The 57,671-nt window shown below is 36.6% G+C and carries 48 protein-coding genes (2 of these 48 only partly in view); 17 read left to right on the top strand and 31 right to left on the bottom strand.

The window, feature by feature from the left end; all coding sequences use genetic code 11:
* From GGR42_RS14410 to GGR42_RS14385, 6 genes are all read right to left on the bottom strand, one after another.
* A protein-coding gene (locus GGR42_RS14410; protein WP_167965456.1) for an OmpA family protein crosses the window boundary here: on the bottom strand, nt 1-109 show its 5' end (the start). It extends 1,832 nt beyond the left edge of the window; only the first 109 of its 1,941 coding nucleotides appear in the window; it begins with the start codon at nt 107-109; its stop codon lies beyond the left edge, outside the window.
* 12 nt (nt 110-121) lie between these two features.
* A complete protein-coding gene (locus GGR42_RS14405) occupies nt 122-1,057 on the bottom strand; it encodes a PorP/SprF family type IX secretion system membrane protein (protein WP_167965454.1) in 936 nt (311 codons plus the stop codon).
* A 29-nt stretch (nt 1,058-1,086) separates the two neighbouring features.
* Nucleotides 1,087-8,163, bottom strand: coding sequence for a T9SS type B sorting domain-containing protein (locus GGR42_RS14400; protein WP_167965452.1), 7,077 nt, complete (start codon nt 8,161-8,163; stop codon nt 1,087-1,089).
* 210 nt (nt 8,164-8,373) lie between these two features.
* Nucleotides 8,374-9,789 (bottom strand): CCA tRNA nucleotidyltransferase, encoded by a 1,416-nt coding sequence (locus GGR42_RS14395; RefSeq protein ID WP_167965450.1) that lies wholly within the window; start codon nt 9,787-9,789, stop codon nt 8,374-8,376.
* Between the two features lie 3 nt (nt 9,790-9,792).
* Complete coding sequence (locus GGR42_RS14390; RefSeq protein ID WP_167965448.1) at nt 9,793-10,353, bottom strand: L-threonylcarbamoyladenylate synthase; 561 nt, start codon at nt 10,351-10,353, stop codon at nt 9,793-9,795.
* 4 nt (nt 10,354-10,357) lie between these two features.
* Nucleotides 10,358-11,182 carry a glycosyltransferase gene (locus GGR42_RS14385; protein WP_167965445.1) on the bottom strand — a complete coding sequence of 275 codons (825 nt, stop codon included), beginning with the start codon at nt 11,180-11,182 and terminating at the stop codon, nt 10,358-10,360.
* 110 nt (nt 11,183-11,292) lie between these two features.
* Here GGR42_RS14385 and GGR42_RS14380 point away from each other — a divergent pair, with 110 nt between their 5' ends.
* Nucleotides 11,293-12,114, top strand: a complete 822-nt coding sequence (locus GGR42_RS14380) for a glycosyltransferase family 2 protein (RefSeq protein WP_167965443.1) — start codon at nt 11,293-11,295, stop codon at nt 12,112-12,114.
* Here GGR42_RS14380 and GGR42_RS14375 read toward each other — a convergent pair.
* Both GGR42_RS14375 and GGR42_RS14370 read right to left on the bottom strand, forming a co-directional pair.
* Nucleotides 12,096-12,881: a glycosyltransferase family 2 protein gene (locus GGR42_RS14375; protein ID WP_167965441.1), complete on the bottom strand. Its 786-nt coding sequence runs from the start codon at nt 12,879-12,881 to the stop codon at nt 12,096-12,098. The genes GGR42_RS14380 and GGR42_RS14375 overlap by 19 nt on opposite strands.
* A gap of 126 nt (nt 12,882-13,007) precedes the next feature.
* Nucleotides 13,008-13,823, bottom strand: a complete 816-nt coding sequence (locus GGR42_RS14370; protein WP_167965439.1) for a 2,3,4,5-tetrahydropyridine-2,6-dicarboxylate N-succinyltransferase — start codon at nt 13,821-13,823, stop codon at nt 13,008-13,010.
* A 100-nt stretch (nt 13,824-13,923) separates the two neighbouring features.
* Here GGR42_RS14370 and ruvX point away from each other — a divergent pair, with 100 nt between their 5' ends.
* From ruvX to GGR42_RS14350, 4 genes are read left to right on the top strand one after another with little or no spacing between them, the layout of a single operon-like run.
* Nucleotides 13,924-14,340, top strand: a complete 417-nt coding sequence (gene ruvX, locus GGR42_RS14365; RefSeq protein WP_167965436.1) for a Holliday junction resolvase RuvX — start codon at nt 13,924-13,926, stop codon at nt 14,338-14,340.
* 4 nt (nt 14,341-14,344) lie between these two features.
* Nucleotides 14,345-15,028: a DUF1919 domain-containing protein gene (locus GGR42_RS14360; protein WP_167965434.1), complete on the top strand. Its 684-nt coding sequence runs from the start codon at nt 14,345-14,347 to the stop codon at nt 15,026-15,028.
* A gap of 5 nt (nt 15,029-15,033) precedes the next feature.
* Nucleotides 15,034-15,624, top strand: a complete 591-nt coding sequence (gene def, locus GGR42_RS14355; RefSeq protein WP_167965432.1) for a peptide deformylase — start codon at nt 15,034-15,036, stop codon at nt 15,622-15,624.
* A 53-nt stretch (nt 15,625-15,677) separates the two neighbouring features.
* Nucleotides 15,678-16,100 carry a DUF5606 family protein gene (locus GGR42_RS14350; RefSeq protein ID WP_167965430.1) on the top strand — a complete coding sequence of 141 codons (423 nt, stop codon included), beginning with the start codon at nt 15,678-15,680 and terminating at the stop codon, nt 16,098-16,100.
* A 16-nt stretch (nt 16,101-16,116) separates the two neighbouring features.
* On the opposite strand, the gene GGR42_RS14345 is transcribed toward GGR42_RS14350, so the two are convergent.
* The 3 genes from GGR42_RS14345 to GGR42_RS14335 form a co-directional block, all read right to left on the bottom strand.
* Nucleotides 16,117-17,673, bottom strand: a complete 1,557-nt coding sequence (locus GGR42_RS14345; RefSeq protein ID WP_167965428.1) for a M20/M25/M40 family metallo-hydrolase — start codon at nt 17,671-17,673, stop codon at nt 16,117-16,119.
* A 251-nt stretch (nt 17,674-17,924) separates the two neighbouring features.
* Nucleotides 17,925-18,467, bottom strand: a complete 543-nt coding sequence (locus GGR42_RS14340; RefSeq protein WP_167965426.1) for a hypothetical protein — start codon at nt 18,465-18,467, stop codon at nt 17,925-17,927.
* Nucleotides 18,468-18,758: 291 nt separating this feature from the next.
* Entirely contained in the window at nt 18,759-19,577 is an 819-nt protein-coding gene (locus tag GGR42_RS14335; protein ID WP_167965424.1) for a hypothetical protein, read from the bottom strand.
* A gap of 320 nt (nt 19,578-19,897) precedes the next feature.
* On the opposite strand from GGR42_RS14335, the gene GGR42_RS14330 reads away from it, so the two are divergent.
* The gene (locus tag GGR42_RS14330; protein ID WP_167965422.1) at nt 19,898-21,451 is read left to right on the top strand and encodes a M20/M25/M40 family metallo-hydrolase; all 1,554 of its coding nucleotides are present in this window, start codon (nt 19,898-19,900) and stop codon (nt 21,449-21,451) included.
* A 470-nt stretch (nt 21,452-21,921) separates the two neighbouring features.
* Here GGR42_RS14330 and mddA read toward each other — a convergent pair whose 3' ends face one another.
* The 10 genes from mddA to GGR42_RS14280 form a co-directional block, all read right to left on the bottom strand.
* A complete protein-coding gene (gene mddA / locus GGR42_RS14325; RefSeq protein WP_167965420.1) occupies nt 21,922-22,659 on the bottom strand; it encodes a methanethiol S-methyltransferase in 738 nt (245 codons plus the stop codon).
* A gap of 11 nt (nt 22,660-22,670) precedes the next feature.
* Complete coding sequence (locus GGR42_RS14320; RefSeq protein WP_167965418.1) at nt 22,671-23,714, bottom strand: hypothetical protein; 1,044 nt, start codon at nt 23,712-23,714, stop codon at nt 22,671-22,673.
* Nucleotides 23,715-23,724: 10 nt separating this feature from the next.
* Nucleotides 23,725-24,300, bottom strand: a complete 576-nt coding sequence (locus GGR42_RS14315) for an OsmC family protein (protein ID WP_167965415.1) — start codon at nt 24,298-24,300, stop codon at nt 23,725-23,727.
* 105 nt (nt 24,301-24,405) lie between these two features.
* Nucleotides 24,406-25,272, bottom strand: a complete 867-nt coding sequence (locus GGR42_RS14310) for a helix-turn-helix domain-containing protein (protein ID WP_167965413.1) — start codon at nt 25,270-25,272, stop codon at nt 24,406-24,408.
* 441 nt (nt 25,273-25,713) lie between these two features.
* The gene (locus GGR42_RS14305) at nt 25,714-27,330 is read right to left on the bottom strand and encodes a family 20 glycosylhydrolase (RefSeq protein WP_167965411.1); all 1,617 of its coding nucleotides are present in this window, start codon (nt 27,328-27,330) and stop codon (nt 25,714-25,716) included.
* A gap of 9 nt (nt 27,331-27,339) precedes the next feature.
* Nucleotides 27,340-27,987 (bottom strand): SGNH/GDSL hydrolase family protein, encoded by a 648-nt coding sequence (locus GGR42_RS14300; protein WP_167965409.1) that lies wholly within the window; start codon nt 27,985-27,987, stop codon nt 27,340-27,342.
* Between the two features lie 78 nt (nt 27,988-28,065).
* Nucleotides 28,066-28,929: an alpha/beta hydrolase gene (locus tag GGR42_RS14295; protein WP_167965407.1), complete on the bottom strand. Its 864-nt coding sequence runs from the start codon at nt 28,927-28,929 to the stop codon at nt 28,066-28,068.
* A gap of 21 nt (nt 28,930-28,950) precedes the next feature.
* The gene (locus GGR42_RS14290; protein WP_167965404.1) at nt 28,951-29,796 is read right to left on the bottom strand and encodes a 3-keto-disaccharide hydrolase; all 846 of its coding nucleotides are present in this window, start codon (nt 29,794-29,796) and stop codon (nt 28,951-28,953) included.
* A 25-nt stretch (nt 29,797-29,821) separates the two neighbouring features.
* Nucleotides 29,822-32,323: a T9SS type B sorting domain-containing protein gene (locus tag GGR42_RS14285; protein WP_167965401.1), complete on the bottom strand. Its 2,502-nt coding sequence runs from the start codon at nt 32,321-32,323 to the stop codon at nt 29,822-29,824.
* 133 nt (nt 32,324-32,456) lie between these two features.
* Nucleotides 32,457-33,641, bottom strand: a complete 1,185-nt coding sequence (locus GGR42_RS14280; RefSeq protein WP_167965397.1) for a redoxin domain-containing protein — start codon at nt 33,639-33,641, stop codon at nt 32,457-32,459.
* Nucleotides 33,642-33,802: 161 nt separating this feature from the next.
* Here GGR42_RS14280 and GGR42_RS14275 point away from each other — a divergent pair, with 161 nt between their 5' ends.
* From GGR42_RS14275 to GGR42_RS14255, 5 genes are all read left to right on the top strand, one after another.
* Complete coding sequence (locus tag GGR42_RS14275) at nt 33,803-34,786, top strand: NAD-dependent epimerase/dehydratase family protein (protein WP_167965395.1); 984 nt, start codon at nt 33,803-33,805, stop codon at nt 34,784-34,786.
* Entirely contained in the window at nt 34,783-35,787 is a 1,005-nt protein-coding gene (locus GGR42_RS14270) for a Gfo/Idh/MocA family protein (RefSeq protein WP_167965393.1), read from the top strand. The genes GGR42_RS14275 and GGR42_RS14270 overlap by 4 nt, the downstream gene beginning before the upstream one ends.
* 174 nt (nt 35,788-35,961) lie before the next feature.
* Nucleotides 35,962-36,897 (top strand): RraA family protein, encoded by a 936-nt coding sequence (locus tag GGR42_RS14265; RefSeq protein WP_167965391.1) that lies wholly within the window; start codon nt 35,962-35,964, stop codon nt 36,895-36,897.
* 10 nt (nt 36,898-36,907) lie between these two features.
* Nucleotides 36,908-38,182: a mandelate racemase/muconate lactonizing enzyme family protein gene (locus GGR42_RS14260; RefSeq protein WP_167965389.1), complete on the top strand. Its 1,275-nt coding sequence runs from the start codon at nt 36,908-36,910 to the stop codon at nt 38,180-38,182.
* A 25-nt stretch (nt 38,183-38,207) separates the two neighbouring features.
* Nucleotides 38,208-39,311 (top strand): bile acid:sodium symporter family protein, encoded by a 1,104-nt coding sequence (locus GGR42_RS14255; RefSeq protein WP_167965387.1) that lies wholly within the window; start codon nt 38,208-38,210, stop codon nt 39,309-39,311.
* A gap of 10 nt (nt 39,312-39,321) precedes the next feature.
* On the opposite strand, the gene GGR42_RS14250 is transcribed toward GGR42_RS14255, so the two are convergent.
* From GGR42_RS14250 to GGR42_RS14230, 5 genes are all read right to left on the bottom strand, one after another.
* Complete coding sequence (locus GGR42_RS14250; protein WP_167965385.1) at nt 39,322-40,230, bottom strand: helix-turn-helix domain-containing protein; 909 nt, start codon at nt 40,228-40,230, stop codon at nt 39,322-39,324.
* A 9-nt stretch (nt 40,231-40,239) separates the two neighbouring features.
* A complete protein-coding gene (locus GGR42_RS14245) occupies nt 40,240-41,139 on the bottom strand; it encodes an NmrA family NAD(P)-binding protein (protein ID WP_167965382.1) in 900 nt (299 codons plus the stop codon).
* Nucleotides 41,140-41,172: 33 nt separating this feature from the next.
* Nucleotides 41,173-41,934, bottom strand: coding sequence for an SDR family NAD(P)-dependent oxidoreductase (locus tag GGR42_RS14240; RefSeq protein ID WP_167965380.1), 762 nt, complete (start codon nt 41,932-41,934; stop codon nt 41,173-41,175).
* Nucleotides 41,935-42,111: 177 nt separating this feature from the next.
* Nucleotides 42,112-42,945 carry a sugar phosphate isomerase/epimerase family protein gene (locus GGR42_RS14235; protein WP_167965378.1) on the bottom strand — a complete coding sequence of 278 codons (834 nt, stop codon included), beginning with the start codon at nt 42,943-42,945 and terminating at the stop codon, nt 42,112-42,114.
* Between the two features lie 32 nt (nt 42,946-42,977).
* Nucleotides 42,978-43,850 (bottom strand): alpha/beta hydrolase, encoded by an 873-nt coding sequence (locus GGR42_RS14230; protein WP_167965376.1) that lies wholly within the window; start codon nt 43,848-43,850, stop codon nt 42,978-42,980.
* 166 nt (nt 43,851-44,016) lie between these two features.
* Here GGR42_RS14230 and GGR42_RS14225 point away from each other — a divergent pair, with 166 nt between their 5' ends.
* Nucleotides 44,017-44,973, top strand: coding sequence for a sugar phosphate isomerase/epimerase family protein (locus GGR42_RS14225; protein ID WP_167965374.1), 957 nt, complete (start codon nt 44,017-44,019; stop codon nt 44,971-44,973).
* Here the strand turns inward: GGR42_RS14225 and GGR42_RS14220 are convergent, their stop codons facing one another.
* Nucleotides 44,974-47,364 (bottom strand): alpha-L-rhamnosidase-related protein, encoded by a 2,391-nt coding sequence (locus GGR42_RS14220; protein WP_167965372.1) that lies wholly within the window; start codon nt 47,362-47,364, stop codon nt 44,974-44,976.
* A gap of 90 nt (nt 47,365-47,454) precedes the next feature.
* Here GGR42_RS14220 and mazG point away from each other — a divergent pair, with 90 nt between their 5' ends.
* Nucleotides 47,455-48,228, top strand: coding sequence for a nucleoside triphosphate pyrophosphohydrolase (gene mazG / locus GGR42_RS14215; RefSeq protein ID WP_167965370.1), 774 nt, complete (start codon nt 47,455-47,457; stop codon nt 48,226-48,228).
* Nucleotides 48,229-48,289: 61 nt separating this feature from the next.
* Here mazG and GGR42_RS14210 read toward each other — a convergent pair whose 3' ends face one another.
* Nucleotides 48,290-48,715: a response regulator gene (locus tag GGR42_RS14210; protein WP_167965368.1), complete on the bottom strand. Its 426-nt coding sequence runs from the start codon at nt 48,713-48,715 to the stop codon at nt 48,290-48,292.
* Nucleotide 48,716: 1 nt separating this feature from the next.
* Complete coding sequence (locus GGR42_RS14205) at nt 48,717-52,070, bottom strand: PAS domain S-box protein (protein ID WP_167965366.1); 3,354 nt, start codon at nt 52,068-52,070, stop codon at nt 48,717-48,719.
* 425 nt (nt 52,071-52,495) lie between these two features.
* On the opposite strand from GGR42_RS14205, the gene GGR42_RS14200 reads away from it, so the two are divergent.
* From GGR42_RS14200 to GGR42_RS14185, 4 genes are read left to right on the top strand one after another with little or no spacing between them, the layout of a single operon-like run.
* Nucleotides 52,496-53,923, top strand: coding sequence for an MATE family efflux transporter (locus GGR42_RS14200; protein WP_167965364.1), 1,428 nt, complete (start codon nt 52,496-52,498; stop codon nt 53,921-53,923).
* Nucleotides 53,924-53,936: 13 nt separating this feature from the next.
* On the top strand, nt 53,937-54,164 hold the full coding sequence (locus tag GGR42_RS14195; protein WP_167965362.1) for a hypothetical protein: 228 nt from the start codon (nt 53,937-53,939) through the stop codon (nt 54,162-54,164).
* Nucleotides 54,164-54,733: a phosphatase PAP2 family protein gene (locus GGR42_RS14190; RefSeq protein WP_167965360.1), complete on the top strand. Its 570-nt coding sequence runs from the start codon at nt 54,164-54,166 to the stop codon at nt 54,731-54,733. Before GGR42_RS14195 ends, GGR42_RS14190 begins: the two co-directional genes overlap by 1 nt.
* Nucleotides 54,730-56,388 carry an ArnT family glycosyltransferase gene (locus GGR42_RS14185; protein ID WP_167965358.1) on the top strand — a complete coding sequence of 553 codons (1,659 nt, stop codon included), beginning with the start codon at nt 54,730-54,732 and terminating at the stop codon, nt 56,386-56,388. The genes GGR42_RS14190 and GGR42_RS14185 overlap by 4 nt, the downstream gene beginning before the upstream one ends.
* On the opposite strand, the gene GGR42_RS14180 is transcribed toward GGR42_RS14185, so the two are convergent.
* The gene (locus GGR42_RS14180) at nt 56,385-57,257 is read right to left on the bottom strand and encodes a lysylphosphatidylglycerol synthase transmembrane domain-containing protein (protein WP_167965356.1); all 873 of its coding nucleotides are present in this window, start codon (nt 57,255-57,257) and stop codon (nt 56,385-56,387) included. The two genes, GGR42_RS14185 and GGR42_RS14180, sit on opposite strands and share 4 nt — an antisense overlap.
* Nucleotides 57,241-57,671: the end of a glycosyltransferase family 2 protein gene (locus GGR42_RS14175; RefSeq protein ID WP_167965354.1), read on the bottom strand. Its footprint extends 529 nt past the window's final position; the window shows 431 of its 960 coding nt (coding positions 530-960); its start codon lies beyond the right edge, outside the window — the gene reads right to left on this strand; it ends in the stop codon at nt 57,241-57,243. The genes GGR42_RS14180 and GGR42_RS14175 overlap by 17 nt, the downstream gene beginning before the upstream one ends.

The raw sequence follows: 57,671 nt of genomic DNA, 5'->3' as shown, positions 1-57,671 counted from the left end.
AAGCAAAATTGTCTATGTTGGTTTTGGCTTTTTTTAGTTTACCTTCTTGAGCCCAAAGAAAAGAATTTATAGAAATTAGAATTACGGGTAAAATTTTTAATTTGTTCATCTTAATATATTTTTAAAAGAACCTTGGAGTTAATATTTTTTTGCGTTTTGTCTGGAATTCATATCTTAAGAATGCTTCAAAAGAACCATCATTAAACTGGGTGCTTCCCAGTTCTGTAGTTTCCTTGTCATAGGCAAGTCCCAGCATAAGTTGATCTGTTATTTGAAACCCTAACAATGCACTTAATGCAGCATCCCATCTGTAAGCCGCTCCTAATGAAAACATATCATTAAAAAGAAAACTAGCTGATAAATCTGCTTGTAATGGAGCGCCTTTTACAGCTTTAAATAGCAAGGCAGGCTTAAATTTTAGATTAGGATTTAATTCAAAGACATATCCAGAAATCATATACCAATTCATGCGTTCTTGAGCCAAATAAGAACTAGTCTGTCCAGAGCCATCAAAATGCTCTGTCTCCATGAAACTAGGAACAGATAGACCCAAATAAAACTTATTCGTACGGTAATAGATACCTCCCCCGAAATTTGGTGAGAATTTTTGGTCTATATTAGTGGTGCCTGGGGATATAGAGGGGTCAAAGTTTCTTAATTTGTTAAAATCTAAATTTAACAAATGGCCTCCTGCATTTAGGCCAAAGGATAATTTTCCTGTCTCTGATGTTGGCACAGTATAGGAAAAAGAGGCGTTAAAATAGGTATCTTGATTTGTGCCATTACCAATTTCGTCATTTACTATTGATAATCCAATTCCCACTTTTTTTGAAACAGGGGTGCTAAAGCTAAATGTTTGACTAGTGGGAGCTCCATCTAGGCCAATCCATTGTGACCTATGTAAAGCAGTAATACTAAACACTCCCCGGGAGCCAGCATAGGCGGGATTTATTGAAATGGTATTATACATATACTGTGTGTATTGAGCATCTTGTTGTGCGTTAATAGACTGTGCATAAGCCATTATAAAGACAAGTATTATTATTATTCTATTCATCTTATTTATTTTTATATATGGTTTATATTTTATTTGTTAATGTATAAGTAGCCAGATTTGGTTTTGCCCTTATCGTCATCAAAATATTTTATTAAATAGAAGTATACACCTACTGGTAATTCTTCGTTTTGTTGTATAGTAGCCCTGGCATTGGACAGTCCTTTAAAAGCATTATCGTTATTGTCGTAACCATTAACTTTGTAGACCATAACACCCCATCTATTATATATTTCCACCGTGTTGTTTGGAAAGAGACTTATGAACTTAATTTTAAAGCTACCATTTCCAATGCCTGGCCCTATTAAATCACTTTCAATTTCAATGTCGCATGCTATGCCATTTAAGGGTGTTCCTCCAATAGAGTCACAACTGTCCAATGGGTTTGTTTGATCATTTACCTCACTACCATCTAAAATGTTATCTCCATCTGTATCAGGATTTCTTGGGTCGGTACCTAACGCTTCTTCTTCGCTATTGGTTAACCCATCAGAATCGCAATCACTTATAGATAATGGAATGCCATTAATTGAATCACAATCGTCAAGAGGGTTGGTGTTGTCGATAATTTCTTGACCATCTATTATAGTGTCGCCATCGGAGTCAGAATTGTTGGGATCTGTGCCTATTGCAGCTTCTTCATCATTAGTTAATCCATCATTATCACAATCACTTGTTCCTAGCGGAGCACCACCCATGGACTCGCAATCATTATTAGGATCTGTGCCATCAATATTTTCTTGATTATCTAGAATTCCATCACCATCAGTATCACAAATGATGGTCGCTGGCGGTGTGCCACCAATAGACTCGCAACCGTTTAATGGGTCTGTATTGTCCATAATTTCTTGTCCATCATTAATACTATCACCATCAGAATCCGCATTAAATGGATCCGTATTTAAATTTATTTCCTCAATTGTAGTTAATCCATCATTATCACAATCGCTTGAGTCTAGTGGGAATCCATTGATTGAATTACAGTCATCCAATGGGTCTGTATTATCCAATAGTTCTTGTCCATCATTTATAGTATCTCCATCTGTATCAATGATTAATTGTATAGCTGTGCTATCCATATTGTTATTAATATCAGTGACCGAAATATTAATAAGACTTCCATCAATTAGAACTGGAAATGTTCCACTAGTAGGTATGGCTGTTTCTGTATCTAGAGTCCAATTTCCATTGCTGTCAACAACTACATCATAAGTAGTATCAGCTATACTGTCACCATTTACATCAATTCCAATTATTAGTACTTCGAATGGTTCACCAAGACCCATAATTATTGGTGTAGGGTCATTGGTAGTTGTGCTTGTAATTATTGGATTATTAATATCCAGAGTAATGTTGTGAGTATCATTAGTGGAATTGCCTGCACTATCAACCACAACGGCTTGTACAACTATACTGCCTAAATTTAATCCTGTAATATTAACATCGGTAGCAATCCATGTGCCATCAAGATTAACTATTGCCGTAGTTGTTACATCTGGATTTACCCCATCAGAGAGGGTGACCGTAATTGTTTGTCCAACTTCAACCTCAGTGGTTCTTCCTGATATTGTTACATCGGTAGCCTCTGAACTATTAACAATGTTATCTATTTCAATGGCATTGTCTATTGTTATGGTAGCTAAAGAATCCATTGTTATATATTCAAGACCACTTACTGTATTACCAACTAAATCTGAAACAATTACATCTATACCTATATTACCGGATTTTAGTGAGCTAATATCTAACTCTGAAGTACTCCAAGTGCCATCAGAACCAATTAATGCGGTCGTTGTGATTACGGGGTTTACCCCATCAGAGAAGGTTATTGAAACAGTTTGGCCAACTTCAATCCCTATAGTTGACCCAGATATTATCACATTAGAAGCTTCAATTGCATTGATGACACCATCCCCTTCAATAGGAGTGTTGATATCAATGGTTGCCAATGTATCTAGAGAGATGTTTTCCAAATCATTTGCAGGGTTGCCCGCAATATCGGTTACATCGGCGTTCACGGTAATGGGTCCATTGACCAATCCTGAGATGTCCGCATCTGTAGCGGTCCATGAGCCATCAGGGTTAACAGTTGCAGTGGTTGTAACGGTAGCTGCCCCATCACTAAATGTAACGGTCACAGTTTGGTTGTCCTCGACACCTGTTGTGGTCCCAGATATAGAGACATCCCCATCTTCTGCATCATTTACCAATGCATCCCCTTCAATAGGAGTGTTGATATCAATGGTTGCCAAGGTATCTAGAGAGATGTTTTCCAAATCATTTGCAGGGTTGCCCGCAACATCGGTTACATCGGCGTTCACGGTAATGGGCCCATTGACCAATCCTGAGATGTCCGCATCTGTAGCGGTCCATGAGCCATCAGGGTTAACAGTTGCAGTGGTTGTAACGGTAGCTGCCCCATCACTAAATGTAACGGTCACCGTTTGGTTGTCCTCAACACCTGTTGTGGTACCAGATATAGAGACATCCCCATCTTCTGCATCATTTACCAATGCATCCCCTTCAATAGGAGTGTTGATATCAATGGTTGCCAAGGTATCTAGAGAGATGTTTTCCAAATCATTTGCAGGGTTGCCCGCAACATCGGTTACATCGGCGTTTACGGTAACGGGTCCATTGACCAATGCTGAAATATCGGCATCTGTAGCGGTCCAGCTATTGCCTGTCACCACTGCGGTAGTGGTCACTGTGCCGACACCGTCCGAAAATGTAACGGTCACCGTTTGGTTGTCCTCGACACCTGTTGTGGTACCAGATATAGAGACATCCCCATCTTCTGAGGCATTTACCAATGCATCCCCTTCAATAGGAGTGTTGATATCAATGGTTGCCAAGGTATCTAGAGAGATGTTTTCCAAATCATTTGCAGGGTTTCCGGCAACATCGGTTACATCGGCGTTTACGGAAATGGGTCCGTTGACCAATCCTGAGATATCTACATCTGTAGCGGTCCATGAGCCATCAGGGTTAACAGTTGCAGTGGTTGTAACGGTAGCTGCCCCATCACTAAATGTAACGGTCACAGTTTGTAGGTTTTCAACTCCGGTAGTGGTCCCAGATATAGAGACATCCCCATCTTCTGCAGCATTTACCAATGCATCCCCTTCAATAGGAGTGTTGATGTCAATAATAGGGATAGAGTTATCTAGAGAGATGTTTTCCAACTCATTTGCAGGGTTTCCGGCAACATCGGTTACATCGGCGTTCACGGTAATGGGTCCATTGACCAATCCTGAGATGTCCGCATCTGTAGCGGTCCATGTGCCATCAGGGTTAACAGTTGCAGTGGTTGTAACGGTAGCTGCCCCATCACTAAATGTAACGGTCACAGTTTGTAGGTTTTCAACTCCGGTAGTGGTCCCAGATATAGAGACATTCCCATCTTCTGCAGCATTTACCAATGCATCCCCTTCAATAGGAGTGTTGATGTCAATGGTTGCCGTATTATCTAATATGATGTTCCCTAGACTATTTGCTGTATTACCTGCAAGATCCGTCACATTTGCATTCACAGATATGTTCCCCGTATCAAGACCACTAATGTCTATATCTGTAGCGGTCCATGTACCTCCTGCATCAACCGTGGCAGTAGTGATTACATTAGGGTTTGCCCCATCAGAGAAAGTTACCGTAACGGTTTGCCCAAGCTCAACATCTGTAGTTGTTCCAGAAATGGTTACATCTGCTGACTCTGTAGCGTTGGCGACACCGTCCCCTTCAATAGGTGTATCTATTGTAATTGTGGCTGCATCATCAAAAGTTAAGGTCGCAGCACTTGATATAGTAGAGCCGCAAGCAAAAGTACTGTCGGTAACAATAACTCGATATTGATATTCATTTTCTGATGAAGTAATTCCCGTTAAGGTTAAAGTAGCAGAATCACTATTTGTATAAATATCTGTTGTGTTCAATGGATCAATATTTATAAAACCACCTCCCAATTGGTCATCCACTTGCCATTGATATATTAATAATGTACCTGTCGCATTAACAGTAAAGGTTTGTGGGTCAACTCCATTGGTTATTAAATTTTGAGGCTGATCTGGTGCAGTAGCTATAATTGGTGACTGTCCCGATTGTTGAAAATCATAAACAGTATTTCCTAACCCGCTATCGGCATTTATAGGGTTGGTATACCCATCTACAACATTTGTTGAAATGACTATTCCATTAGCATTGACAGCTGTTGGGTTGTCACCAAGAATGCCATTTGCATCCGTATCCGTATATCCAGCTTCAATCACATCATTACAACCATCATTATCCGAATCAAGTTCAAATATATCGGGTGTTCCATCTGGTGTCACTTCAGAGTCACTTAAAGTATAATTTATCGAGCCACTAGTTTCTTGTCCAATAGCTTGTACAGCATCTGCGATGCCATCTGTGTTTACAGGACCATCTACCAAACCATTTGTATGGGGTTGGCCATGACCAGCTTCTATAGCATCATAAATTCCATCATTATCGCTATCTAAATCCAAATGATTAGGAACCCCATCTGCATCAAAATCATAAACATCTGGAATGCCATCAGCATTGGTATCTGTATAATCTGTAGTAGAGCCGTCGCCAACCCCTCCATTATTAACACTGTCAATGAAATTTGGAATGCCATCACCATCTGCATCCCCAGTTGGGTTATTTCCCCCTATGGCTTCTAAATTGTCTAATATACCATCGTTGTCATCATCTAAATCGGAAGAATCGGGTATTCCATCTCCATCAGTGTCTAGTTCCTCGCGATAATCTACATCATTTAAAGCATCTATATTTGGTAATAATGTTGGGTCATCAATGGTTCCATCGGAATCAGTATAATTATCAACATTGTCAATACTATTTGATAGACCATTTACTCCTACCAATTCATTGGTCATGGAGTCTCCATCCGAATCTAAACTTCCGTTTCCAACTTCAATAATATCAGAATATCCGTCATTATCACTATCAAAATCCAAGAAGTCTGGTAGACCATCCAAATCTGAGTTTGTTACTGTGTTAAATCCATCGGTATCTGTACCAGTTGCTCTAATTCCTGTCACTGGATCTATTGCTCCCGCCGGTTGGTAAGTATCTGTGGGTTGTGCTTCAACAATATCAGGTATGGAGTCATTATCTGAATCCAAATCCAAATGATTGGGTATGCCATCTCCATCTAAATCATATACATCTGGTGTGCCGTCAGCATTTAAATCTGTATAATCAGTTATACTTAAATCACCTGACAAGTTATCATCTACAACATCAAGATAATTAATGATGTTATCTCCATCTTCATCACCAAATGGATTATTTGTCCCAACATATTCCATGGTATCAAGAATTCCATCGTTGTCATCATCTTGATCTGCACAATCAGGAACACCATCACCATCATCGTCTACATTTGGAGGTATTACAACTTTTATTTTAGCTTCTCCAAATGCTTGGTCAACAGTTGCTTCAGTAGTTTTAAATTGTATGGTTATTATATCTGTAATATATTCTGATGTGGCACCTGAGGTATATTGTAAATCATAGGTTCCAAAACCAGTATTGGTAAAAGTTACATTACTTGTAGCTTCGCTTGTAGTAGCACTTGTAATTGTAGGTGTGCCACAAGTTGATTCAAGTGTTACCGGAAAAACATCTGGCTGGCCTCTGAGGTCACATGTGCTGGCAACCGTATAGCCTGGTGTAGGTAATTGTACATTTGGATCCAATGTGTATACATTTTTTGAAAAACCAGACAAGAACCCAAATGTCCCTGTAAGTAAATCTTCGCCAACTAAGAGCCCTAAATGGTAATATGAACTTGGGGAAAAAGCTCTATTAGAGTTCAATATTTTATTGTCAGGAATAGAAAAAGAAGACCAATCACTTCTACCTGGTACTGCTGTTGGAGTGATCCCCATGGTTGTTAAACTTTCATTGTTAAACCTAAAATCCGAAATTCCAGAAGTTTCTAGCATGACAGTAACGGTATTTACTAGATTAACTGATCCATTAAATTTTAGAAAGTCGATTGTTTTACTACCTCTACATAATATCGAAGGAACAATGGACATACCAAGTTCATTCGCCTTTAATCCAGATACGTGAAAAACTAAAAATGGTTTGTCTCCTTCAATATAGTGTGGAGAGCCTAGTGTTCCTGGTAAATCATATTCATGGTAATCTCCTGGATTTGTAAGAGTAGCAACTGGTGTTACATTGCCATCAATGAAAATTTGAGTATTACTTTGAGTGGCAACTATAATTGCATAATCAGGAGAAGTATCACCTCTAGAAAGGATATATTCTGTGTCTGCAGCTTCAATAGGCACTAATTGGTCCACTCCACCGTCTGCTGCACCTCCAATGGTTTGTCTAAGATGTTGTCCTCCACTGACAACTGCAATATCTTTGTCTGATGTAATGTGTGCTCCTGTAATATTATTAGTAATATTTGTGCCAAATGCCGTTTTTACCAAATAGGTTTCATATTGATTTAAAGTGATATTGACAGTGTTTCCGGTACCTTCTAATACTTTAAAATCTGGCATTTGAATAGTAATGGCCGTATTGTCTTCCATGGCCATTACAGAAATGAAATGAACATCGTCCGCGCCATATTGGTCTGCAATCACTTTGGTTTGGGAAGCAGCATAGAAGTCTGTACCCAAAGCAGTTGTGCCTTTTAGTGTGGTATATGTTTTATTATTAGAAGAATTATTGATATGAACTACTTGTATTGGTTCCGTTGATGTTATGATTAGTCCTTTATTAATTTCGGCTGCATTAATGGTTCTTGTCATTCCAAGAACTGTGGACAGAGAAAAACTAAAAGGTACCCCTTGGCTGACAGTAATTGTTGTGTTTAAGGTTACCCCATCTGATGTTTGTATGGTAACATTACTTGAGGGATATGAGGTTGAAATAATTAATTCACTAGGGCTATTGGTACTAGTAGGTCCAGCATCTGTGCTCCACAAAGGTGGTAGATAATACTCTGTGTCAAATTGCGCTTGAATTTGAGTTGATGCCAATAGTAGGCAGAAGATTATTAAAGAAAAAATAGCGTTTTTTGCATATGCAAAAAATGAAGTGGGGGAACATTTATACATAATGATGTTGTTGTGATTTACCTTAAAAAAGGAAAACCTAAATTAATTTCTTCCGAAAGTAAGACATCATTAACCTCAGATTAGAGTAAATGGGGTTAGGGTAGGGATAAGTATAGACGAATGGTTAAAAATTGTAGATTACCCAATTAGGAAAATCAATTTCATTGAAATTGACTTTAAAAAAGTATTGTGAATGAGATTTTTGCTGAATTATTCCAAACCTAAACTCTTAGCTTTTCTAATCATAAAAGCTTTGGAAGCTTCGTATTCATTGGGAATTTCACCTTCCAGAATAGCTTCTTTAATAGCCTCTTTTAACAAACCAATTTCTTTAGATGGTTTTAAATTAAAAGTTTTCATTATCTCTTCTCCTGTAATGGGTGGTTGAAAGTTTCGAATATGATCTCGTTCTTCTACTTCCACTATTTTTTGACGGACAAGTTTAAAGTTGTTCTTGTATTTCTTTTGCTTCTTTGGATTTTTTGTAGTGATATCCGCCTCGCATAAAGTCATAAGGTCGTCGACGAAATCACCTGCATCAAAAACAAGTCTACGTACAGCAGAATCAGTAACATGCTCTTGTGAAAGTACTACTGGTCTAGAACTCATTAAGACCATTTTTTGAACATACTTCATATGTTCATTTAAAGGTAGTCTTAATCTTTTGAATAATTTATAGACCATTTTAGAGCCTACAAATTCATGAGCATGGAATGTCCACCCAATTTTTTTATCAAAACGTTTTGTGGGGGCTTTGCCAATATCATGCAACAATGCAGCCCATCGCAACCAAAGATTATCGGTATGTTCAGAGATATTATCAACTACTTCTAGAGTGTGCCAAAAATTGTCTTTGTGCTTTTGACCTTCAACTTCCTCTATACCTTGTAGCGCTGTTAATTCTGGCAATATATAATGTAAAAGCCCAGTTTCATGCATTAATTTTAACCCAATAGAAGGTTTTTTACAAAGAATAATTTTATTTAGCTCATCAATAATTCGCTCATTAGAGACAATATTGATGCGCTCCTTGTTTTCTGAAATTGCTTTTAGAGAATCGATTTGAATTGCAAAATTCAATTGTGTTGCAAAACGGATGGCACGCATCATTCTAAGAGGGTCATCGGAATAAGTGATCCCCGGTTCCAAAGGAGTTTGAATCAGCTTTTTATTTAAGTCATTTATTCCACCGAAAGGATCCAATAGGTCGCCAAAGTCTTTTTCATTCAATGATAAAGCCAATGCATTTATTGTAAAATCCCTTCTTTTCTGGTCATCTTCCAAGGAACCATTTTCAACAATAGGTTTTCTACTATCCCTATTATAGCTTTCCTTTCTGGCGCCAACAAATTCAATTTCGATGTCATTGTAACGAAGCATGGCAGTACCAAAATTCTTGAAAATGGATACTTTTGGCTGATTGGGAAGTTTTTCGGCTACTTTTTTGGCCAGTTCAATACCACTGCCAATGGCTACAATGTCAATATCTTTTGGGGTACCTCTTTCAAGGAAAAAATCGCGAACAAACCCACCAATGGCATAGCTATCTAGTGAAAGTTCTTTTGCAGCTTCTCCTATGATATTGAAAATGGGGTTTTTTAAGGCTTCTTTGTAATTTTTAGGCATCTTTCATTTGCGAATTACCTTTACAATACCACTATTGGACAGTTTAATAATGGAAGAAGGATTCGCCATTTTTTTATCTTGATGCAAATTTACTATATAGTCCACACCTTTTAAAATTGCTTGATCTATTTCTTTGAAGCTTGTGGGGGTTGGATTGCCTGTAAGGTTGGCAGAGGTGGATACTAGTGGTTTTTTGAAATTGTTGATTAAGTACTGACAAAATTTGTCGGTTGCTACTCTAATTGCCAATGTATTATCACTCGCAATTAAGTTTTTAGCTACACCTTGTGGATTGTCATAGACAATTGTAGTTGGTTTTTCTGATAGGTCAATGATATCATAGGCCACATCTGGAACTTTTTTAATATGTCTTTCCAGCATAAAATCGTTGGCAACCAAACATATCATGGTTTTGGTGTCCACTCTTTTTTTTAGAGCATAAATTTTTTTCACAGCCTCTTCATTTGTAGCATCACAACCAATACCCCATACAGTATCTGTAGGGTAGAGAATGAGTCCACCCTTTTTTAAAACTTCTATAGACTTGTTTATTTCTTCTGTCATGGTTTTATTTATGAAGATTTAACTTAAAATGTTCTGATACGGCCAACCATTGTATCCGGTTTTTATCGTTATCCACATTATTTTTTTTAAGAGATTCTATTTGGGAGCCTAAAATGGGAATAGGTTTTTTTTGACTTTGTTTAGATGCTCTACTACAAGTTCCTTTTAAAAGTGACATGGCCTTAAACCAAAGATCATCTGCTTTAGGGGTTAGTTTAAGAAATAAATTTTGATCGGTTGCCATATCAGAAAGTGATTTGGAAGGATATAGAACGCCCCCAGCCCCAATGGGCAATACCGCCTGTTGATTAAATTCCATGCCTTCTTCTTTGGTCCATTTTTTATAAGGTAGTAACTCACCTTTAAGGTTATAATTAATATACCGTGTTTGGTTGGCGATAATATCTTTAGGAAATTTTTTATGCTCTTTATATAATCGTTTTAACCAATTAGAACTATAAATCATATCATCATCACAGGTGATGATAATATTGGACGGAAAAAATTCAAGCGGATGTATTAATTTTCTATGCGAACAGGTAAGTTCGGAAAAACGAATTTCAAAAATATCTCCTTCTAAATTCTTTAATTTTTTAGGAAGTTGTTGTTTTAAATCTTTGTGTAACCATAAAATAATTTTATCAGGGGTTACGGATTGAAATAATAAACTTCTAATTGTAATATGAACAATAGGAATTCTCGATGGAATTGAAGTCAAAGATATGATAACAGGTATTTTTTCACTTTTCGGGGACTTTATTTTTTTAGATGGTATCATCAAAAGTTTACAAGTATGAAAAAGGGAAACAGGAATTTCTTTAACTTTCATAAACTATTGTTTTTCTTTAAATTATGGTATTAGATTAAGGATTTGAACATTAAAAGAGCAAAATTAAAAATATACTGCTAGACTTTTATATTTTTGCCCACAATAAAAATATGACTGACATTCCAAAAATATCTGTAATTATAAGTACCTATAACTCTGAGGAGTGGTTAGAGAAGGTATTATGGGGCTTTGATTGCCAGACTTTTAAGAATTTTGAAGTTGTTATTGCGGATGATGGTTCGGGTCCCAAGACAAAAGAGCTTCTGGATAGAATGAAACCAGAGGTGCAATATACTATGGTCCATGTTTGGCAAGAAGATGATGGTTTTCAAAAATCAAGGATACTTAACAAAGCTGTAAAAGCTTGCAGTGCAGAGTATATTATTATGACGGATGGTGATTGTATTCCGCGTGAAGATTTTGTGCAAGTACATTACATTAATAAGGAAATCGGTTATTTTATTTCTGGAGGATATTATATGTTGCCTATGAATATCTCTAAGGCCATTACCAAAGAAAATATTCAACAGCAAGATTGTTTTAATATTAATTGGCTAAAGCAAGAAGGTCTTCCCAAGACTTTTAAAAACAACAAGCTTACGGCAAAAGGGTTTATATCTAAATTTTTTAATACTGTTACCCCTACAAATGCCAGTTGGAACGGTCATAACTCTTCTGGTTGGAAAAAGGACATTTTGAATGTTAATGGATTTGATGAGCGTATGCAATACGGTGGGCAAGATCGTGAATTGGGTGAGCGACTTTTTAATTTTGGAATAAAGTCCAAACAATTGCGCTACAGTGCAGTTTGCGTACATTTAGACCATAAGAGAGGTTATAAAACACCAGAATCCATAGCAAAGAATGTTGCCATAAGAAAGGCCACAAAAAAGGAGAAAAGTGTTTGGACGTACTATGGCATTACCAAGTGATAGGCAAGCTCATTTTTCTTTTCTAATCGTTTTAATTCTTTATATCTTTCCAAAACCCCCAGGGCATTCAAGTAACAAATAATCAAACCTTTTTTACCATCTAAAATTCCTAGACGTAAAATGTAATGGTTAAAAAATTTCCAAGCTGGCTTTAAAATATAAACAAGATAATTGAAGTAATTCTCTTTGTAAAAATCCTCTTTAGCTTTTAATCTACCATACTTAAGCATTTTGGACTTGTAATCTTCATAATTTTTATAGCAGTAGTGGATAAGCTTTTCATTAAGAATGCCAGATTTACCATCAACTACCAAAGTTTCGTGCACTATTTTTTTATCAGAAAATTTTGCTTTACTTTTTCTGAACAAGCGATAATTTTTATCAGTTTGCCACCCACTATAATTTAAAGGTTTGTTTTGGAACATAAATTTTCTATAGAACCAAAAGGCAGCACAATCCGTATTTTCAATGGTGCTTTTTATTTCAAGCTTTAATTTTTCAGGAACTACTTCATCAGCATCCAAAAACAATACCCAATCATTTTTAGCTTGTTTTAGCGCAAATGATTTTTGAGATGTAAAGTTTTCAAAAGGATTTTGAATTACCTTAACCTTGGGATGATGAAGTAGATACTCATATGTACCATCTGTACTATAAGAATCCACTACAATTATTTCATCTGTAAAATCAATGGAATCTATACATTTTTGTATATAATCCATTTCATTGTAGGTTATTATTAAGGTGGTTATTTTTGGATTTGGCATATTAAAATTATTGTCTAATATAATAAAGAGATGTAAAGGACTTAAATTGGTTGCGCCTTCTCTTTATTTTTATTATATAACAAAAAAAGAAATAAAAAATTGCATTATGAATAATTTTCCTACATTTTATACTGCCACATCATACTCTCTAAGAGCATTGTTCAAGGAAGTTTTTTTGTTGGTACTCTCCTTTCTTTGTCCAATAATCAAAGCACAGGATACTTGAAAACTCCCCGCCTTAAACTCTTTTGTGTAACTCCCTGGTATAACAACTGAACGGGTAGGAACCCTACCTTTTATTGTAATGGGTTCATCACCAGTTACATCTATAATTTTTGTAGAGGCTGTTAAAACTACGTTGGCACCTAGAACGGCTTCTTTTTCTACGCGAACCCCTTCTACAACTATACTTCGGGAACCTATAAATGCATTGTCCTCAATAATTACGGGTGCAGCCTGTAAGGGTTCCAAGACACCTCCAATGCCTACGCCACCACTTAGGTGCACATTTTTACCTATTTGTGCACAACTTCCCACGGTTGCCCAAGTATCTACCATAGTGCCTTCATCTACATAGGCACCAATATTAACATAGCTTGGCATTAGAATGGTTCCACGAGAGATATAAGCACCATGGCGTGCCACTGCACTTGGAACTACTCGAATCCCTTTTTCTTTATATCCTTTTTTTAATGGAATTTTATCATGGTACTCAAAAATACCAGCTTCCAAAGTTTCCATTTTTTGAATGGGAAAATACATGACCACACCTTTTTTGACCCATTCGTTTATTTGCCAACCATCTGATGTTGGTTCGGCGCATCGCAATTTTCCATTGTCCAATAAATTTATTACCTCACGTATGGCATCTTGCGTTTTAGTTTCTTTTAAAAGCTCACGGTTGTCCCATGCATTCTCAATAAGTTGTTGTAGTTCGGTCATTTTTTTAGAAAATTTTAGCAAAGATAAGAGGTAGCAAGTAATTAACCTTCCTATTTTATACTTATAACATATTATGTTTTATTTTTGCCAAAAAGTAGAATTGGCGAGGATTTTAGCATTGGATTATGGAAAAGTACGTACCGGGATTGCGGTTACGGATGAAATGCAGATTATAGCTTCTGGTTTGACTACTGTTGCCACAAAAGAACTTTTTGTTTTTTTAAAGAAATATATAGATAATGAATCAGTGGAAAGGTTTGTTGTTGGGGAACCAAAACAAATGAACAATACTCCATCAGAATCGGAAATCTTGATTGTGCCTTTTTTGGATAAATTACAAAAAACTTTTCCTGAAATTCCAATTGAACGCCAAGATGAGCGGTTTACCTCTAAAATGGCTTTTCAAACTATGTTGGACAGTGGTCTAAAGAAGAACCAGAGAAGAAATAAAGCTTTGGTTGATGAGATAAGCGCAACAATTATTCTACAGTCCTATTTAGAAAAAACCAAATCTTAATCATTTGAGAGGAGCTGAAATACTTATTAAAAGAAAGGTTAGGCAATATTTTGAGAACTATTTTTCCAAAAGGGACGTGAAACAATTAGGAAACAGGGATTTTGTAATTGTTAGCAAAAATTGTTGGGGAGGTCAGTTATATAAGTGGTTGGATTTACCTTATAGCACCCCTTTTGTGGGTTTATTTTTGTGTGGACCATGCTATATAAAGTTATTGAAGAACTTTGAGCACTATTTAAACCAAGAATTACAATTTATAGAGAAGTCCAAGTATGAGATAAACGTAAAGGAAGTATACCCAATTGGAATGTTGGATGATGTTGAAATTCACTTTCAGCATTATGAAAACAAAGAAGAAGCTATAGAAAAATGGGAAAGAAGGGTGAAAAGATTAAAAAATAATATGAACTTTGACAATTTCTTTTTTACCATATGCGATAGAAGGGGAGCAACGGAAAAAATTATTAGAGAATTTCACCAACTTCCGTATAAGAACAAAGTTTCTTTTGGGTTAAATAAAATTGATGGCTTGGATGCAAACCAGCATGTTGTAATTTATGATAATCCAAAAAGTAAAAGGACAGAGGTGCAAAACGGAAAAAAATTATTTAAACTTACATTTTTGTATTTTGACATTGGAAATTGGCTTAATACAGGAATGGTAACCAGAACAAGATTTAAAGATTAATATAGATGATATTACCCATTATAGCCTACGGAGATGCTGTTTTACGAAAGGTAGGAAAAGATATAGATAAGGATTACCCAGAATTGGATACATTGTTGGAGAATATGTGGGAGACCATGTATAATGCCTCTGGTGTAGGTTTGGCCGCACCACAGGTAGGTCGTGCCATTCGTATTTTTTTAGTGGATACCTCTCCTTTTGCAGAAGATGAGGAGTTGTCCAAGGAAGAGCAAAAAGCACTTGCAGGCTTTAAAAAGACATTTATTAATGCCCATATGGTTGAAGAAACAGGAAAGAACTGGGATTTTAATGAGGGTTGTTTAAGTATTCCTGATGTTAGGGAGGATGTTTCCAGAAAGGATACCATTACCATTTCCTATATGGATGAAAACTTTAAGGAGCATACAGAGACCTTTGATGGGCTCTTAGCAAGGGTCATTCAACATGAATATGATCATATTGAGGGAGTTTTGTTTACCGACAAACTATCATCCCTTAAAAAACGACTTTTAAGAGGCAGACTTTCAAGTATTTCCAAAGGCAAAATTAAGGTAGATTACAGGATGCGTTTTCCCGATGCAAAAAAAGCAAGGTAAAAGCATTTAATAATTAAAGTAAATGTTTAATATTTGTCGAAAATTTTTAAAAAATGAGCTTAGACAAGATTTTATCCATTGGTGGTAGACCAGGACTTTTTAAATTGGTGACACAGACGCGTAGTGGTTTTGTTGCGGAATCCTTGTTGGATGGAAAAAGAATTTCGGTAAGTCTAAGCAACAATGTAAGTGTATTGTCAGAAATTGCCATTTATACCTTAGATGAAGAATTACCACTTAGAGAAGTTTTTCAAAAAATAAAAGACAAAGAAAACGGAGGCAAAACCTCGATAGGACATAAAGAGGAAAAAATAAAATTGGAAGAATATTTCTTTGAAGTACTTCCCAACTATGATGAGGACCGTGTTTATGCCAGTGATATCAAAAAAATTATACAATGGTACAACTTATTGATAGCACAGGGTCTCAATGATTTTTCTGAAACGGACGAAGAAGATTCTTTGGAAGAGGAATAATCAACTGTAACAAATTCTATTGGTCATCCAACCCACCTTTTCGTTCCGGAGAGCGTGGTTCTGGCCACTCTAGTTGCTTACCTGTCCTGTTGCTAATAGGTAAGATAGCCTTTTTCCTAGATGTTTTTTCTGTGTCCTCACTGGCCATGTAGGCAAGAATTGCCGTAAGAATTACATTGTTGTTTACATCATCAAAAATAATTTTGTCATAAGTGTCCCTGTTTGTGTGCCATGTATAGTTCCAGTAGCTCCAATTTAGGGAGCTTAAACTAAAAGCAGGAGCACCAGCTGCTTGAAAAGAAGCATAATCGGACCCCCCTCGGGCCGGAGTGCCTGGAAAAGTAGTTTCAATTTCAGAAGTTATCTCTTTTGGAACAGCGTAGAGCCATTTGCTTAAATAGTCATATGCATTTAAAAATCCACCACCGGACATACGGACCACACGACCAGTCCCATTATCTTGATTAAATAGGGCCTGAACGCCCTCAACTATTTCTGGATGGTCTTCCACAAAAGCTCTTGATCCATTAAGTCCCTGCTCCTCACTTCCCCAGTGGCCTACTAAAATTGTTCTTTTGGGATTGGGATAGAATTTTTTTAGAATGCGCATGGCTTCCATCATAACTAAGGTGCCTGTGCCATTATCTGTCGCCCCTGTGCCACCGTCCCATGAATCAAAATGTGCAGAGAGGATAACATATTCATTAGGTTTTTCAGTCCCTTTTATTTGGGCTATCGTATTAAAAGTGGGAACGGTCCCATGCTCTTTGGATTCAGCGACAATATTTATTTTTGGTTTTTTGCCAGATTCTACCAACCTATACAACATTCCATAATCTTCTAGTTCTAAATCTACCGTCGGTATTTTTTTTGTGTAAGCGGCAAAAATCTTGTTTACCCCAAAACCACGGGACCAATAAGAAGCTACAATCCCTGCCGCACCAGCTTCTTCCAAAGCAGGGGCAAGAGTTCTTCTCCCATAGCCAGTCAGTTTCATATTATCGTTCCACTCTTTCGTTTGTTTTTCACGGTTTTCTTTCATTTTTGAAAATGACTCTTCTGTGGCAAATTCCTTCCAATTATAATCTGGTCTTCCAGTGGGTTGTAGCATGGATATCATGACCAACTTTCCTTTTACAGAGGGCAACCACTTTGCAAATTCCATTGAATCTTTTACCATGGGCAAAACTACCAGTTCTGCTGTTACTCCCTTTCCTTTTGTGCTGGGGTTCCATGCCAATTGGGTTCCTTTAAGACTTTGGACTCTTGGATACACCATATCTATGTGGGTAATACCGCGTTCCCATCCTCGCCATTCTCCCCATTCTTCATTTTCGGCATCTATGCCCCAACTTTTGTATTTGTTGACTGCCCAATCATGTGCATTTTTCATTTGCGGAGTTCCTACAAGGCGCGGGCCAATTCCGTCCATTAATTCATGTGCTAGGTTTTCTAACTGTGAGTTTTCATTGGCCTCGTTGATAATGCTTTTGATTACTGGGCTTGTATCCTGGGCGATAATTAGTAAGTTACTGCATAGAATAACAAGGCCAAGAGAGAGAATTTTTTTCATGTATAAGTACTATGGTTGGATGTGTCCTATAAAAATAAAATTTTTAAAGTAAGTAGTCAGTGTTTGGGGTACTTAAAAATACAATTTAGTATGACTTTTATTAACTTTTAAATTTGAGTACACTTTTTTTGTGAATAAAAAGTAAAGCAGTTTGGTGGTGATGTCGACTGGCTTTTACGTTCTAGTTGTTTTCTGAACTTTTAAATAATAGTATTTAACCTTGAGACATTTTTTAATATCCAAACTGGGCTTTATTCTTTAATAATTTTCCTAATATCCTCTTGCAAAGATTTTTCAGTACTTATAACCTCAGACATCATTATTATCATAAATTCCTTTTTCTCTTTTCCCGTTTCTTTATAATTTGAATATATAAAGTCTATTAACTTTTCCGCTTTCATTTGCAAAAGATCCTTTTGCTCCTCGATATCTGCCAAAGTAGAAACTTTCTGATAATCCATTAATTCAATTTTTGAATTAGAAATGGCTTTCCAAGAGTTAATTCTTATTTTCGGGATATAAATTCCATCTGCTTTTTTTATTATCTTATCTAATGATATTTGATTGTCTTTTGAATAAAATTTAAGAGAGTCAATTAACGTATTTTGCTTAACTAATTTTATATTTATATCATCATGGGATTCGGTTAATTCGTTTTGAATGGATGTTGATATTCGATTAATATAATTTTTGTCTTTTCTATCTTCATTCCAATTGTTGATATACAATGCGACTAAAATACCAACTATAATAGGAACTATCTCTTTGAAAAATGCCTTGATAATCTTTTTCATCTAATGTTAATAGGTGTTTTTTTAGCTTGTTGCTAATTTTAGGGCTAAACGTCGTTCAGCAATGAGAATGAAGATACGATAAAATGGTTATACAATTTAAATCATGGCATAGTTCTGGACAAGATGTCTAAGGTATTGCAAGGCTACCCTTTAATAAGTATAGGGAATTCCAGGAGTTGGACCAAATTACCTTTAGCTGCCGATGTGTTGCGTTGTGGCTCTAAGATAATAATTGTGAGTGAATTTCTGCCGCAATTAATTCATAGGAGCCTTTGTTACAAACCTTTTTTTCTACTGTTTAATGTATTCTTTTGTTTGAAAAAATGTTCTCGTATCATTAAATTCTTTTCCAGTTTTGGTATCAATCAGCCACATATTCACTTTTATATCATTCATCAGTTCGTACTCTAATCGAACAAAACCCAATCTTTCCGAAAAATAACTTTTTAATCTGGTTGTTACTAAATTTGATTTTGCAGTACTCTCAATTACCAAACATTCAATTTCGCCAAGTTCTGTTTTCAACGTCTCCTTTCCAATTATTTTGTAATTGTAACTCAGAATTAATGAACCTTCCCATTGTCCCCACATTTCATTTCCCCAACCTTGTCCGATTTTCATTTGGTCAGTCCATTCCGCCCCAATTGTCAAAGGTTTTTTTATAAACGGAAATGGTGCAGTCTCTAATGAATTAAAAAAGCCTTTTCTTATCGGATGTATCCAAACGTTGTTTTCATTCTCTACCGCCCCAGTTGAGTTTAGTGAAGCATAAATTGGGTCTTGTAAATAAGATATTTGAGTTTGATTGCCATTGGTTCTGTCGGCACCTTCGACTGGCAGAACTATAAGATGGATTTTATCAACTTCAATGCTATCAGTTCCGATTGGCACGAGTTCAAATTCGCTTCTTGCAAACATTCCGTTGTTTTTCTTAAGCTTGCATCGTTCTCCATCTTGGATTATCTCGTAATCGTAAACGAATACGTTTCCAGTTTTATAAATTTCGTTGTTTTTATCTATATTTTCATCTTCTATCACAACCGTGTCATACTGTTGAGAAAATCCGAATTGGAAAATAATTAAGAGTGAAAAAGTCAGTTTAATTTTCATCGTAATGTTTTTTTTCAAATGATGGCTAACGCCGCGCTATGTATGACATCTCCGAAAGCAGTGTGCGAGTTGGAGCGCAGCGACCGATGAATACTTTTAAAAACAATAAAAATCAATGAATAATTCGACATCATCGGTTTGTGTATGGTTAGTTGTGTAAGCAACTAAGATAAAAAAAAAGCATTGCAGTTAGGAAATCCGCTAGGATTTCCGAGATACTCTTTACCCACTGTTAAGCAATTAATTATACATGGTGTTGTACTTTCGTTATTCTTTATTAATTTCATTGCATTGTAACCAAATTAACAATTATTCTCATTATGAAAATCTTTTCTAAAATTACTATTGCAGTATTCCTTTTTATAGGATTCTCTGCAATCAGCCAAACAAAATCTCAAGCGCTTGCTAAAATTAATACTGAAGGCTTTCAGAAATCACAAGTAATGAGTCTAATCTCTGACCTATCCGATGTCTATGGCCCCCGATTAGCAGGAACAAATCAATATTATACGGCAGCAGAATGGGCGAAGAAAACCATGGAAAAATGGGGCGTGGATAAAGCGTATTTCGAAAATTATTGTGATGATTGTATGGGGTGGGAAGTAAAATCATTTAATTTAGAAATGACAGAACCTGCCTATATGAAAATACAAGCCTATCCGTATGCGTGGACAGAAAGTTCAAATGGAGTGCAAATAGGGGATTTAATTTGGATTGAAAGTCATGCCGATTTAGAAAAAGTTAGAAAACAATGGAGTGGAAAATTACAAGGAAAAACCATACTCATAGGAGCTGCTCCAGAACAAAATATGTTATTCGAGCCACTTTCCACACGATTTACTAAAGATCAACTTGAAGAAGCTGAAAAATCAATTGTACCTGCACCAAATAACCCTTTAAGCCATAATGCTGGAGATATGGATTTAATTGGAAATTTGGATTTTATTTTCGATAATATGGTGAGAAAGGATGATGCCTTTTTTGCCTTTTTAAAAGCAGAAGGTGCTTTAGGTATTTTAGGAACTACCCCTTTTTTTCCGGGTGTTATTCATCCAAGCGGTACTTATAATTTTAGAGAAAGTGATGCAAAACCAATACCCTATTTTGCGATTTCTCCAGAGAGCTTCGGAAAATTAAAACGTTTAATAGGGAAAGATATTAGTCCTAAAATTAAATTCCATTTAGATTCTGAGCTTTATTTAAAACCTCAAAACAACGTAAATATTTTTGCAGAAATTACGGGTTCTGATCCAAAATTAAAAGACGAAGTAGTAATGATTGGTGCACATTTTGACTCTTGGCATTCTGCATCCGGAGCTACAGATAATGGAGCCGGTTCTGCCGTGATGATGGAAGTGATGCGAATTATAAAAGCTTCTGGATTAAAACCAAAACGAACTATAAGAATTGCGTTATGGGGAGGAGAGGAACAAGCATTTGTAGGTTCTATGGCCTATGCGGAAAAACACTTCGGTAAAGTAAAAGAAACTACTAGAAAAAAAGAGGTTGAAAAGATTTCGGCCTATTTAAATATGGACAATGGTGCTGGACAAATGCGAGGTATCTATATGCAAGGAAACGAGGCGGTAAAACCTATTTTTAAAGAAATGTTGGAACCCTATGCGCATTTAGATGTTAATAATCTTACCATTCAAAATACAGATTTTACAGATCACGATGTTTTCGATTATTATAAAATTCCTGGATTTCAGATAATTCAAGATGCGCTAAACTATAGCACAGTAACGCATCATACTAATTTGGATGCTCTAGAATATGTTCCCGAACGCGATATGATAATAAATGCTACTGTAATTGCAGCACTTGTCTATCAAATTGCTCAGGAAGATTCAAGGTTGCCAAGAGAAGATTAATGGATAAATAATTCTTTTATGTACTTGTTTCTTTCATCGGTTAATGCTGAGCATAATGAAGCACAATGCCGCGCTATGTGCGACATCTGCGAAAGCAGTGTGCGAGTTGTAGCGCTGGTGGCTTATTTTAAGGAAATATAGCAAAATCGCATGACTGTTGTTTGGGAACCTGTCTTTTTTTAGGCACCGTGTCCCAAATAACAGGCCTCAAGAAGGCCACATAGTGGCCGTATCTTATGGATTTTTAAAATTTGCCGTGCCACCGAGCGCAGCGACTGATGAATACTTTTAAAAACAATAAAAATCAATGAATAATTCGACATCATCGTTTAGTATAATAAACGTAGGGCAGGTGATAAGCCATACGTTTCGGTTTGGTAATATTAAAAAGTAAAAAGGACTTAGGTTAAGCACCAAATGCCCTATGTTTTTTAACTCAGTTCTTTGTTAGGCATAGTTTTTTCCTATATCTACCGCTTGTTTTTAGTGAATGGAATAATCATAGGCACTTCTTTTTGATAGGTTTCATATTTTTCGCCTATGGTCTTTCTTAGGTCTTTTTCTTCTAAATATTTTACAGCTACAAAAATGTAAATAGTTGTTACTAGTGTAAATAATAAATGTCCAACAGTCATAGTTGGTGTTGCCCAAAAAGCGATTAAAAATCCTAACATTAACGGATGGCGTACTAGTTTATATAAATAATTAGTTTGAAATTTTGGGTTTGGCGTTTTTTTGTTTTTAAGATTGTCGAAAATCTGTGCTAAGCCAAAAAGCTCGAAATGATTAATCATAAATGTAGATAGTAATACAATAAGCCAACCCAGAAAAAATATAATTGTTAGAACCAGACTAACAATTTCATTTTCTACATCCCATACAATAGTTGTTATTGGTTGCCATTTCCAAAAAATTAATACTAAAGCCAAACTAGATAGCAGTATATAGGTGCTTCGTTCCATAGCTGGGCTAATTATGGTTGTGAACCAGCGTTTAAATGCAGGACGAGCCATAATGCTATGCTGCAAAGCAAAAACACTAAGCAAAACTAAATTGATTACTATAGATGAAGATAATGTTGCTCCTATTCCTGAATCTATTGATTTTGGCACAATTATGTTGCCAACAAAACCAATGGCATATAAAAAGGCAATTAGAAAAACAATATAGGCTAAAATTCCGTAAAGTAAGATGATTGATTTTTTCATAATTTATGTTTTTAATTTCTTGTAACAAAAACAGAATTAGCAATTGAGTGCTGAAAACCATCTGTTAAAGACGTTTCAATTCCATTTTCCCATATTGTTGCCACTTCATTAGTTGTAATAGTGTTCAATTTATACCCCACAACATACACATCTTCTTCAATAGCAAAAACTGAGTTGGCAGCTGAAAATTCAGTAGCAGCAGTTAATGAAGATTCTATACCATTTTTCCAGATTTTGGCCACAGAATGACTATTAAATTCAAATCCGGCCGCATATACATTTCCTTTAGAAACATAAACCGAGTTAGCGCGGGTGTTTTCACCGGCAGAACTCAAATGCGTTTTTACACCATTTTTCCAAATGGTTGCAGTTGCATTATTGGTAGCACTAATAAGCTCTGTACTTGCAACATACACATCGTTTTCAAAAACAAATACAGAATATGCTTGACCACTACCATTTGTAGGAGAACCTGCGTCATTTTTCCAAAGTTTTGATTGCCTAACATTACTGTTAGATGATGTAATGAAACCAGCGCCATATACGTTGGTTTCAGAAACAAAAACCGATTTTACAACTGATGCTGCTGCATTGTTTTGAATAGCTATTGGGCTACCATTTTTATATATAACAGCCGCTGGACTACCTGATAAAGATCTAGAAAAACCTCCAACATATACATCATTTCCAGATACAAATATTGAGTTGGCACTTGATTCATTCGCAACAGAAATTAAAGATGTTTCGATACCGTTTTTCCATACTTTAGCCTTATTTTTTGTGCCGTCATATTCTAAACCAGCTACATATACATCGTTTCCGGATACAAAAATGGAATTTGCAAATGCATCATTAGTACCATCTGTTAATATTGTTTCTACTCCATTTTTCCAATATTTTGCAACAGTAACACTACCATTTGATTCGTATCCTGCTACGTATATATCGGTTACAACTTGATTTGGTTCCGAGGTTATGGTAGCATCACCCTTGCTGCAAGAAAAGGTAAAGATGATCAGAAGTAAATGTGCGACTTGCTTAAAGATATTTCTCATATTTTTTTAGTTACTTAATCTTAATATCTGTATGTAAAGTAATTGGGATGCCTTTTTTTATAGTTTGATAGACAATACAACTTCGTTTTGCTGCATCTATTAAGGTATGTAAAAGCTTTTCATTTGTGTTTTTAGCAATTAGTAATGCATCAATATGCATAGATTGAAACTCAACAGGAACAGTTGTATCGATCATTAAAGTACCTCTTACATCAACTTGGGCCGTTGCATAAATTTTCGTTTCAATGAGTTCTATTCTCAATTTATTAGAAATGAGTCTAATGGTACTTTCAAAACAAGATGCTAAAGAAGCACATAGTAAATCGCCTGGGTTTGGAAAATCGTGGTCGCCTCCAACTGCTTTATGAACTCCAATTTTAAATGGAATCTTCATTTTACCATTTATGGAAACCGAGGTTCTAAATGGGTCGTTTAAATTTATTCCAATAACCTCTGCAGAATCAGTAATCCAAGCAGATGTAGTATCTTTTAGATATTTTTCAGTAAGAACTAAATGTCTTTGGTGAACAATGGAAGTGTCTTTAACGGATGTTGTATTCTTGGTTGAAAAATCTTGATTATGCATTACATCATTTTTTTAATTTACTAATGATGTAAAGGTTGTATTTATATTGCCAATCAGGATTTCTTAAAAGCCCAAATAATGTTCTTAAAAGTTCAAGAAATATAGTTACGCTTCTTTTTTGAGTATTCTATATCTATTGGGCGTTACTTTTGCTGCCTTTTTAAAAGCTTGAATAAAATGGGAATTATTTTTAAATCCACATTCATAGCCTACCTCGCTTACGGCTAAATTTGTACCTAGTAGTAGTGTTTTAGAGTGGTCTATTCTTTTGTTGATTAACCACCTATTTGGTGTTGTATTAAATTTATTTTTAAATTCACGTTTAAAAGAAGATATGCTTTTTCCACAAAGTTTTGCAAAATCAGGTATTTTTAAATCGTATTGAAAATTTTCTGTCATAATATTTTCAATAGTTGTTTTACTGTTTTGTATTATTGAATTAAAGAAAAATAGCAGTTCTTTATTGTTTGAGTTAAGTACGATATTGAAGAGTAATTCTTTAAATTTAATTTCCACTAATTCTTTAGGCATTTCCACTTCTTGGTTTAAATATTGGAATATGCTTTCAATTAATGTTTTAAATACGTCATTAGTAGTAATGTCGAAAATTTGATTATACTCTTTCTTATTATTGAATTCTCTTTTAAAAGTTGGATTCTCTGAAATAAACCTTTTTATGAAATTATCATTAATAAAAAATAGCATTACACAATACTCACTTTCTAAATATTGCTTTGTAGTATAAACACCCTTTCTAACAAATAGGGTGTCACCAGCAATAAGTTTGTGTGTTTTTTTTGAAGTAATCCAATCCTTTTTTCCGCTAATGACATAAGTAATTAAATGATTTTCAATCCACAATTGATATTCTTCAATATTGAGAGGACATTTATATTCTACGAACAAGAAATCATTTCCAACAAGCTTGTTGAATTTCGGATGATTTTTAAAGTATTCGTATGCATTAATCATTATGTTATTTTCAGTTTTAAATTATGCCTAATGCCGTGCTATGTACGACATCTGCGAAAGCAGTGTGCGAGTTGGAGCGCTGGTAGCTAATTTTAAGGAAATATAGCAAAATCGCATGACTGTTGTTTGGGAACCTGTCATTTTTTGGTCACCGTGTCCCAAATAACAGGCCTCAAGAAGGCCACATAGTGGCCGTATCTTATGGATTTTGCGATATTGGGAATAAAATTTGCCGTGCCACCGAGCGCAGCGACCGATGAACACCCATGAACTAAAAAGCAACAGTGAATAAATTGTATACCCGCCTGCCGGACGGGCAGGTAGCGTCCTGATGTGTTGAGTAGATGAGCCGTTGCGGCGATTATGACAAAAAACCACCCAAATTTATACCAAAGTCACACCACGAAGCTTGTCAAATATCAAAAGTCCCTTAGACTCGCTTTAATCCTTTAGTATTTCTGTATAGGTATTTTTGCCTTTTTTCCAATCAATTAAAGTAGAGGGATAATAGTTGACCTCCATACGTTCTAAAAAAGGCGCTTGGTTGGCCAAACGCACCTTGTAGTTTTCCCAGTCCCTGTTCTCTTCCAAGGTCCAGCCCAGCTCTGCATAACCAATGGCCCGTGGAAAGGCCAAATATTCCAATTCGCTAATATTGCTAATGGTCTCGGACCACAAGGGCGCTTCTATGCCTAAAATGTTTTCCAAGGGCAATCCTTGGGCATACCGTTCCGGTGTCCATACATAGGCCGTATCAACAGGAATATAGCCAGCCCAATGCAAGCCATGTTTGGATTCCAGATCATACTGCATATCCAAGTAGGCTTTTTTTGCGGGCGATAATATTACTTTCATTCCCTTGGCCACCGCAGTCTGCGCATTTTTTTCACTGGCCCAAAACTGGGACACGGAGTTGGAACTTACATCGGCATTGGCAACCTCGTCCCAGCCAATCATTCTTTTGCCATGTTTTTCCACAATCTTTTCTACCCTGTTTACAAAGTATATATAATCGTTCTTTTTGGTTACATGGCTTTCGTCCCCTCCAATATGAAAATAGGGGCCAGGGGTTAGTTCAGAAATCTCACGTACCACATCATCAATAAAAGCATAGACCGTATCTTTTCTGGTGTCAAAAGTACTGAACCCAACATGGGTACCTTCATACAATTGTGGGGTTTTGCCATTTCCGTTTAAAATAGGGTAGGAGACGGATGCGGCATTGGTATGCCCTGGCATATCAATCTCCGGGACTATTGTAATAAAGTTTTTGGCAGCATAGGCGACCAATTCTTTATATTCTTCTTGGGTGTAAAACCCACCAGATTCTCCACCAACTTCTGTGCTGCCACCAATTTCTGTGAGTTTGGGCCAAGATTTTATCTCTATGCGCCACCCTTGGTCATCGGACAAGTGCAAATGCAGTACATTGTATTTGTAATAGGCCAAAAGGTCTATGTATTTTTTTACGTCCTCTACACTAAAAAAGTGCCTGGCCACATCCAACATGGAACCTCTATACTCAAAATTGGGGCTGTCCATTATTTTTCCCGTGGGAATTAACCACATGGGGTGTTCTACCAACGTATCGTTACTGACCTCTGGGATAATTTGTTGAATGGTCTGTACGCCCCTAAAGGCGCCTTCTGCCGTTTTAGCGTTCAAAATCAATGAATCCTGGGTAATATAGAGTTGGTAGGCCTCATCCGTTGCCAAATCTGTACTATCGGATTGGTTGATGTAGATAATCCTATCCACCTGGGCTTCTCCAGTATTGTTCACAGGAATTCTTAATTGGGTCTTGTCCTTTATTTTATCGGCCAAAAACTGGCCCACTTCAACAAAACCCTTTTCGGTTTGGGAGGTATAGATCACCGTGTTTTGGTCCAGACCAAAAGCCGTATGGGTCGGGATCACCTTTACGGGCTTTGGTATCATGTTTTCCATGGCCAAATCCGTAGTTGGAAAATTAATGGGCTTTCTTTTTTCTTGACAGGCAATGAGGGCAGTTAGTCCAAGTAATACGATAGCGGTTTTTAAAAGAATTGAGTTTTTCATGTAATTTAATTAGTTGATAAAGTTTTGTATTACGGCATACCAGATAGCGTACCCCTTACTGTTCATATGTAGGCCATCTTGTATAAAAATGTCTTTTTTGAGCTTTCTTTTGTTGAGCATGGGTTTCCAAACATCACTAAATGCCAATTGGGGATGTTCTTCAGAATACCGACTCATTTTTCGGTTCAGGTTTTTATATTTTTTTCTGAGGTTCCAACGGGCAATGCTCGGTTTGGCGGAAATTAAAACAACTTGGGTTTCTGGATTGTGTTGCTTTATCTTGTCCACTATCTCTTGTATGGTTCCCAAAATCTTTTTGGGTTTCTTTTTTGCTGATATATCATTGTCCCCCTCGTAGATAAATACTTTTTTGGGATTGAATTTTAGAACAAGTGAGTTTAAGTGAACCAATAAATCCGAAGCTTGGGACCCTCCAAAACCAGTATTGACAATTTGATGTCCTGGAAACATATTTTGTAGACTATGCCACATTCTAACACTGGAACTCCCTGTAAAAACAATGGTTTCTTTAGTGGAATCCCAAAGGGAATCGTATTTTTTTTCAAGAAGGGCCACCTCATTTTTAAAAGGGTCGGAATCTTGTGCTTTTGCCCCAAAAAAGAAAATTAAAAAAAACAGTGAAAGCAAATATTTCATGGTATTAACAATTGGGTTTTAAAGTTACTTTTAATTTAGGCTTGTTCCAAGAAAGAATATGAAACAAGCCTTTATAATTTAATGCTGGTGAAAAGTGTCCGATACAAATGACAATACAACTGGGAGTGATTCCCTCCAGTAGGTCCAATTGTGAGCACCTTGCCTTACCCTATATTCATGTGGAATCTCTTTTTTGCGCAGGGCAATGTGCACCAAACTGTTGCCCTCGTACAAAAAATCATCATCACCACAATCTATAAACCAGTTAATGGATTTAATATCATCAACTGAAACACTTTCTATCAATGAAAGTGCATTGTGACGGTCAAAATAAGGCTGAAGGTCAGCTTCTTTATAGGTTTCCTCTCCTCTGTCCAATCTACTTTTTAATTGTTCAACGGTCAAAGGGCCAACGTAGGCACTTAGTGGGCAAGCTGATGAAAACAGTTCGGGATGGTGAAGTGCATACATAAAAGTACCACCACCACCCATGGAAAGACCCGCAACGGCACGATATCTTTTTTCACTTTTAATACGATATTTTTGCTCTACATGGGGCATTAGTTCCTCAAAAAAGAAATCCTCATAACGCCATGTGCCGCTTATATCGTTAAAATAGCCTCTTTTGCCAGTATCGGCATCTGGCATTACAATGATCATGGGTGTAGCCTCACCTTTTTTAATGGCCTTGTCCGTAAGGTGCAATACTTCCCCAAATTGCACCCAGCCTGTTTGGTCATCACCGGCACCATGTAATAAATACAATACAGGATAACTTCTTTCAGATGTTTCATAATCGGGTGGAAGGTATATGGCATATTTACGTTCGTCTTTAAGTATTTTACTGGTGACGGTTAGGTTGTCAAACACCTTACCTGTTTGCCCGTAAATAGTTGATGTCAACAGGGTAAGGAATAGAATTGAACTGATTATTTTTTTCATGGTTCTAAATTAAATTGGTTTCTATAGTTGAGGTAATTCTGTAATTGAACGGATTTTAATATCCGTATAAAACACTTCTGCTGCTTCTGATTGCAATTGTATTTTTCCTTTGGTCAAAGGACTTATTTTTCCATCTATATTAATTCTGGAGTTTTCAAGAATCATGGTGACCACGCCATTTATAACATGGATACTGGTTCCACCATAACAATATAGGTCCACTGTATTCCATTCCCCTGTCGGTTTTTCTGCATCTGGATATTTTTTTACATGTCTGCCTATTTCAGCATCTTGGCTAAAGGTAAGTAAGGTCCCATTTTTGTCATATTGATAGGTGTCCCCGTTTAATGTGGTTTTTACATCGAACATGGCGCCTGCCACACCCCAATAATCTCCACAATCGGTCTCTTGTATCTGTAATTCTTGCGAGCGAAGCCAAAACCCATCGCCATCACCTTGCTCACCCACACCATGGTATAGAAGTCCACTGTCCCTATTGTCATTTTCTTTGGGATACCACTTTTTCTCCCCCCATTTAAATTTAAGTTGTAAATGGTAATTTTCATATTCTTTTTTGGTCGATATACCGCCCCAATATTCACCAGATATTCTAATGGCATTTTTGCCATCTATTTCGGCAACGGTAAAAACGCCTGGTGTGTCATTATTAAACCCCAAAGCCGGGAATTCCCTAATGTTGTCCCAAGTTCTTCCAGGTTTAAATTGGGGGCCCAAATAAGTGTCCCATCGCTCTAGGTTTGACCCATTGAACAAGGTTTCCCACTCAGTATTTATAGTGTTTTTAGGAGTTTTACAGTTAAAGAGCAATATAAATCCTATAAACAATGTTGTTGAGGTTAATTTCATAGTATGTGTTTTTAGTTGGTTTCAATCATCTTTTTAGACTAAAATGACCATTTCTGCTATGTGTGTTACCTCTATTGTCTGTTAGTTGTAACATAAACCAATAATCAGTGGAAGGCAAAGCCGTACTGTTCACAAAACCGTCCCAACCCTCTCCTAAAGGATCTACTTGCACAATTAACCTGCCATAGCGGTCATAAATTAGCAGGTTGGATTCAGGGTAATATTCAGAAGTCACCCCTAATACTTGCCAAGTATCATTGTTTCCGTCATTATTGGGGGTAAAAAATCTTGGGTACCCAACTATGCCAATCTCTATTTGGGCTATGCCACATCCATTTTTGTCCCTTATAAAAAGGGTGCGCAATCCTGGTTCCACCATATCAAAATTTGGCTCATCTTGGTAAGGCCCTAAATCATTGTCCAAGGCAAACTCATAGTCACCCAGACCTAAATTGTTGTTTTCATTATTGATGGTAATTGTATTGTTGCTAGAGTTATCACTCACAGTAATATCTTCAAGTCCAATTTCAGCGATATTTGATTCTTGCACCTGAACCGTTCTTGTAATTGATTCGCAACCTAGTTCAGAAGTAGCAATGACATTATAGGTTCCCCCAGAAGTAACCGTAACAGAAGGTTCATTGCTTAAAGCGGTTCCATTTGAATTGGTCCATTGATAGGTATAGTTTCCTTCTGGATTAAAAATATTTAATTGTACTTGGGAGTCTGTGCAAACGGATGCCTCGGAAGCAACCTCATAAATAGGTAAAGGAAAAACCCGGAGGGTCAAGTAGGGTCCCAAGCCAAAACATGCGCCATTGTCATTACTCTCTACCCTAACGTATAAAATCTGCTCATTTGGGGTTTCATTGGTGTAATTAAGTTGGGTAATTTCATTATCTTCTAAGGTAGCATCGTTCAAATTTCTGTAATAATGTACACTTAGATTTTGATTGGCAGGAAACTGACTCAAAATTTCTGTTGTAGCCATAGATATATCCATAACATGAAATCCATCTGGGATGGAATCATCATCACACATATTTAATTCAGTCATATAACCAGAAGGAAAAGCAGTTGTGGAAACCAACAAATTTATTGTTGAAACTTGGTGGCATCCAAATGAATTTTCAATTCTTGCATATACGGTATTGGCAGTACTATTATTAAAAGGGGATGGGTTGATCGGATCTGCCCCTGCTTCTGCATTGGAATATAGAAGGTGATAGGTAACAGTTAAGGTATTGTCCCCATTGGTGATAATTTCATTTGCTTCCATTAGATTAAAATCTGTATTTCCATCAGCAATTCCATCTTCGTCACAATTTTTAAAATCCAAACTCGGGCTAATTACTGGCAATGGATTTACAATTGCCTCAACGGGAGTTCTCCCTCCTGTTGAACATCCACCAGAAGATGCATAGGCATAATAAGTGGTATTGGCAGATATAATGGGAGTTGTAAAAGTTTCGCCAGTAAAAAGTAGATTCCCATTTTCCGGAGCATCATACCATTGTACAGTTCCAGAAGAAGACAATGCTGTTAAGGATAGGCTTCCATTTCCGCACCTTTCTGCTCCAGAAATACTATCAATGGAAGCTATTGAAATTTTTGTACTTGCAGAGATGTTCAATATGGGATCTCCAGGCATTCCACCGTATTCAACTACATAGCCTTTAGGTTGGTAGGGGCCATTTGGAGCTCCTACATTACTCAAATCGTTCCAAGCGCCCCTATTCCCTACACTAGGATCTGTTAGGTGCGCATAATCTTCATCGCCGGCTTGGTTAGGCTCCCCAATATTCCAATTGGCATAATTGGGAGAACTACCGTTTACTAACCCATTCCAAAATACAGTTCCAGATTCTGGACCGGTAACCCAACGCCAAATTCCTTCAGTACCAGCGTCACTTCCACCAATCCATCCCGCTCCTGATATTTGTTCTCCTGTTAATTGGGCCTCTTCTGCTGACGTAATGGTTGCCAAATAGCCACTTAAACCAAAATAGGTTCTTCCTTCCGCCGCAGTTCTGGCTTCAGTCCAAGTAATACCTAGACTTGGGACATATTCATAATAATGATCGGTTGAAGGAAGATAATTAACATCCCCAACAGTAATGGAAAAAAGCTTTTCCCCAGAGGGAGTGGGAGAGCTGCTTTCAAAAAAAACATCTCTGACCGCGGCAATTAAATCCACATAGCTTGCGAGTGTGGCATTTGCACTACTTAAGGTGAGTTTGCCTTGGCTTGCGCTCCAAGTGGTATTAATATTTGGGTGGTTTCCAACTAATGATAATACATCTTGCCCTTGTTCATACCCTGTTGAAATCTGAATATATAGGGCTTCGATTTCGGTATCGTCGGGGTCAACAATATCAATATCCGTAACAATATTTATTTGACTTAACGGACAATAAACTTGGTCGCCCGTTGCAGTAACTGTTGGTGGAATGTTTGTTTGGGACCAACTTATGTGGCCAACACATAACAAAATAATCAGCAAAAAAAAGGTCTTCTTAAAATACATTTTTTGGAGCTACTAATTCTTATAATTATGAGAGTAGATTCATCTTGTTACGAATTTGTAAACTAATGAAATTTTAGCAGGTCTTCTAAAAAAGAGAATAAAAAGCATAAAGTATGGATAAAAGAATATAAACTTATTCATTATCTGCATAAAACCGCCCCAAGTGCTCAACAATGGCCAACTTAAGAGCGGGTGGGTCAAAAGTACCCTCCACTTTGTATAAAACATCTCCATCAGAAGCCACAAGTGCAGTATAAGGTAAGGAGCCTTGCCATTCTGGATCAACAACTTCAATTAGATCATAAATGTCTTCACCGCTATATATATAGTTGGTGGCAGAAGCCTCTTTTTTGGTCAATATTTCCAAAGCCTTTTCCTTTCTTCCTATTTTATCAGCAGAAATAGTGATTAATTCAAAATCCCTATCTCTGTACATTCTGTTAATTGATATCAAATCGGGCATTTCCATAATACAAGGACCACACCATGTTGCCCAAACATTGATCAATCTAAGTTTGCCGGAGCCATTTTTAAACAACCCGCCAATCTCATCCAGATTGGCATCATTTAACGCTACAGGTTCTTTTGCCCATTCCGCTAACTGTTGTTTGGCCCATTCATCTTTCCAAGACCATTTTATGGAACATCCAAAAGTTTTGGTTTTGGCAACAGGAACTTCGTTTCCACCTATTATTGCATCCAATGTATTGATTAAATCAGTTGTTTTGGGCGCTATATAAGGATTTTCCGTATCGTCTATCCTTCCACTATAAATCAAAGTTCTACTCTTGTCAAATACAAACACATGGGGTGTGGCCAAAGGACCATATGCCAAAGCGGCATCTTGGGTTTTGCCATCATACAAATAAGGGAAGTTGTATTTTTTTTGTTGGGCACGTAGTGTCATTTCTTCCAAACTGTCTCCCATGTCCGAATAACCTAATTCAGATAAACTTACCGCATCATCCGCATTCGGGGAAATGGCAACAAAACCAATTCCTTTGTCTTTATAATCATCTACAATTTTAATGAACTTGTCCTCATATGCCTGTGCTGTGGGGCAATGGTTACATGTAAATAAAATGACGAGAGTTTCATGTTCGTCAAAATCGCTTAAAGAGTAGTTTTTTCCATCGACCCCGGGGAGATTAAATTCAGGGGCTTTTGTGCCCGGTTCAATGGGTTTAGGAGTTTCATGCTCTTCCTTATGGACAGCTACCTCCTCCAATTCTTCAGTGACTGTGTCTTCAACATCCTTTTTTTTCTGATTACAGCTTATAAAGGATATTAGGGCCAGAAATACTAACAATCGTTTCATATTGAATTTATTTAATTCAGGTTGGGTTGGTTTATTTTGTTGAATTCATAAAGTTAGGAAAAAAGAAGTGTTAAAAAGTTAAACAAACGTTAGATAAATTCCTTTTTCCTTAAATATGATTATCTTGATGGTTCTTGACTTTAACCAACCAAATTATTAAAATGAAAGTATTGTTTATTGGAGGTACTGGGAATATAAGTACCCCTTCTAGCCGATTGGCAATAGAAAAAGGTATAGACCTATACCATCTTAATAGAGGAACTACCAAGGTGAAAATTAAGGGTGTAAAAACCATCTTAGGAGATATTACCAAGCCTAATGGGCTTTCCGATTTAAAAAAACATACATGGGATGTGGTTGTGAATTGGGTGGCTTATACTCCTGAAGATATTGAGCGGGATATTGCCTTGTTTAAAGGAAAGACCAAGCAATATGTTTTTATTAGCTCAGCTTCATGTTACCAAACACCATTGAGTTATCCTATAATAACCGAATCCACTCCCCTTAAAAATAACCTATGGGAGTATTCCAATGATAAAATTAAGTGCGAGGATAGGTTAATGAAGGCCTACCGAGAAGAAGACTTTCCAGTGACCATTGTGCGCCCATCACATACCTATGACACAGTGATACCCATTGCCATAGGTGGTTTTAAGGAATACACTACACCACAGCGAATTTTAAACGGTGAAAAAATTATTATTCACGGCGATGGTACTTCATTATGGACTGTTACCCATGCTGATGACTTTGCAGTTGGCCTTGTAGGCCTTTTAGGATTAACACAGGCCATTGGGCACCCTTTTCATATTACTTCTGACGAAATTCTTACTTGGAATATGATTCATAAAATTTTGGCCGATAGCTTGGGTTGTGAGCTGAATGCAGTACACATTGCGTCTGATTTCATTAGCAAAATTGAACCTTCTTTTGGTCCAGGGTTACATGCGGATAAATCTGAAACTGTAATTTTTGACAATACCAAGATTAAAACCTTTGTTCCGGCTTTCAAAGCTACAATTCCTTTTTCTGAAGGGATAAAGAGAACCTTAAAATGGTTGGATGACAATCCGGAGAAGAAAATCTTCAACAAAGAGGAGAATGCACAGATAGATAATATACTTAGAGCATACGGAGAATTATGAAGCCTTTAAAAGAAGTGCGCTGGGGAATCATAGGCGCTGGTGATGTATGCGAAGTAAAAAGCGGTCCCGCTTTACAACAAACAGAAGGTTCCACCATAGTTGCCATAATGCGCAGAAATGCCGAAAAAGCAAAAGATTTTGCAGAGCGGCATAACGTGCCCAAGTGGTATAATGATGCCAATGAACTTATTAATGACCCAGATGTAAATGCCATATATATAGCAACCCCACCAAGTTCACATGAAGAATATACATTAAAGGCTGCCGCGGCTGGCAAGCCTGTTTATGTAGAAAAACCAATGGCACGTACGCACAAAGAATGCCTCTCCATGGTAAATGCCTGTAAAGAAGCTGGTGTTCCTTTGTATGTAGCTTATTACCGTAGAGCGCTGCCTAATTTTTTGAAAGTGAAAGAAATTATAGATACAGGTGTTATTGGTGATATTAGGTTTGTAAATATAAAATTGCACAAGCCTTTGAGTCCAGATATTGTGGGTGCCAGTGAGGACCCTGAGAATTGGCGTATTTTTCCTGAGGTGGCCGGTGGAGGATACTTTTACGATTTGGCATCACATCAATTGGATGCTATGGACTTTCTTTTTGGTCCTATTGAAGAGGCCACGGGTTACGCTAGTAATCAAGCAGGGATATATCCTGCAGAAGATATTACTGTTGGCACATTTCGTTTTAAGAATGGAGTTTTGGGACATGGTGTATGGGCATTTAACACAGGAAATGTTTCCGATGAAGAAGTAACTACAATAGTTGGAAGTAAAGGAGAAGTTTCATTTCCATTTTTTGGTGACCATAGTGTTACCTTAAAAATAGATGGGGAAAAGGATAAGGTGTTCAATTTCAATATTTCAAAACACATACAGCAACGGCTTATTCAGACTATGGTAGATGAACTTTTAGGTAAGGGTATATGTGTAAGTACGGGAGTATCTGGAGCCAGAACAAATTGGGTAATGCAAGAGATATGTAAGCGAGATGACAGATAGTGTCCTGGTTTTGTATCTAATTAAGATGGGAGGCTATAAATTGAGTATTATTAAAAAATACGATTAAATTTATAGGGTTTTGCTAATTTACTTCGTAATAAAATAAAGAATTGGAAATGTTTAAGTGCAAAATATTCTTTTTTTAAATAAAAAAACATCAATAACTAACTAATTATGAAACTCAAGAAAATAATCCTATCACTACTATGTATGGGTTTTGGGCTACATGCCTTTTCCCAACAAATTTCAAAAGAGGAACTCATTTTTTTAACTCCTGAATGGAAAGGTGAACGCTTTAATGATGGTAGGCCCAAAGTCCCGGATGATATTTTAGCTCGAATGAAATTGGTAAGCGTGGAAGAAGCATGGGCGGTTATGAAAGGTGAAGGTTATGGTTACCAAGTCGCAGAAGGCTGGAAGCAGATAAACCCAGATAGTGTTTTGGTAGGGCGTGCGGTAACGGCAACATTTATGCCTGCTCGTCCAGATGTATGGAAAGCTATCGATGATAGAGGAAAGGCACAGGGAAAAAGAGGTCAAAATACTTGGCCGGTAGATTTATTGGTAAAAGGGGATGTGTATGTGGGAGATCAATTTGGTGCCCATAGAAATGGCCCAACAATTGGGGACAATGTGGGAAATGCCATTTATGCCAAGTCTGGTAATGGAATTGTTTATAATGGTGCCTTGAGAGATGTTGAAGGACTTAGGGAAATAGGGGGGTTTACTTCCTATTATACCAGTTACGATCCTTCGTACCACAATCCCAAAGGAGATTTAAATACTATGATTATAGGAATTAACCAACCTACCCGTATTAGAAAAGTGACTGTTATGCCTGGTGATGTTGTATTGGGCAAAGAAGGTGTTGTAGTTTTTATACCCCCTCATTTGGCTGAGAAAGTTGCTAAAACTTCTGAAGTTGTACGCTTGCGAGATATGTTTGGGCATGAACGTTTAAGAGAAGGAACCTATACAGCAGGGCAGATAGACACACGCTGGTCAGATGAAATTGAAAAGGATTTTTCTAAATGGCTCAATGATCATATAGACGAGCTTCCTGTTCCAAAAGCACAAATTCAAGAACTATTAAAAACTAGAACCTGGTAAACCAAACAACATGAAAAATTCAAGACGCTCATTTATAACTAAAAGTATCATGGCAGGAGCCGGACTAGGAGTAGTTTCGGCATACGGAAACGAATATGAAACCGCCATAAATAAAACCTCAAAATTGTCGGCACCAGCAGATTTAAAAATCACTGATGTAAAATGTGCCTATATTAGAGGAGGCAGTGGTTTATTTGTGAAAATACACACAAATCAAGGCATTTGGGGATGTGGAGAAGGTGCAGATGCAGTGCCGGGAACATATGGTCTTGTGAAAATGTTCGGAAGAATGTTAAAAGATAAGAGTCCTTTGAATGTACACCGTCTTTTTGAAGACATTAGAAAAGCTGGATTTTTTAGAGGTGCACAATCTGGAATGTATGTTGCTGTACTTTCGGCCGTTGAGACAGCTTTATGGGACTTGGCAGGGAAAGCATTAGATCTGCCAGTTTATCAACTTCTAGGAGGTAAGTTCCGTGATAAAGTAAGAGTCTATATGGACACAGCCTTATACCAGTTTCGTTTGCCTAAACCAGAGGATTTTGCAACAAGTGCCAAAGAAGCTGTAGATATGGGTTTTAATGCAGTAAAATTTGATTTAGACCAAGGCAATGATCCAAACAAATATGATTATTATAACTGGACAGCAAGTCCTGCAGAACTTCAGCGTATGTATGACCAAATGGCTGCCACTAGAGAGGCTGTGGGTCCAAATATAGATATCTGTGCCGACATGCACGGACGTTATGATGCCGTTACAGGAATGAAAGTTGCAAAAATGCTGGAGCCTCTTGGCCTAATGTGGTTGGAAGAGCCTATTCCAGCCGAAAATGTAGATGCCTATAAGCAAATTACAGCTTCAACCAGTACTCCAATTTGTGCGGGAGAAAATCATTATTTAGCATATGACTTTAGAGAAATGTTGGAAAAAGGAGCGGTAAATATAATTATGCCAGATTTACAAAAAGTAGGTGGATTGGGCGAGGGTCAAAGGATAGCCAATTTGGCAAATCTTTATTATACGCCTTTTGCTCCCCATATGGTAGCTTCCTATTTGGGAGCTATGGCTTCTGCACATGTATGTGCTTCTGTACCCAATTTCATGATATTGGAATGGCAAATTTATTTCCATAAAAATCCAATGTTCCAAGAAATTGTGGATTTTGATGGCCCCATGGTGGAAAATGGATTTATCACTGTTTCTAATAAACCTGGAATAGGTGTAGAGATAAATGAGGAAGGAATGAAAAAATATGCCGTAGAAGGTGTTCCGTTTTTTGAATAAGAGCCAACCAACATTAAAATAAAATATGAAATCTATATATAAATACCTATTGTGGGCTGCTTTAGTATTGTCGGTCTTGAGTGCTTACTTTTATTTCGCAGGGCAGTATGCCATTTTTGGGCCATTGCTTGTATTCTTTTTCCTGGCGCTGGCAATTGGAGTTCGGGGGTATGATAATGTTAAAGGATTTTCCTTTGCCTTTATTATTTTTGCTGCAGTGGCATTGGCCATGAATTATCCAAATGTTTTTGTTAGTTGGGGCGATTTTCAATTAAAATCGCTCATTGTTCCTTTATTGCAAATCATCATGTTTGGTATGGGCACCGCTATGAGTATCAAGGATTTTGGGGCGGTGGTCAAAAACCCTAAAGCTGTTTTTATTGGTTTGGCCTGCCAGTTTACTATTATGCCCATAATTGGGGCCATATTGGTATTTTTATTTAAATTTCCACCAGAAATTGCGGCAGGGGTTATTCTTATTGGTTCATCTCCTAGTGGGTTGGCTTCCAATGTAATGGCCTATATAGGGAAAGCCAATTTGGCTCTTTCTGTTACTTTGACTACCGTCGCAACATTGCTAGCTCCTTTTGTTACCCCCATTTTAATGAAAATGTTGGGAGACCAATTGGTGCCAATAGATTTATGGGGCATGATGTGGAGTATCACCAAGATTACCATACTGCCTATTGTTGCAGGTCTCGTATTTAATAAGCTTTTTCATGGTAAAACAGAATGGTTGGACAAGGCCATGCCACTGGTCTCAATGGCTGGTATTGCTCTAATTATAACAGTTATTACCGCTGCCGGGAGGGATAATTTATTGGCTATGGGGGCTCTTTTAGTTCTTGTGGGACTTATCCATAATCTTTCTGGTTACTTTTTGGGGTATTGGGGATGTAGGTTGTTTAAACTTGATGAAAAATCCTGTCGTACCATTGCTTTTGAAGTGGGTATGCAAAATGCAGGATTGGCATCCGGCTTGGCTACGGAAATGGGCAAAGTAGCTACATTGGGTCTTGCTCCGGCAGTTTTTGGACCAATGATGAATATCACAGGTTCTTCTTTAGCTACTTGGTGGCGAGACAAACCTATTAAGGAAAAGGATAAGGATGTTGAAAAAAAGGAGTGATTTTCATTACCTAATTAAAACGTGCTCTAAATTCTAAAGGCGAAAGATTAACTTTACTCTTGAATAGTTTACTGAAGGATTGTGGATGCTCAAAACCGAGCTCATAAGCTATTTCACCCACGGAAAGCTGTGTAGTGGAGAGTTGTTCCTTTGCTTTGGCAATCAATTTTTCGTGAATATGTTGTTGGGTACTTTGTCCTGTTAAAGATTTTAGTAATCCACTTAAATAATTAGGTGAGACATTTAAATTTTCTGCGATCGACTGTACACTGGGTAAGCCTTTTTTGGCTAGATTTTCATCATTAAAATAATTGCTCAATAATTCTTCAACTTTATTTAAAATGAGATGGCTTCCTTTTTTTCGTGTAATGAATTGACGCTGATAAAACCGCTCAGAATAACTAAGAAGCAATTCTATTTGGGCAATAATAATGCTCTGGCTAAAGTTGTCGATGTTACTTTCAATTTCTTGTTTAATATTTGTAATAATTGCTTCAATTACACCTTCCTCTTTTTCCGACATAAAGAGGGCTTCATTAATAGAATAATCAAAAAAATCATATTGTTTTATTGTTTTCGCTAAAGCAGTATTAAAAAAAAAGTCCGGGTGAATTAGAAGCAACCAACCAGAGTGCTTTAAACTTGTTTTTTGGTTTGGCGCCATGCTTAAAACTTGCCCTGGTGCAATAAAGGATAGCAACCCCTCATTAAAATCATATTCTTGTTGTCCGTAACGGAGTCTAGGCACATTTCTCTTCACTCCAATAGAATAATAATCAAAAACCCATTTTTCTCCTATATTTTCTGGGAAGATTTTGGTTTTACCATATTCAACAATACTTACCAAGGGATGCGTTGGACTTGGCAAGCCTCTGAGCTTATGAAACTCACTTAAAGTTTTTATCCTCCTAATTTTCATTACTCTAAATTAACCATTATATATTTCTGCAAATTCCTTTGCGAAATCTGCAAATTTGGTTTTACCCAAAATAGGTTCGTTTTTATAGTAATCCTCATACAAAACACCTGTTCCTTGGGCTGCCTGCATATCTATAAAACCTTTGGCGATTTTTTTATTCATTCCAAAACTTGTCATTCCATTCAGTACTTCTTCATCACTAACAACTACCCATTTTAAATTAGGATTGCCAATGGCGTTCCCCAAAATACTGGCCACTTCATTTGGTGAAATTTCTTCGCTAGCAATGTACCTAATCTTTCTGCCATTAAAAGGTAATTCTATTTCCTCTACGATAGTGGCCGCAATGTCCAATGGTGAAACCCATGGTTCCTTGGTGTTGCCGCCATAGTTTTGAACAATAGCTCCTTTTTCTTTTATGTTTTGCATTTGTCTATACAGATTGGTATAAAAGCCTGCAGGGCGCATGAATTTAATGGATACATCATCTGGCAGTTTATTCAAATTTTTCTCCGCATAATAATGCATGGCGAGTACACCATTACCTTCGGTTGTATGACCGCCTATACTACTTAAATGAATCACTTTTTTTACTCCAGAGCGTATTACCGCTTGTCTATAGTTTTTGGCAATTTCTGAATACGCTTCTATGATGTCGAAATTTGGATTGAATATTGACTCTTGGTCGACAGCTTCCATTAGGTATACAGCATCCACGCCCCCAAAAGTTTTTGTGAGAAATTCAATATCCTCCATGGTTCCAATAGCTGGTACTGCCCCCAGTTCTTCAATGGCTTTTTTTCTTTCAGGATTGCTGCTGATCACAGTGACCAAATGTCCTTTTTGGACCAAAATTTGCGCAAGTGGTTTACTAATGTTCCCTAAAGAACCAGTTACAACTATCTTCATATTTTTAAATAAAAGTTGTTTGTATTTCAGTCTTTACAAAAAGATACCTCCCGCGACTTCAATACGTTGCCCGTTAATCCATTTGGCATCATCTGAGCATAAAAAAGTTACAACACCTCCAATATCCTCTGCTTCTCCGACTCTTCCTAAGGCTGTAAAGTTGGCCACTGCATTCCTTTTCTGTTCGTTTGTTTTATTTTCTCCACCACCAAAATCTGTGGCTATGGCTCCAGGGGCAACTACATTAGCTCCAATCTTTCTTGGTGCCAATTCCTTTGCTAGGTAGCGTGTAAAAACCTCCACCGCGCCTTTTGCAGATGCATACGCAGATGAATTGGGAAAGGAGAACCTTGCCAAGCCCGATGAGATGTTAATTATTCGACCCCCTTCATTTATCATGGGAATAGCTTTTTGGGTCAAAAAATAAACGCCCTTAAAATGCACGTTAATCATTTCGTCAAAATCTTCTTCTGTTGTTTCTAAATATGGTTTGTAGATACCTGTACCAGCATTATTAATCAGAAAATCAAAATGAGTAGCATTGAATTTTTCTTGCAAACCATTTTTTAGTTCTTCAAAGAAATTGGAATGATTAGCAACTGTTGAAACGTCCAGTTGAAGTACTAAGCCTTTTTGCCCCTCTTTTTCTATTTCTTCAACAACCTCATCCGCAGCAGATTTGTTTCTGTTATAAGTAATGATTACATCTATTCCTTTTTTGGAAAGATTAATAGCCATATCCCTGCCCAGACCACGACTACCCCCTGTTACTAATGCAATTTTATTGTTTGACATATTAAATGTTTTTAATTTATACAAAGATCGGTAGAAACTTTAACGCAAGTGAAGCCGTATCTATGATTGTTGTAGCCTAAATTAGATTTCAACATTCACCAATCATCAACTTTTAATGAATATCAAAAAAGACCGAACAATTGCTCGGTCTTTTTTAATCTAAAAAAATGAATTCGATTATAACTTATCCATGAACGCAAGATTATGAATCATGCTATCAATAGGCGCACCTGCATATTCTTCTTGTTCTATAAAGATATGTTTTACACCAGAGAGTTTTTGGTTGGCCATCATCAATGGAATGTCCAGACCACCTTTTCCAAATTCTGTACTTTCCTTGTGGGCCATGTCCATATCCTTTAAGTGCCATAACGGAAAACGGCCTTCGTACTTCTTAAAATAATCTATTGGATCTTTACCAGCGACGATGACCCAACCTAAATCTAGTTCCATATGTACCAAATCAGGTTGCGTATTATCCATCAAAACATCATAAAGTATTTGTCCGTTATCGGATTCATATTCATATTCATGGTTGTGATATCCAAAATGAATACCCATTTTTTCGCACTTTTCACCTGCTTTATTAAAAGCCTCAGCGACGCTTTTATAGTTATCCACAGTTTGCCCTCTAGTGGGCATGGTAGAACAAATAAGATATTCTTGACCTGATTCTACAGCTTCTTCCACAGTTTTGTCAAAATTCTTATCTAAATGTACATGGCCACTAACAAGGCTCATGCCCAAATCGGTACAAACAGTTTTCATTTCTTTGGGTGAAAGTCCATAGTAATGTCCTTTTCCACTTCGTGCAGTTTCAATTTTTTTAATACCTATTTCAGCAATCTTTTTTAAAGTTCCAATGGCATCTTTGGCCATTTCGTCCCTAAACGTGTACAACTGTACTCCTAGCCCCCCCTTTGCTCCAGGTGCAAGAGCACATGACGGTAGTAATACTGTACCTGCACTAAAAATAGCGGACTGAATTAAAAAATCTCTTCTTGTTGCCATAATTGTTTTGGTTGGTTATTAATTGGTTGTTTTTATTTGGTATTTGTAATGCCTTCAGCTAAAGACCAATCATAAAAGCGTTCTATCCAGGAGTCGGAGGGAAGATTTTGTGTGCGCATACCAAAACCATGTCCCCCTTTGGAGTACATATGTAGTCCTACGATTTTACCTGCAGAAAGCCAGTCAGAGTATAGTTTGGCACTCCCAGGAGCTAAACCGAGGGGGTCATCTGAAGCACAGATCACCAACATTGGTGGGGCATCATTTGGGACAGTATATTCACCCATCACCGTCATCCAAGGATATACGGGCACTAGAAAATCTGGTCTATTTTCCTTTGTGTAATTAAAGGCTACTCCCATAGTTACCGCACCACCAGCTGAAAAGCCCATAAAGCCAATTTTGGTGGTATCTATATTATATTTCATGGCGTTTTGGCGAACATGGCTTATCGCATTGAGACCATCTTGCCATGAAAGTGGAAGTACCTGTTGTACATTTTTAAAAATTGAGTTGGGATTGGTTGTCCCGGCATCCGTTATTTCTTTTACCCCATCTTCACCGGTAGGAACCAATCTGTACTTAAGTACAAATGCAGTGATTCCTTTTTTGTTCAGCCATTTTGCTACATCATCACCCTCACTAAGAATACTTAGGGCATAGAGCCCCCCTCCTGGAGCCACAATAACAGCGGTACCATTTGGATTTTCTGGTCTAAATACTTCCATAGTTGGGATAGAGACATTGGTAACCACCTGGGTTTGCCATATGTTGGAAAAATATTCCTTTTCATTGCCTTCCCACACAGCAGAAGTTTCTTGGCCATTGGGTAATTTTATAATTTCTTGGGATAATCCAAGATGTGTCATGAATAGAAGAAGAAAAAGTATTTTAAGGGTTTTCATTTAAAAAAACATTTTTTGTTAAGTTGAGTTAAGATACAATTTTTTAAAGTTGAAATAAAAAGAGGGTAAAAAACTTAACATATTCTATGTTTAACTATGTTAAAGTTTAATTTTTGCTAATCGGATTAATTCGTAAATTGGGTTTTTAAGTAAATTGAATCTTTAAATGGAACGTAGAAAATTTATTAAATCATCTGCATCAGCAGCGGCAGCAACTGCACTACCAATACAACTTTTTTCTGCAGGAACTTCTAACACTGCCGAACGGAAATTCAGGATTTGTTTAAACCCAGGAACCATAGGTGTAAGAGCAAGTTTACAGGAATCATTGGATTATGCCATAAAATATGGATACGAGTCCATTGTGTCCTCCCCTAAAGAGTTAATGGGATATTCTTCGGGACAGATAGATGAGTTAAATGCCAAAATGAAGGAAAACAACATTGGTTGGGGGTCCACCAATATTCCTGTTGAGTATAGACAAGGCAAAACAAAATTCCATGAAGACTTTAAAGGGCTCAGGGAACATTGTAAAGCTTTGGAAAAAGTTGGGGCAACCCGTATGAACACTTGGATTATTTCTACGCACAATGAACTTACCTATAACGAGAACATGAAACAACATGCTTACCGTTTAGGTGAGTGTGTTCGGGTGATGAAAGATTATGGGATTAGTCTTGGGTTGGAGTATTTGGGTATGCGGACATTAATGACCATGGGAAGGTATCCTTTTATTGGCTCTATGAAAGAGGGTAAAGAACTAATTGAAGAAATTGGGGAAAGCAATGTAGGGTTTGTATTGGATTCCTTTCACTGGTACACTGCCAATGATACTATTGATGACATTAGAAGTTTAACTCCAGAAGACATTATTACAGTTGATTTAAATGATGCCCGTTCAGGTTTTAAACGTGTGGACCAACAAGATGGAAAGAGAGAATTGCCATTGGTAACTGGAGTTATTAATTTAAAGGATTTCTTACAAGGTTTAATTGATATTGGGTACGATGGTCCAGTAAGAACAGAACCTTTTAATCAAGTATTGAATGACATGGAGAACGATGAAGCTCTTAAAATAAATATGGAAGCCATCAAAAAATCATTGGCTCTAGTCGGGTTGTAGTTATTTTAGATTTATAGTATTGGATCCACCTTGTAATGTTATCTTATTACCTTTCCATACAAAAGTTCCTGTTAATTCCTGTGGAATGAGTATTTCTCCCGCCAACCCATCAGAACCTTTCTTTTTTAGGCTTACGGAGATAGTCCCCAATTGATGGGGGACCGAACCTTCAACCCATTCCAAATCTCCTAAATTGGGAGTAATTGTGACTGACTTAAACCCTGCTTCGGCTGGTTTTATACCACATACCAAGGACAAGAAATAGTATACTGGTGATGCACTCCATGCATGACAATCAGAACGTGTTGGGTCTGGCTTTTCAGCAAAAGTGGTCAACCCTAAATCCAGCATATTTTCCCAAGGTTTTAAGGAAGCAATATAATCTGATGCCATTCCAGCTTTTTCCATGGCTTCCGTCAAATAAAAACTGTAATAGTAGGTGCATTTTGCAATGCCTGGGTTTCTTAAAATTTTGTTTAGCACATTCTTGTTTTCATCTCTTGGAAAAATATTGGTCAATATGCCCAATGCATTTGCATGCTGACTAAAATTATTTTTTTTAGGAGTGTCTGCCAATATTCCTTCTTCCGGAACAAAGCAGTTTTTATATACGGAAGTTTTTATTTTTTCGGCCAAGGAATTGTACTCCCTCGCTTTTTCAATGAAGCCAAAAGCGGTCAATAATTCCGAGGCTTTTTGTAATGTGTAAACGTACTGTAAACTTATTATTGTTGAGTTTCCAAATTGTGCACCAGACGGTACTCCTGAAGTCCAATTATCATCTGGAACCCAGTCCACAAAATTCCACCATTCCATATGCCCAAGCATTTGGGTTTCATCCATGCGGTCTTCATACCATTTTAGAACATCCAATACTCCTGGAATATGGGAATTTATAAAGGTTTCATTCCCATCCAACATCCAATAATCATGGAGCATAGTAATCCAAACCAAGGAGAAGGTAGGGATTATCTGAACTTCTCGACTGGGAAATCTACTCTGTGTTAATCCAATGGGCATACGGGAATTTCCAATGGAAGCAATGGCATTTTTGAACATGGTATTGTCTCCGGTCACATAGGAAGACACCAAACATTGTATTCTAGTATCCCCTACATATTGTAATTGTTCGTAATAAGGGCAATCAAAAAAAGTTTCTCCAGAACATAAACGTTGGGTACGCCACCCTGTTTCCCATATATCTTCAAGAATGGAATAATCACTTGTAAATGTGGCCTGTTCCTTAAAGGGATATCCAGTAAAGGTGCTGTTGAAATTATGAATTAGTAGAGGTTCTTCCTTTGTTTCAATTTCCAATTCTACATAGCGGAATGTTCGCCACCAAAGTGTTGTATAGGTTCTGTTATCGCCCCCACCAGAAATAAGTATGTTTTTTGTGCCTGCTATCTGTTTGTTTTTAACTTCATTTCTGTTCTTCTTTTCACTATGAGCATCATAAAGGCTTTCAGCAAAAGTGAACTGAATTGTACTATTCTGTCCTTTTGAATAGTTGAAGGTTGGATAGGCATTGGTTAATGTTCCATGGTCCACCAATATTTTTATTTTTGAATTGGCGGGAATTTGTAGTGTCTTTTTTCCAGTGATAAAACCGTCGTGAATACCTGATAAATTGGAACGGCGAACACTTGCAAATTGCTGGGGCGTTTCTTCCATTAAGGGTATTTTTCGAGGTTGTAATATATATCTAGGGACACCTCCATATTGCTTGGTACTTTTTAAAGGCCTACCATTGTCTAACTCTTTGGCATTTTTCCAGTCAGTAGTATTAAAAGTTAAGTGTTCCCAACCCCAGGGGTGGTTTATACTTTTGAATTCTTCTCCTGGACCAACAACATAGTATCCACTTCCTACATAAGGTATGGGAGAGTAGGATGTATCTTTTTTTACCTTCCAATCTTTAGTGCTGTTAACAATGCTTTCCTTGTCACTATTTCCTTGAACAATGAGTCCTGTACTATGGGATATATTTGCCATTGGACGTTGTTCTGCAAAATTCCAAACCGTGGCGGCAATTACGTTTTTTCCCTCTTTTAAATAGGGAGCTAGGTTTAAGCTCTCAAAATTCCAATGCATTAAATCTCCCACAGCAGGACCATTGACAACATAGGTGCCGTTTACATATAGTTTATAACGATTGTCGGCAGATATATGTACAATAAACTCACTAGATACTTCATCCAATTCAAAGGATTTTCTAAAAAGGTATACGCCATATTCATTTCCCAATATATCTGGATGCGTAATCCATTTAGCTTCCCATGGATTTACCAGTAAATTGGGACTAATTTCATCCACAAGTTGTGCAGATATTTTAGGATTGATTAAAACAACTAGACAAAAAAGTAACGGAAAAATTAATGTATTTTTCATTCTGGGTAGGATATTCTTCTCTAAAATACCTAAAAAAAGAACACATACAAAACTTCCCAATAGTTGTACTTTTACAGAAATATTTTTTAAATGAATTCGAGACAGAATCAGCTACAGGCTTTTGACCGTTTACTCACAATAATGGATGAACTTAGATCTCAGTGTCCTTGGGACAAGAAACAGACCATGGAGTCTTTAAGACACCTTACCATAGAGGAAACGTATGAGCTGGGAGATGCCATACTCGACAATGATTTGGATGAGGTAAAGAAAGAGTTGGGGGATGTATTGCTACATATTGTCTTCTATGCTAAAATTGGTTCAGAAACAGATGATTTTGATATTGCGGATGTTGCAAATGGTATTTGTGAGAAGTTGATAAATCGTCACCCACATATTTATGGAGATGTGAAAGTTGAAAATGAGGAAGAGGTAAAGCAAAATTGGGAAAATATTAAACTAAAAGAAGGTAAGAACAGTGTTTTGGAAGGGGTGCCTAAAAGCCTTCCAGCACTTGTCAAAGCCAACAGAATTCAGGATAAAGTTGCGGGAGTGGGATTCGATTGGGAAAAGCCAGAGCAGGTATGGGAAAAAGTAGAAGAAGAACTATCCGAGCTTCACGAGGAAGTTAAGGATGGTGATAAAAGTAAAATTGAAGACGAGTTTGGCGACGTTCTTTTTTCTATGGTCAATTACGCTCGTTTTTTGGATATTAACCCGGAAAATGCTTTGGAGCGCACCAATAAAAAATTTATAAAACGGTTCCAATATTTAGAGGCCAAGTCAAAGGAAATAGGAAAATCCCTAAAAGAAATGACTTTGGCGGAAATGGATGTTTTTTGGGAAGAAGCAAAAAGGCTTTAAATATCCTAAAATGCGATACTTTTAGAAAGCATGCTTGTCTTTGAAATTCTTTCCAGCTTTATTATAAATCTCCATTTTTTTCCAAAGCTTCCACAATACCCAATAACTCTCCCGGCTGTATAGGTTTAATAATATAATCTGATATATCACCTATTTTGTTCGCCCTTTCTATATCTGCTGGGTCTACCGAGGAAGAGACCATGTATATGGTTATTTTTTTACCAACTCTAGGCTTTATTTTTACATACTCTTCCATAAACTGAAATCCGTCCATTACGGGCATGTTGATGTCAAGAAAGATAATATCTGGTAAATCATCATTATTGCCAATATTTTCCAGCATAAAATCCAGTGCTTTTTCTCCATCCGAAAAAGTAAGTATTTTTCTTGCCAATCCATGTGTTTTTATTGTTCTGGCGATAGTAAATTGATAAATATCATCATCATCCACTATACTTATTATAAAAGGTTTAACTATTGTTTTCATATTAAAAATTTATTGTAAAAGTTGTTCCCACGTTAATTTTGCTCGTTGCTGTAATGGTTCCCTCCAAAGATTCTATTTGGGCTTTTGTCATATATAGACCTACACCTCTGGCATCTGGATGTCTGTGAAATGTTTTATTTAGACCAAATAACTTATGGCCATGCCTTTCCAAATCTATTCCCAACCCATTATCCTTAAATTTAAGCCTTATTTGCCCTTCATTGTTTTCGGTTTCAATGAATATTTCAGGGTTGCGATCTGGAGATTTATATTTTATTGAATTGGTCATTAAATTTAAAATAATACTTTCCAAGTAAGTCCTATTGTAAAGAATTTTAGGGGCCTTGGAAAAATCTCTTTTAATCACGGTGTCCGTTTCCGATATTTGACTGGATATGATTTCCATAGTTTTACTTAAGACTTCCTCGAATGATATGTTTTCTTTTTCTTGTTTGGCCCCATCCCTAATTTTTATTGAGTCTATTAGGGTATTCAGTGTAGAATTTAGATGAAGAATAACGGTTTCAAACTTTTCAAACAAAAAAGACTTTTCTTCATGAGTTTCAGATTCTTTATATAAATGTAAAAGTGAGTTAAGATTACTTACGGGTGCGCGTAAGTTATGAGAAGTGATATGCGTAAAGTCTTCCAGTTGTTTATTTTGAACGGTAAGTTTTTTAGCTAACTTTTCAAGCCCTTCGTTAGCTTCAAGTATTTTGTTTTCTGCCACCTTCTGCTCCGTAATGTCCCTTATAGCTGCTGACACAAGCAATCCTTCCTCTGTTTGTAGAGGGCTTAAGCTTATTTGAATTGGAATTTCCTCTCCTTTTTTATTCTTTCCGAACAACTCCTTTCCTTGACCCATTTCCCTTGTTTTGGGTTGGGCAAAAAAGCCATCACGATGACCTAGGTGATTCCCTGTAAATCTTTTGGGTATTAATATTTCAACAGGCTTGTTGAGTAATTCCTTAGAGGGGTAGCCAAATAGCTTTTCCGCCTGTTTATTGATCAGCTGTATTTTTCCTTTTTCATTTACAATGACCATGGCATCTGGGGCCGACTCCAATAATCCCCTAAACTTATTTTCTGCCATTTTTTGCTGGGTAACATCTTGGCAAGTACCAATTATTTCAACAGCTTCTCCAGAATTATTTGTAATAACTTCTCCCAAAAGGTGTACAGTTTTTGTTTTTCCATCTGAAGAGATAATTCGATGTATAAAATTATTGTGAAATTTTTTCTCCTTTAAAGACTGTTGTACATAGCCTGTAACATTTTCTTGGTCATCTGGGTGAACAAAATTGAAATACGTCTCATAAGTTATATCCGTCTTGGTTTCATCCAGACCAAAGATTTGATACAAATTAGTAGACCACTTCACTGAGTTGTTAATAACATCCCATTGATAATTTCCCATCATCGTCATTTTTTCTGCAAAACTTAACAACTGATTTTTTCTTAACAACTCATTCTTTGCTTTTTTAATAGCACTAATGTCCGTTGATACGCCCAAAAAGCCTATTTTTTGCCCATTTTCATCTTTTAAAGCTGTAAGTGTCAGCAATACTGGCAATAGGGAACCGTCTTTTTTACGATAGGTCCATTCTCGGGTGTCAGATTCATTTTGAGAAGCTAATTGCAAAAAAGGATCAATATGCATAGGATCTTTTCCATATCGTTTGGATATATCTTTCCCAAATTCTATTATTTCATCCTCTAGATGATATATTTCTGGGTGCTTAATCCCTACCATTTCCGAAGTGGTGTAGCCCAATAATTCTTCAGCACCTTGGTTAAAAAGAGTAATAATCCCATCATTATCAGTGGTTACTATTGCTATGGGACCAGAGTTAAATATAGCTTTTAACTCAGTATGAGCCTTGTTTAGAGCTAGCTGTGAAATTTTTATATCATTTATATCTTGAAAGACTCCAAAAAGTCGTATGCACCTACCATTTACCATTTCTGCCTGTCCAATGGCACGTGTCCATAGAATATTTCCTTTACTGGTTACAAGCTCCACTTCAACATCATACGAAGTACCATTTTCTATTGCTTCTTTAACAACTTGGTTGATTGTGTCCCTACTTTTTCCTTCCTTAAAAAAATTAATGCCTGTTTCCAAATCTGGTTCATAATCTTCAGGAACTTCATGAATTTCACATACTATCCTACTCCAAAAAAGTTTATTTTTAATTAGATCAACTTCCCAAGTACCAATTCTAGCAACCTCATTTGTTCTGTCCAGTATACTTTCTATACGAATCTTTTCGTTCTCTTTTTCTTTTGTGTGGGTGATATCGCCAGTATGCATTAATAGTCCTCCTATGATTCCTTCAGAAACATACCAAGGACGCACATCCCAATAAATCCATTGTATAGATCCATCGGCCCGTTCAAAAGGAGCTTCATCACATACATCAATAGCACCATTTAAACACTCTTGATGGGTTTTTTTCCAATCATCTCCTATTTCTGGAAAAATATCATAATGAGAACGACCAATAATTTCCTGCCCTTCCATTTTGTAATCTCTTATCCAGCGCTGGGAAACAGCTATATAGCGCATATCATTATCAAGCATGGCAATAGCCGTAGGTGCTTGATCTATAAATATTTTATTATGTTGTTGCTGTAATTCTAAATCTGCTTTAAGATTGCTTACTTCCAGAATTTTAGCGCTAATCTCTCCTTGAGATATTGCCAATTCATTATTCTTGCTTACAAGTTCCTTATTCCTTAGATATAGTTGTTTAAAAACTGGAGATAGGACAAAAACAAACTCCCCAATAAATATTAATCCAGCAATAAGAGCAAGTAGGTATATGGTTTTTTTTAATTTTTGCAGCTTTACTTCAGCTCCGTTTTGGTATTCGCTTACTATAGCATCCATAGTCATTAAAAAAGGAGCTTCGGCCTCCAATAAGCTATCTATTGAACTTTTTACTATTTCTGGCTCAGGATTCCTTAGGATGTTTCTGCTGGCAGCCAACATTTTATTTTGATTGGGCTCAATAACTTTGAACAATGAGTCTATAATATCGCTATTATAATTCTGGTTGTTGGATGAGATTAAATAATTCTGTTTGTTTTCCCAGTCATCCGTAAGGTCTTTTAGCTGTTCAAGAGTATTTGGGGCTGGTGCGTTGTTTTGGTCATTGTCAATAAAAAGAGCAAGCTTGGCAATGTTTTGACTTAACATTCGCTGTCTTCCTGCTATATTTAATATATGGGCGTCAGATTTTTGCGAATTGATACTATTTTGAACAATCAACACTACTAGTATTATAATTAATATAATAGTAGCTAAGAACAGTATATATCTTTTTTTAATCGATTTTTTTAGTTCTTCCATTAACAATATTTTCCATAAACCACTACATATAATACAGAGCTATTTGATATATAACTTCATTGTTACAATTTATAATTTATAGTTCTAGCAGATAATTTGTTAATAGAGAAGAATTTTAAAGTTTCATCAATTTCAACAAATAATATCTGCAGCATTGTGAGGAATTATGGTTAGATATTCAAATTTAGTATAAAATTCCTACAAATCAATTGCATTTTCTTCAATTTCTTGTTGTCTATTAGTTTTAATCTAAGTACGAATTTTTAGGATATTAAATTATTTGAAAGCAATCAAGCCAACACTTTTAAATAGAAAAGGGTTTATGGATATAGTTTCCAATGCTTAATTTTTGAAATATATGCATCATTTTTTTGCTACCCAAACTATGTTTTAAAGTAATAGATCAGCGAGGTAATTTAATTTAAATGAGTAGGCCAAAAAAAGACAAGGTACTCTTATATTTGTACTTCAAAATTCCATCCTTGATACAACAGTACACAAAAGAATTTGCTTATAACTTACAACTTGCTTTTCCGGTAATTTTGGGAATGTTAGGTCACACTTTTGTAGCTTTTGCAGATAATATAATGGTAGGACAGCTGGGTACTGCGGAACTGGCAGCGGTATCTTTGGGCAATAGCTTTGTTTTTATAGCCATGTCCTTGGGCATTGGCTTTTCCACGGCAATTACACCATTAGTTGCAGAAGCGGATGGTGCAGGTAATAAAGCCGATGGAAAAAGCGCCTTAAAGCATGGTTTGGTGTTATGCACTTTGTTGGGTTTTTCCCTTTTTGGATTAATCTTACTTTTTAAGCCTATGATGTACCATATGGACCAACCGGTAGAAGTTGTGGAGCTGGCCATGCCTTATTTGGATTTGGTGGCTTTTTCACTGGTTCCCTTAATAGTTTTTCAGGCCTTTAAGCAATTTTCTGATGGTCTTTCACAGACAAAATATCCTATGTACGCAACTGTACTTGCCAACATAATAAATATTATATTAAATTATTTATTGATTTTTGGAGCCTTTGGATTTCCTAAAATGGGAATTGTGGGAGCAGCAATTGGTACTTTGGTCTCACGTTTTGTTATGGTAGCTTTTCTATGGTTTTTATTAAATAAGAAGAAAAAATTCCATGATTATGTAAGAGGCTTTAATTTCAAAAAAATTGAAAAGAAAGTAATGCAGAAAATAATCAGTCTTGGATTCCCTTCTGCTTTGCAAATGTTTTTTGAAGTGGCCATATTTACGGGCGCAATATGGTTGAGTGGGGTATTGGGCAAGAATGCCCAGGCTGCCAACCAAATTGCTTTGAACCTAAGTAGCATGACCTTTATGGTAGGGATGGGGCTTGGAGTAGCAGCGATGATTAGAGTGGGAAACCAGAAAGGACTAAAGAATTACAATGAGTTAAGACGAATGGCACAATCAATTTTCTTTTTAACACTTCTGTTGGAAATTGTTTTTGCCATTTTATTTCTATTGGGAAGACATTGGTTGCCCACTATTTATTTGGATGTAGATGATGTAGCTAACCAAATGGACAATGCGGAGGTCATATTTTTGGCAGCAAAACTATTGTTGGTAGCTGCAGTATTTCAAATTTCGGATGGAGTACAAGTCGTGGTGTTGGGAGCCTTGAGGGGATTACAAGATGTGAAAATACCAACATTGATTACTTTTATAGCCTATTGGCTAATAGGTTTTCCAATAAGTTTTTATTTGGGATTGTATACTTCGTTCAAAAGTACGGGGATATGGATAGGACTATTGGTGGGGCTCTCTGCATCGGCCATTATGTTGTATATTCGATTTAATTATCTGACCAAGAAACTAATAACTAATTATTAAAAGAAGTTAAAAAATGGAGCTTCCAAAATTTATATTGGGCGATAATACAGATTTCCCAAAAGCAATTTTCATTATTCATACAGAATACCCAAGATTTATAATCAATCTAGAAGATGATGAAGTAGAATGGTTTGAAGAATTTTCGCAGGAAGATGAGAAAGAATTGGAATCTGAAACTCAAAACCTAATTGAGGCTGCTACCGCTTTTTACGATAGGGAAGTAGCCCGATACGAAGAATAATGCTGGACACTTTACTCCAATACGACAAGGAATTGTTCTTGTGGCTCAATAATCTGGGTAGTTCTACTTGGGATGGATTTTGGATGTTTGTGACCAATAAATTAAGCTCTATTCCAGTATACTTAGCATTGCTCATTTTAACATATAAACAACTTGGATTAAAAAAAATGTTTGCCTTATTGGTTTTTGTTGCGTTGCTTATTACTGTTACGGATCAACTGTCCAATTTTTTTAAATATGGGGTGCAGCGACTGCGTCCTTGTTATGATGCCGAAGTGAATGGTTTAATGCGATTGGTAAAAAATTCTTGTGGAGGTAAATATGGATATTTTTCCGCCCACGCTGCAAATGCTTCGGCGGTGGCTTTCTTTTTTATATTTCTGTTTGGGAAGCAAGTAAAGTATTTAAAAGCGCTATTGCTTATTTGGGCACTTATGGTAGCCTATAGCAGAATATATATTGGGGTTCATTTTCCATTGGATGTATTAACGGGTATTCTAATTGGATTGATTATGAGCTGGTTATTTGCAAAGTTGTATATATTTGCAATCCACAAATTAAATCTATGATTGCAAATCTTAGGTATTGGTTTTTAATATTTCTAGTTGCTCTGGTTTATATATCAGGAATGCTTGTTACCCTTTTTGAAAATGATTCTGCACAGTTTGCTGTAATGGCCATGCGAATGGTGCAAGAGAATGATTTTATCAACCTATTCAAAGGTCCAGAAGAATACTTGGACAAACCACATATGCATTATTGGTTGGCCGCTTTATCTTTTAAAATCTTTGGAATTAATCACTGGGCATATCGCATACCTGGAATTTTAGCTTCGTTTTTAGCGGCCTATAGTTGCTATGGACTGGGAAAGCTACTCTATAACAAGAATGTTGGTAAATTAGCTGCCTTGGTTTTTCTTACCGCCCAGACGGTTGTATTGTCCAATATAGATGTAAGAACTGATGCCGTACTCACGGGATTTACCATATTTGCCATTTGGCAATTGGCCACATATATAGAAAAAAAATCCTTCTGGTCAATCGTTTTTGGCGCTTTTGGCGCGGGAATGGCATTTTCCACAAAAGGCCAAATTGCACTTCTGGTAATTGGTATTTCACTTTTATGTCATTTGTCGTATACCCGAAAATGGAAAGTTCTTTTTAGCTGGAAAGTATTGGTGGCCATTCTGGTATTTGCAATTAGCGTATCACCCATGCTATATGCTTATTACCTTCAATTTGATTTACATCCCGAGAAGATAATCAGGGGAAAAAGTGGTAGAAGTGGTATTTTCTTTATTTTTTGGGAACAAAGCTTTGAAAGGTTAAGCGGAGAAGGTCATGGTAAGAACAGCAGTGATTATTTCTTTTTCTTCCATACTTTTTTATGGGTGTTTTTGCCGTGGACGGTATTGGCCTTATTTGCCTATTGGTGGCGAGTAAAAGCATTTGTAAAACTTCGTTTTGAATACAATAAAAATTTTGAGTTTTTAACACTTGGTGGAATCTCCATTATTTTTATAATTATAAGCTTTGCCCAATTTAAGCTGCCACACTATCTAAATATAGTGATGCCCTTGTTTGCCATCTTAACGGCTTCCTATTTGCATAGTCTACATAGGTACATAAAAAAGAAAGAAATAAGAGCTTTGTTAGGGGTTCAGTATGCTATTCTGAGTATAGTTTTTATTTGTACCCTCCTTATCTGTTTTTATGTCTTTAAATTTTCCGAGCCTCAAGGGTATATAATTCTTATTATTGCCTTGATGGTAGTGGTTTATTTCTGTTTAAAACAGGAAGCAGATTATATTAGAATTGTCACTTTGTCCGTTTATAGTTGTTTATTGTTGAACGGTGTTCTCAATATGCATTTTTATCCATCGCTTTTAAAATACCAAGGAGGCTCATCCATGGCGAAAGTTATTAAAGAAAATAAGATTCCTGTCAATAAAATATATAAGACTACAAATAGGTATACTTGGGCTTTAGATTTCTATAATCAAAAACCTGTACAGATTTCTTCTTTACAGGAATTAAAAACTAAAAAAGATGTTTGGGTCTATGCGGATGACAAGGAATTGGAAGAATTAAGAAATTCCAGTATCGATTGGAACAAACAGTACTCAGTTGACCAATTTAGAATCACCCGTTTACAGGGAAAATTTTTGAAACCGACAGAAAGAAAAGGTGTTTTAAACAAGATGTACCTAGTACATTTACACTAATTGTCCGTTGTTACCAACTCTGGTTTTTTAAAATGGAAAAACAGCCCAAATAAGGATACAATTGCAGTAATTATAAAGAAGAGCATACTAATACTTATAGATGTACTTTGAATTAGTCCTAACCATAATGCCCCGTAGAGAAAAGTAACTTCCCGGCTTCCTATCCCGCCAATTGTCAATGGCAAAACAGAAATAATGGAGGAAACAAGGAAAATAAATAAATAGGGAAGGGTATTCTCTTGAATCCCCAAGGCTTTTAATATAAAGAACACGCTTACTAGCTGTGCCAATTGTACTAATGCAGAATATCCAAATGACTTCCAAAATATAGGAAGAGCATAGTTGAATAATTTTTTGTTCAGCAACCAAAAAACCAAGACACTTAAAACTAGTAGTATACCGATCAAATATTTATATTGAACAAAGAAAATATTCTCGATTTTAAAAGTGAGGATACACGCGAAAATGAACAATAACAATAATCCACTTAATCTGTCCAAAACTAAAACTGAAACCACTTTTTTGGTACCAACCTCATACTTTTTCTGAATGACATATCCTTTATAAGCATCGCCCCCAATTCCTCCGGGAAGAAATAAATTATAGAACATCCCCAGTGAATATAACTTTAGATTGCTCTTATGGGACAAAAATAAGTTTAGTTGATGAAAATATAGGTTCAATCTAAAAGCGGCAATAATTTTAGAGAGAACAAAGAACAATAGGGCAAGGGTAAAATAAAAAAGGTTCACCCGTTTTAAAGTGCCTAAAACATCTTCAAGATTTATTTTGGTAAAAATAAAATATATAAGGACGGCACTTACCAAAATTTTAAGTACTGTGAGTAGCTTTTTACGTTGTCTTGCCACCTATAGAAATGTTTTTAATTCGGTATGGCCTTTTATTCTGTGATTCGTAATAGGTTCTTATCAAAAGCTCCATTACAATACCAATGGTAAACAATTGTACTCCGGCCAATATGAACATAACACCAAATATTAATAAAGGTCTTGTTCCTATATCTTGACCAAAGCCAAATTTTATGATCAATAAATAAATATTGATCAAAATACCCAATAAAATAAGCAGTACGCCAATTATCCCAAAAAGGTGGATAGGTCTTTGAAAATATTTGCGAATGAACAACAGAAGCATCATATCTGCCACTACCTTAAAAACACGTTCCAATCCATATTTAGAAACTCCAGCGTGTCTTGCATGGTGTTTTACGGGAACTTGCTTTATTTTGGCTCCTTCAAAATGTGCCAGGAGCGTAATAAAAC

This window comes from Saonia flava, assembly GCF_011927795.1.
GTDB lineage: Bacteria > Bacteroidota > Bacteroidia > Flavobacteriales > Flavobacteriaceae > Saonia > Saonia flava.
This window is presented reverse-complemented; position numbering and strand designations above follow the sequence as displayed.

Coding starts and splice junctions, on each gene's coding strand:
- GGR42_RS14345 (WP_167965428.1), bottom strand. CDS start 17,673: ATGAAAAAAATTCTCTCTCTTGGCCTTGTTATTCTATGCAGTAACTTA.
- GGR42_RS14390 (WP_167965448.1), bottom strand. CDS start 10,353: ATGACAGAAGAAATAAACAAGTCTATAGAAGTTTTAAAAAAGGGTGGA.
- GGR42_RS14235 (WP_167965378.1), bottom strand. CDS start 42,945: ATGGCAACAAGAAGAGATTTTTTAATTCAGTCCGCTATTTTTAGTGCA.
- GGR42_RS14280 (WP_167965397.1), bottom strand. CDS start 33,641: ATGAAACGATTGTTAGTATTTCTGGCCCTAATATCCTTTATAAGCTGT.
- GGR42_RS14195 (WP_167965362.1), top strand. CDS start 53,937: ATGGAGCTTCCAAAATTTATATTGGGCGATAATACAGATTTCCCAAAA.
- GGR42_RS14315 (WP_167965415.1), bottom strand. CDS start 24,300: ATGCATAATCAAGATTTTTCAACCAAGAATACAACATCCGTTAAAGAC.
- GGR42_RS14250 (WP_167965385.1), bottom strand. CDS start 40,230: ATGAAAATTAGGAGGATAAAAACTTTAAGTGAGTTTCATAAGCTCAGA.
- GGR42_RS14255 (WP_167965387.1), top strand. CDS start 38,208: ATGAAATCTATATATAAATACCTATTGTGGGCTGCTTTAGTATTGTCG.
- GGR42_RS14350 (WP_167965430.1), top strand. CDS start 15,678: ATGAGCTTAGACAAGATTTTATCCATTGGTGGTAGACCAGGACTTTTT.
- GGR42_RS14265 (WP_167965391.1), top strand. CDS start 35,962: ATGAAACTCAAGAAAATAATCCTATCACTACTATGTATGGGTTTTGGG.
- GGR42_RS14200 (WP_167965364.1), top strand. CDS start 52,496: ATGAGTAGGCCAAAAAAAGACAAGGTACTCTTATATTTGTACTTCAAA.
- GGR42_RS14400 (WP_167965452.1), bottom strand. CDS start 8,163: ATGTATAAATGTTCCCCCACTTCATTTTTTGCATATGCAAAAAACGCT.
- GGR42_RS14220 (WP_167965372.1), bottom strand. CDS start 47,364: ATGAAAAATACATTAATTTTTCCGTTACTTTTTTGTCTAGTTGTTTTA.
- GGR42_RS14395 (WP_167965450.1), bottom strand. CDS start 9,789: ATGCCTAAAAATTACAAAGAAGCCTTAAAAAACCCCATTTTCAATATC.
- GGR42_RS14225 (WP_167965374.1), top strand. CDS start 44,017: ATGGAACGTAGAAAATTTATTAAATCATCTGCATCAGCAGCGGCAGCA.
- GGR42_RS14305 (WP_167965411.1), bottom strand. CDS start 27,330: ATGAAAAACTCAATTCTTTTAAAAACCGCTATCGTATTACTTGGACTA.
- GGR42_RS14300 (WP_167965409.1), bottom strand. CDS start 27,987: ATGAAATATTTGCTTTCACTGTTTTTTTTAATTTTCTTTTTTGGGGCA.
- GGR42_RS14260 (WP_167965389.1), top strand. CDS start 36,908: ATGAAAAATTCAAGACGCTCATTTATAACTAAAAGTATCATGGCAGGA.
- GGR42_RS14375 (WP_167965441.1), bottom strand. CDS start 12,881: ATGCCAAATCCAAAAATAACCACCTTAATAATAACCTACAATGAAATG.
- def (WP_167965432.1), top strand. CDS start 15,034: ATGATATTACCCATTATAGCCTACGGAGATGCTGTTTTACGAAAGGTA.
- GGR42_RS14405 (WP_167965454.1), bottom strand. CDS start 1,057: ATGAATAGAATAATAATAATACTTGTCTTTATAATGGCTTATGCACAG.
- GGR42_RS14230 (WP_167965376.1), bottom strand. CDS start 43,850: ATGAAAACCCTTAAAATACTTTTTCTTCTTCTATTCATGACACATCTT.
- GGR42_RS14385 (WP_167965445.1), bottom strand. CDS start 11,182: ATGAAAGTTAAAGAAATTCCTGTTTCCCTTTTTCATACTTGTAAACTT.
- GGR42_RS14205 (WP_167965366.1), bottom strand. CDS start 52,070: ATGGAAGAACTAAAAAAATCGATTAAAAAAAGATATATACTGTTCTTA.
- GGR42_RS14240 (WP_167965380.1), bottom strand. CDS start 41,934: ATGTCAAACAATAAAATTGCATTAGTAACAGGGGGTAGTCGTGGTCTG.
- mddA (WP_167965420.1), bottom strand. CDS start 22,659: ATGAAAAAATCAATCATCTTACTTTACGGAATTTTAGCCTATATTGTT.
- GGR42_RS14370 (WP_167965439.1), bottom strand. CDS start 13,823: ATGACCGAACTACAACAACTTATTGAGAATGCATGGGACAACCGTGAG.
- GGR42_RS14310 (WP_167965413.1), bottom strand. CDS start 25,272: ATGATTAATGCATACGAATACTTTAAAAATCATCCGAAATTCAACAAG.
- GGR42_RS14335 (WP_167965424.1), bottom strand. CDS start 19,577: ATGAAAATTAAACTGACTTTTTCACTCTTAATTATTTTCCAATTCGGA.
- GGR42_RS14290 (WP_167965404.1), bottom strand. CDS start 29,796: ATGAAATTAACCTCAACAACATTGTTTATAGGATTTATATTGCTCTTT.
- mazG (WP_167965370.1), top strand. CDS start 47,455: ATGAATTCGAGACAGAATCAGCTACAGGCTTTTGACCGTTTACTCACA.
- GGR42_RS14210 (WP_167965368.1), bottom strand. CDS start 48,715: ATGAAAACAATAGTTAAACCTTTTATAATAAGTATAGTGGATGATGAT.
- GGR42_RS14340 (WP_167965426.1), bottom strand. CDS start 18,467: ATGAAAAAGATTATCAAGGCATTTTTCAAAGAGATAGTTCCTATTATA.
- GGR42_RS14295 (WP_167965407.1), bottom strand. CDS start 28,929: ATGAAAAAAATAATCAGTTCAATTCTATTCCTTACCCTGTTGACATCA.
- GGR42_RS14275 (WP_167965395.1), top strand. CDS start 33,803: ATGAAAGTATTGTTTATTGGAGGTACTGGGAATATAAGTACCCCTTCT.
- GGR42_RS14330 (WP_167965422.1), top strand. CDS start 19,898: ATGAAAATCTTTTCTAAAATTACTATTGCAGTATTCCTTTTTATAGGA.
- GGR42_RS14185 (WP_167965358.1), top strand. CDS start 54,730: ATGATTGCAAATCTTAGGTATTGGTTTTTAATATTTCTAGTTGCTCTG.
- GGR42_RS14320 (WP_167965418.1), bottom strand. CDS start 23,714: ATGAGAAATATCTTTAAGCAAGTCGCACATTTACTTCTGATCATCTTT.
- GGR42_RS14270 (WP_167965393.1), top strand. CDS start 34,783: ATGAAGCCTTTAAAAGAAGTGCGCTGGGGAATCATAGGCGCTGGTGAT.
- GGR42_RS14245 (WP_167965382.1), bottom strand. CDS start 41,139: ATGAAGATAGTTGTAACTGGTTCTTTAGGGAACATTAGTAAACCACTT.
- GGR42_RS14380 (WP_167965443.1), top strand. CDS start 11,293: ATGACTGACATTCCAAAAATATCTGTAATTATAAGTACCTATAACTCT.
- GGR42_RS14285 (WP_167965401.1), bottom strand. CDS start 32,323: ATGTATTTTAAGAAGACCTTTTTTTTGCTGATTATTTTGTTATGTGTT.
- GGR42_RS14190 (WP_167965360.1), top strand. CDS start 54,164: ATGCTGGACACTTTACTCCAATACGACAAGGAATTGTTCTTGTGGCTC.